The organism is Variovorax sp. DAIF25 (genome assembly GCF_050711835.1).
Taxonomy (GTDB): Bacteria; Pseudomonadota; Gammaproteobacteria; order Burkholderiales; family Burkholderiaceae_C; genus Variovorax.
On record NZ_CP136636.1, the window covers coordinates 504,786 to 560,215 of the forward strand.

The window sequence follows — 55,430 nt, forward strand, 5'->3', positions numbered from 1 at the left end:
TCACGACGATCTTGCCGAAGGCGCCGCGCGCGAGGTGGTCGAGCGCCTGCGGCAGCGCGTCGAAGCCGTAGCGGGCGGCGATCGCGGGGCGCAGGCCGTTGGCGTCGACGGCGCGCACGAGCTCCTCGAGCGCGCGCCGGTGGCCCACGCCGATGCCCTGCACCGTGACGCGGCCGAGCACCAGGCCGTAGAAGGAGGCGTCGAGCGTCGTGCCCTCGAGCATGCCGATGACCGACACCCGCGCGCCCTGCGCGCTGGCCTGCAGCGAGCGGTCGAGGTTGGGCCCGCTCGCGAGCTCGAGCACGTGCTCGGCGCCGCGCCCGCCGGTCAGGCGCCGCACCTCGGCGGGCCAGTCGCTGTCGCGCGCCAGCACATGGCTGGCGCCGAGGGCGCGCGCGGCCTCGTGCTTGTCGGCGCTGCCCGAGACCACGATGGCCCGCGCCCCATGCAGCCGCGCGATCTGCAGCCCGAACAGCGCCACGCCGCCGGTGCCGTGGATCAGCACCGTCTGGCCCGCGCGCAGCGCGCCGAGCTCGGCCAGCGCGAACCAGGCCGTGAGGCCGGCGCAGGGCAGGGTGCTGGCCTCGGCCAGCGAGAGCGTGGCGGGCGCGGCCACGGCCGCCTCGGCGTCGATGAGCACGTGCGAGGCCAGCATGCCCGGCCCGGGGCCGCCCGCGGGCACGGCATGGGCGGGCCAGTGGTGGTCGATCCAGCCGTTCCAGAAGCAGTTGATCACGCGGTCGCCGGGCGCGAAGCGGCGCACGCCGTCGCCGACGGCCTCGACCGTGCCCGCCATGTCCGAGCCCGGCGTGAACGGCAGCGCGAGCGGCATGCCCATGCCGTCCTCGGTCATCAGCAGGTCGCGGTAGTTGAGCGCGACCGCGCCGACGCGCACCAGGATCTGGCCGGGGCCCGGCGCGGGCAGCGCTGCCTGCACCTGTTCGAGATGGGCGCGGCCGTAGGCGGGCAGTTGCCAGCGGCGCAGGGTGGTTTCGGGCATGAAAGCCTCCGCGAAAAGAAGAAGGCCTGATGCTATTGACGCTCTAAAGGCGCCGGTGGTGGATAATTTTCCGATGTTTGTTGCCTGAAATTCGCCAATGAGCCAGCGCCTGCAAGGCATCGAGGAATTCGTCGCCGCCGTCGAGGCCGGCAGCTTCGCGCTCGCCGCGCAGCGCCTGCACGTCACGCGCTCGGCGGTCGCCAAGAGCATCGCGCGGCTCGAGGCGCGGCTGCACACGCGGCTGTTCCTGCGCACCACGCGCAGCCAGAGCCTCACCCAGGAGGGCCATGGCTACTACGAGCGCTGCCGCAACGCGCTGGCCGAGCTCGAGGCCGCCGAGGCGCTGGCCGATGCGGCGCGCAGCACGGCCTCGGGCGTGGTGCGGGTCAGCATGCCGGCCATGCTCGGGCGGCTCAAGATCGGGCCGCTGCTGCTGGCGCTGGCGCGCCGGCATCCGCAGCTCTCGCTCGAACTCGGCTTCAGCGACCGCCTCGTCGACCTCGCGGAGGAGGGGCTCGATCTCGCGATCCGCAGCGGCGATCTCGGCGACAGCACGGCGCTGATCGCGCGGCCCGTGGGCATGCAGTGGATGGTGCTGTGCGCCGCGCCGTCCTACCTGGCCGAGCGCGGCCGTCCCGAAGGCATCGAGGACCTGAAGCCGCCGCACGAGGCGGTGCTCTATGCGCGCGATGGCGCGGCCTCGGCCTGGCGCTTCCATGCCGGCGATCGCGTCGCCGAGGTGCTGCTGCCCGCGCGGCTGCGCTGCGACAGCGCCGAGGTGCTGCTCGAGGCCGCCATCGGCGGCATGGGGCTCGCGCGGCTGCCGGCCTGGCTCGCGGCCGAGGCGCTGGCGGCCGGCACGCTGGTGCGCGTGTTCGAGGAGCCGCGGCCCTTCGGCTTCGCGCTGCACGTGATCCGCGCGCGCAGCCGCTACCTGCCGCTGAAGACGCGCGTGGTGATCGACTGGCTGGCCGAGCATCTTCCGCCGCTGCTGGCAACCGACTGAACCCTGTCGGCGCCCGCGCGCGCCGGCGCTATCCTGACCCCGAGGAGACCCACATGCACTTGCTCGCCTTCACCCGCACATTCGCCGCGCTCGGCGCGGCCGCCGCCCTGTTCGCCTCGGCGCCGCACGCGGCCGCACAGGGCACGGTCAACGCGCTGTGCAGCACCGATGCCGGCTGGTGCGAGGCCGCGGCCGCCGCCTTCACGCGCGAGACCGGCATCAAGGTGCTGCAGGCCCACAAGGGCACCGGCGAGATCGGTGCGCAGCTGCGTGCCGAAGCGGCCAACCCGAAGACCGACCTCTGGTGGGGCGGCACCGGCGACCCTTTCCTGCAGGCGGCCGAGCAGGGCCTGCTCGAGCCCTACCGCCCGGCCTACATCAACGACCTGCACGACTGGGCCGTGCGCCAGTACGCGTTGTCGCAGAACATGGTCGGCGGCTTCTACACCAGCGCCATGGGCTTCGGCTTCAACACCGAGCTGCTGAAGAAAAAGAAGCTGCCCGAGCCGCACTGCTGGGCCGACCTCGTGAAGCCCGGCTACAAGGGCGAGATCGAGATCTCGCACCCCGCCACCAGCGGCACGGCCTACACCATCATCGCGGGCCTGGTGCAGCAGATGGGCGAGGACGCGGCCTTCGACTACCTCAGGAAGCTGCACCGCAACGTCACCAGCTACACCCGCAGCGGCCAGGCCCAGGCGCCCAACGTCGCCAAGGGCGAGGTCGCGGTCGGCGTGAGCTTCATCTTCGGCTTCGAGCGCTGGCGCCACGACGGCTTTCCGGTCAGGACCGCCGCGCCCTGCGAGGGCACGGGCTACGAGATCGGCGGCATCGCGCTGGTGAAGGGTGCGCGCAACAAGGAGAACGCGAAGCGCTACTACGACTGGCTCATGAGCCCCGCGGGCCAGTCCATCGGCGCCAAGGCCGGCAGCCTGCAGTCGCCGGCCAACAAGACCTTCAAGCCCGATCCGCGCATTCCCTCGATGGACGGCGTGAAGCTCATCAAGTACGACTTCCAGAAGTACGGCCAGGCGGCCGAGCGCAAGCGGCTGATCGACCGCTGGACGCGCGAGGTCGAGGCGCTGCCGCGCTGAAGCGCGGGCCCGCGGGCTTCTTCTCCCTGCCGCCGGCAGGGTGTTGTTTTTGCACGAGGCTGTCCCCATTTGCAAAAGTTGGCGAGCCGGCCGTCCTCTGCGGACGGGCCGACTTAGAATTTTTGGGCTTCGATCCTTATCTCACCCATGGCTGACTCCTCCAACACCAAACTCCCGTTCCAGGCCGAAGTCGCGCAACTGCTGCACCTCGTCACGCATGCGCTGTACTCGAACAAGGAAATCTTCCTGCGCGAGCTGATCTCGAATGCATCGGACGCCTGCGACAAGCTGCGCTTCGAGGCCATCGACCGTCCCGAGCTCTACGAAGGCCAGTCCGATCTCGACGTTCGCATCAGCTTCGACAAGGCCGCGCGCACCCTCACCATCACCGACAAGGGCATCGGCCTGTCGCGCCAGGAGGCGATCGACAACCTCGGCACCATCGCCAAGAGCGGCACCAAGGACTTCGTGAGCAAGCTCAGCGGCGACCAGAAGGCCGACGCGCAGCTCATCGGCCAGTTCGGCGTGGGTTTCTACTCGGGCTTCATCGTGTCCGACCGCATCACCGTCGAGTCGCGCCGCGCGGGCCTGCCCGCCGAGCAGGGCGTGCGCTGGGCCAGCGGCGGCGCCGGCGACTTCGAGGTGGCCGACATCACGCGTGCCGAGCGCGGCACCAGCATCACGCTGCACCTGCGCGAGGATGCCGACGAATACCTCAACGCCTGGAAGATCAAGCAGATCGTCGGCAAGTACTCCGACCACATCTCGCTGCCGATCCTCATGGAGAAGGAGGAGTGGAAGGAAGGCGAGAACGACCAGCCCGGCGACATGGTGAAGACCGGCGAATGGGAAACGGTCAACAAGGCCAACGCGCTGTGGAGCCGTCCCAAGAAGGACATCAGCGCCGAGCAGTACGAAGAGTTCTACAAGAGCATCAGCCACGACTTCGAGGCGCCGCTGGCCTGGAGCCACAACCGCGTCGAAGGCAGCACCGAGTACACGCAGCTGCTCTACATCCCCGCCAAGGCGCCGTTCGACCTCTGGAACCGCGAGAAGAGCGCGGGCGTCAAGCTCTACGTGAAGCGCGTCTTCATCATGGACGACGCCGAGGCGCTGATGCCCAGCTACCTGCGCTTCGTCAAGGGCGTGATCGACTCGGCCGACCTGCCGCTCAACGTGAGCCGCGAGCTGCTGCAGGAAAGCCGCGACGTGAAGGCGATCCGCGAAGGCAGCACCAAGCGCGTGCTCGGCATGCTCGAGGACCTCGCCAAGAAGCAGAAGACCGGCCCCGAGAGCGGCGAGGGCCGCATCGACGTGGGCTCGGGCGAATCGGTGCCCACGCCCGAGCCGACCGAGGCCGTGACGGACGTGGTCGACAAGAACGCGCCCACCGCGGCCGAGACCGCCGCCGCGGCGGCCGACGACGCGGGCAAGTACGCCAAGTTCTATGCCGAGTTCGGCGCCGTGCTCAAGGAAGGCCTGGGCGAGGACTTCGGCAACCGCGACCGCATCGCCAAGCTGCTGCGCTACGCCTCGACCACCACCGATGCCGTGAGCGTGAGCTTCGCCGACTACAAGGCGCGCATGAAGGACGGCCAGGACGCGATCTACTACATCACGGCCGACACGCTGGCCGCCGCCAAGAACAGCCCGCAGCTCGAGGTCTTCAAGAAGAAGGGCATCGAGGTGCTGCTGATGACCGACCGCGTCGACGAGTGGGCGCTCAACTACCTCAACGAGTTCGACGGCACGCCGCTGCAGAGCGTGGCCAAGGGCGCGGTCGACCTCGGCAAGCTGCAGGACGAGGACGAGAAGAAGGCCGCCGAGGAGGCCGCCGAGTCGTTCAAGCCGCTGCTCGAGAAGCTCAAGGAAGCGCTCAAGGACAAGGCCGAGGACGTGCGCGTCACCACGCGCCTGGTCGACTCGCCGGCCTGCCTCGTGGTGCAGGACGGCGGCATGAGCACGCAGCTCGCGCGCATGCTCAAGCAGGCCGGCCAGCCCGCGCCCGAGCTCAAGCCGGTGCTCGAGGTCAATGCCGAGCACGCGCTGGTCAAGAAGCTCGAGGGCTCGGCCCACTTCGACGACCTCGCGAACATCCTGTTCGACCAGGCGCTGCTCGCCGAGGGCGGCCTGCCGGCCGATCCCGCGGCCTACGTGCGGCGCGTGAACGCGCTCCTGGTGTGAACACGCGGCCGCGCACCCGCATCGCGGCCGCCGGCCTTCCGGCCGGCGTGCTGCTCGCGTTGCTGGTGAGCGGCTGCTCCCACTACCAGATCGGCATCCCGATCGTGCCGGGCCTCTCGCTGGGGCTCGGCGCCACCAAGGACGGCAACTTCTCGGTCGGCCTCAATACCGGCTTCGGCCCGCTCGGCGCGGGCGTCGCGGTCAGCAACAGCGGCGCGGTCGCGGGCTCGGTCGGCATGGGCCTGGGCGTCGGCCCGGTCGGCGCCGGCGTGGGCCAGAGCGTGGTGCTGCACGATCCCAACGCGGGCAAGCCCAATGCGATGCAGCCGGGTCCGGTGACCAGCGTCGGCGCCGGTGTCGGCGGCAGCGCGGGGGGCTTCGGCGTCGCGGCCGACCTGCCGCCCACGGGCGGTGCGCAACCCGTGCAACCCGCGTCGGCACCCGCCGCATTGCCCGTCGCGGCGCCCGCCGCCACGCCGGTGTCGGCCGCGCCGCGCGTCAACAAGGCCCGCGCGCCGGGCGTGGTGGTGCGCAGGAGCGATCCCGCGCGCGAGGCGGCGTCCGTCTCGCCGGCACCACCCGCCGCCGCCCCCGTGCAGGTCACCTACCGCACGCCCGAGGCCACGGCGCCCGCGCGCGTCGGCATCAATGCGCTCGGCTCGCCGGGCAATCCGATCGCGCCCTGAGACGATGGCGACGGCACGCGTGGCAACGGTGGCATCGGCGCAGGCGGATCCATCGGCCGCGCCGGCCACCGCCTCGCGCGATCGCCGCGCCTGGCTCGCGGGTGCCGCCGGCCTGGCCGGCGCGCTGCTGCTCGGCGCCGCGCCTGCGCGAGCCCAGCGCGAATTCCCCAACCGGCCGATCCGCTGGATCGTGCCCTACCCGGCGGGCGGCGGCTCCGACTTCCTCACGCGCATCGTCGGCAACCAGCTCGCGATCGACACCGGCCAGCCGGTGGTGGTCGAGAACCGTACCGGCGGCAACACCTCGCTCGGCGCCGCCGAGGTGCTGCGCGCGCCGGCCGACGGCTACAGCGTGCTGTCGGCCGACAACGGCACGCTGGTGTTCAACCCCGTGCTCTACCGCAACCTCGGCTACAACCCGCAGCGCGACTTCGCGCCGGTCACGCTGATGGGCCGCTTCCCGCTGGTGCTGCTGGTCGGACCGGCCAGCGGCGTGCGCGACGCGCGCGCCTTTCTCGAGGACGCGCGCGCCTATCCCGGCAAGATCAGCTACGCCTCGGCCGGTACCGGCAGCCCGCACCACCTCGCGATGGAGCTGCTGCAGCGCCAGGCCCGGCTGCGCATGCTGCACGTGCCCTACCGCGGCGCTGCCAACGCGGTGGCCGACGTGGCCGGCGGCCAGCTGCAGGCCATGATGTGCGACCTCGCCGCGTGCCTGGGCTTCATCCGCAGCGGCCGCGTGCGCGCGCTCGCGATCGCCGACCGCGTGCGGCTGCCGCAATTGCCCGAGGTGCCGACCTTCGCCGAGCTCGGCATCGACGGCGTCGAGGCGGCCGCGCTGGTGGGCGTGGTGGCGCCGGCGCGCACGCCGCCCGAGATCGTGGCGCGGCTGCAGCAGGCGATCGCGAGCGCCATCCACAACCCCGCGGTGCACCGCAAGCTCGCGGCCTATGGCGTCGAACCGGTGGGCGGCACGCCCGCGCAGTTCGCCACGCTGTTGCATCAGGAGTCCGAGCGCTGGGACGGCCTGATCCGCGGGCTCAACCTGACGCTGGACTGAGCGCCGCCTTCCGGCGCTGGCACTTTGCCTGCCGTTCACACACGGCACGCGCTTCACGTTTGCTTTGCATGAACTTTGCGCGCGCTTGGCGCGGGGCTCACCGAACGCTAAGAGTGCACTTCTAGATTGGCGGCTCCCCCTCAGCCACCGGCCGGCGAGGCGGCCCGCAGGGCCTCCGGCACCGACCGCCCATCGCCATGCCAGCACGCCGGTTCCACCAGGTCCTCTTCGTCGACGACTTCTTCCGTTCGCCCGACAACGGGCTGCACTACTTCCCCGCCAACCGGCGCTTCCTGCAGGGCTTCTTCGGCTCGGCGCTGGGCCGGCTCGGCCTGCCGGTGCGCGAGATCGCGCCGCGCTCGCACGGCGGCACGATCGACGTGGCGCGCGCGATGGCGCTGCTGGGCCTGCCGGCCACGCCGGCCGGCTGGGCCCGTGCCTGCGTCGCCGACCTCGCGCCGCTGCGCGGGCTCGAGGGCCTGCCGGCCTTCGGCCCGGGCTGCCTGGTGATCGGCTGGGGCCTGACGCCGGCGCTGCAGCACTGCATCGACCGCGGCGGCGCGAGCTACCTCGACATCGAGATCGATCCGCGCCGCTTCACCGAACACCTGCACTTCTGCGCGCGCACCAACGACGCGCGCATCCGCGCCGCGCTCGAGGCGCGCGCCATCGACGAGGAGCTGTTCTGGAACCACGCGGCCGCCATCCGCGGCTGCTTCGCGCGCCGCGGCGCGGGCGCGCTGTTCGATCCGCGGCTGCGCGTGGGCCTGTTCTTCGGCCAGAGCCTGGTCGACCTCTCGCTGGTGAGCGGCGGGCGCAGCCAGCATCCGTCCGCCGTGATCGGCGCGCTGCGCACGCTGGCGCAGGAGGTCGACCTGCTGGTCGTGAAGCCCCATCCCTACGAGCCCGCGCTGCACGACCTCGCGCCGATCGCGCGCGCCATTCCCAACGTCGCCTGGACGCGCGAGAACACCTATGCGCTGTTGTCGGCCGAGAACCTGCGCTTCGTCGCTGGGCTGTCGTCGAGCGTGCTGACCGAGGCCCGCTATTTCCTGCAGCCCGTGCGCGCGCTGATCCGCGCCGACCGCAACGCGCCCGAGTGCCTGCCCGCGGCCTGCTCGCCTTGGATGCCTGTGGGGCCCGAGCTCGGCGCGCTGGACTTCATGCTCGACGCCTGCCGCGCGCCCGGCGAGGAGGCCGCGGCCCCACCGGCCGGCGCGAGTGCGTGGCCCGCGGATGCGATCGAGCGCGCCTTCTCCACGCGCTGGGGCTTCGACGACCGCGACCCGGGCCTGCAGGCGCTGCCCGAGCTCGTGCTCGGCCGCGACTACGCCTTTCGCACCGGCAATCCGGCCACGGCCTGGCTGGCCCATGGCTGGTCGGCGCCCGACGACGTCGACACCTGGAGCGAGGGCTCGCTGGCCTGCCTGGTGATCCCGCTGCCGCCCGCGGCCGTGTTCGCGCATCCGCTGCAGGCCCCGGGCCAGGCGCCGGCGCAGCGGCTGCGCGTGCGCATCGACTACCGCTGCGAGGCTCAGAGCACGCGCGTGGTCGCGCTGCTCGACGGCGCCATGCTGCCGGGCCAGCGCACCTCGGGTGCGTGGCGGCGCAGCCTGGTGTTCGAGCTCGTGCCGTCGCCGCAGCGCAAGTGCCTGGTGTTGCAGTTCTTCGTGGGCGAGGCGGCCGATGCGGAGGCCGCCGAGGGCGCGGACGAGCCGGTCGTGCGCTCGGGCTTCACGCTGCGCAAGCTGCGCGTGTCGATGAGCCCGGCGGGCATGGGCGATGTCGCGGCGCTGCCGCAGCCCGACGCCACGGCGGCGGCGCCCGAGCGCGCGCTCGACCGGATGCTGCGCGTGGTGCTTCAGTCCAGGCGCGCGGCCGGATAGGCCGCGTCGGCACCGGCCGCGGCCGGTTGCGCCGCGAGGCGCAGCAGCAGCTGGCTCCAGGGCTGCAGCCGTTCGAGCGCCGCCTCGCGGCCCTGCGCGGCCGTGGCCTCGGTGCTCGCGCCCAGCGCGCGCGCCGCGGCCGCCACGTCGCTCGCGAACGCGGCCGCGTCGCCGCGCCACACCACCACGCGATGCCGCAGCCCGAGCTGCGCGGCGCGCTCGGCATTGCTGGCCTGCTCGGGCTGGTCGGTCTGCAGCAGCAGGATCGGCTTGCGGTAGACCTGGGCCACCGACAGCGCCGCCATGCCCGGGGCCGAGACGATGAAGGCGCTGCGCGCGGCCGTGTCGATCCAGTGCGCGTCCTGCGGCTGCCAGCCGGCGCGCCCGGCATAGCCTTCGCCCACGCAATGCGCGCCCAGGCCCGCGGCGGCCAGGCCGTGCTCGAGGCCGTCGGCCAGCGCCGTGTCCTTGAAGTGCGGGTTGAGGTAGACCGCGGCCCGCGGGGCAACGGCCGCAACGTCCTCGCTCGAGGCCACGGCCACCGGCGTCGCGAGCCGGTGCGTGCCCCGGCCGTCGTGCGCCGGTGCCTCCTGCGCGAAATCGTGCGCGATGCGCGCGCGGCTGCGTCCGATCTGCCAGGCCACGATGCGGCCGAAGGCGCGTGCCGTCCAGCCCGGCAGCCGGCCGCTGAAATTGCCTTCGAGCGCGCGCCGCAGGCTCGCGCCGTACACGTGCACCACCTTGTGCCGCCACGGCGGCAGCGCGCCCATGAACAGCAGCGCGGGATGGAAGGAGTCGTTGACCACCAGGTCGGCTTCGCGCAGCCGGCCGTGCAGCCGCACGATGTCGCGCAGCATGCGGCCGGGCCGGAACACGTAGTGCGCCACGTTGCGGTCGGTCTCGCGCCGCAGCATGTTCTGCCGCGCGTCGAACTGCACCGCGTAGTGGCGCGAGAGCACGGGCGCGTCGATGCCGAAGCCCGCGAGGAAGAGCGCGCCCTCGTCGGAGGTGGTCAGCACCTGCACCTGCGCGCCGGCCGCGCGCAGCGCGTGCGCGAGCAGCTGCGAGCGCATCAGGTGGCCGCGCGCGTCGGCGGTCGCGAGATAGAGGATGCGCGGCATGGCTCAGCCGACGCTCAAGCCACGTGCGGCACCAGCCGCAGCGCCGCGCCCGCGCACCACATGCCGAGCGCGCCCGTGATGCCGAAGCCGCGCTCGATGGCGCGCACCTCGTCCATCAGTTGCGCGAGCCGCGCGCGCTCGTGCGGCGCCACGCAGCGCTGCAGCGTGTGGCTGCACAGCCGCACATGGCGCTGCTCGTCGGCCCACACGCGCGCGAGCAGCGGATGCAGCGCATGCGCGGGCCCGATCAGCGCGCAGTGGCGCTCGAGGATGCGCGAGGCCATCTGCTCGGCCGCGAGGCCGATCGCATAGGCCGGCACCAGGCCGCCGTGCGCGAAGTGCGGCGCATGGCGGCGGATCAGCGCCTGCCAGCGCGCGAGCTTGCGCCGGCTGAACCAGTCGGGCCGCGGCTGCTCGCCATCGACGGCGCCGGCCCGTGCGCGCCCGCCGCGTTCGGCGATGGCCTCGGCGAACAGCCGCGCATGCAATTGCTCGTCGGCCAGGTGCTGGTCGAGCTGGCGCTCGAGCCAGTCGGGCGCGGCGGCGCGCAGTTCGCGCTGCAGCGCCTGCTCTGACGATTCCTCGCCCACGAGGTAGAGGCGCAGCAGCAGCGCCTCGCCCGCGCGGCTGGCATGCAGCTGGCGCAGCGCGGCGCGCTTCACGCGGTGCACCAGCGCGGCCTGCAGTGCGGGCCAGCCGCGCAGCAACGGCGGCGCCAGGCTCTCGAAGCCCGGAGCCTCGGCGTCGGCCTCGGCCCGCGCGTACAGCTCAGCGGCCATTCGGCCGGGCCTTCGCATCGAGCGCCACGGGCTGCAACTGCTGTTGCTGCCAGCCGAGCACCAGCCCCAGGAAGCTGCCCTGCAGGAAGCCGCGCGCCGTGGCGTCGGCGCCCGCGAACTCGCGCTGCTGCCCGTCGTAGCGCACGAAGCCCTTGCCGCTGGTGGCACCGATCGTGAGCTTCTCGTTCTTGCGGAAGCCGCGCTGCAGCAGCGGTTGCAGCAGGGCCTGCGATTCGAGTCCGTAGAGGAACAGGTCGCGCTGCACCACCTGGCGCGGAATCTGTCCGCTCAGGGCCTGCAGCTCGAGCGACCAGGTGCCCTCGCGCATCGCCTCGGCCAGCGGCCGGTTGCGCGTCGTGACGAAGCGCGTGCGCGCCACCCACTTGACGGCCTTCGACACGCCGAGCCCGACCGTGATGTCGGCGTCGCGCGCGGCGCTCTCGCGGTTGTCGCGCACCTGCACCAGCTCGTCGGCCAGGCGCGCCGTCAGCGACGGCTTGGCGAGCGCCTCCACGACCTGCGCGCTACTGAACAGCACGCGCTCGCCGCCGGCCTCGCCGACCACGAGCTGCCAGGGATCGATGCGGATCTCGGAGAACTCGCCGCGCACCGGCGCATGCGCATGGCTGCTGAACGACCAGTCGTTGCCCGAGCGGCTCAGCAGCGCATGGAAGCTCAGCGGCACGCGCTGGCCGTCGGCCGTGCGGCCCGAGCCCTGCAGCACCACGTCGCCCACGATGCGCTTGCCGTCGTAGCTGCGGCCGTTGGCGAAGCGCAGCGTGTGCGTGGCCTCGTCGAGCGTGGCGCGGGTGTCTTCGTCGTCGAGCGCGAGCCGGTTGCAGTTCTCGCCGGTGCCGGCGGCGATGGGGCAGCCGCTGCCCGAGGCGAAGGCGAACACGCCGCGGCCCGAGAACTCGGCCGAGGCCGCGAGTCCGGGGGCGAGCAGCGCGAGGGCGGTGAGAACGAGCATGCGTGCCATGGTCGCGGGCCTCAGGGGCGGTGGTAGGAGAGCGCCTGCGCATCGGCATGCGCGCGGCCCGTGGTGTGCAGGCCGATGCCGCGCGCGAAGGCGCCGAGCATGTCGACGGCCGAGAAGCCCAGGATCAGCAGCACGCCGAGCACCCAGCGCGCGCCGCGCAGCGGCGGCAGGTCCTGCCGGTTGAGCGCGCGCAGGCTGAAGCCCAGCCGCGTGACGAGCACGCACAGCGGGCCGATCGGTCCGCTCTTCGCGAGCCAGTGCCAGCGCGGCGACACATAGCTGCGCAGCAGGTGCGGCGTGAGCGAACAGGTGTCCTGTCCGCGCATCCAGCGCAGCTTGAGCGCCTCGCGCCGCGTGTCGGGCAGGCGGTGCTCGGTGTGGGCGCGCGCCGCGTAGTGCAGCGGGATGCCGGCCGCGCGCAGCCGCATGCCGAGCACCTGGCAGTGGGCGCGGTACACGCCGTCGAGCGCCTGGTAGCCGTGGGTGTCGAAGACCTCGCGCCGGAACGCCACGTTGTTCGCGTAGAAGTTGCTCGTCGCGCCCGCGTGCTCGTTCGGGAAGTACATGAAGTCGATGGTGGTGAGCGCGGTGCCCACCACGTTGGCCGCGTAGCTGGTGCGTCCCGCCACCACGGCCGGCGCGTCGGCGCGCGCGAAGGGCGCGAGCAGCTCGCGCAGCCAGTCCTCGTCGGGCAGGCAGTCGGCATCGGCGAACACCACCCAGTCGCAGCGCGCCGCGTCGGTGGCCGCGAAGCCGGTGTTCTTGGCGTCGTAGTAGCCGGTGCTGGCGTCGATGCGCACGAAGTCGACGGGCCGCCCGGCCAGGCGTTGCACTTCCTCGCAGGTGGCGGCGTCGAGGCCGTCGTGCGTGATGACCACCTGGGCCAGCGTGGACAGCGGCTGCTTCTGACGCGCGAGCAGCGCGATCAGCCGCCGCAGGCTGGCGGCGGCCTGGGCCTGCGCATCGGCACCGCCGCGCAGGTTGTTGGTCTCGAGGACCAGCGCGGTGCGCGCCGCCACTTGATCGGGCATCATCGATTTTTCCTGTCCGGACGTCGTTGGGAAGGCATGCATGCCGCTTTTATCGCACAACCCTCGCGGTTGCCAGTGCCATCGCTCATGGGCACGGCCCGTCGCGGGGCCGCTGTCTTGAAGCTCGCGGTCTTCGGCGCGGGCTACGTGGGCCTGAGCTTCGCGGCCTGCATGGCCGAGGCCGGGCACGCGGTGCTGTGCGCCGACACCGACGCGCCGCGCATCGCGGGCCTGCGCGCGGGCCGCATGCCGCTGCACGAACCGGGGCTCGGCGCGCTGGTGGCGCAGGAGACGGCGGCCGGCCGGCTGCGCTTCACGGACGATGCCGGCGAGGCCGCGCGGCATGGCGACATCCTGTTCATCGTGGTCAATGCGCCGGCCGATGCCGAGGGCGTGATCGACCTCGAGGCGGTGTTCGAGGTGGCGCGCGCCGTGGGGCACCACCGCGACCGCGACGGCCTGCTGGTCTGCAAGTCGACCTTGCCGGCGGGCACGGCCGACCGGGTCGAGGCGGTGGTGCGGGACGCGCTGGCGCGGCGCGGTGCCACGCACCGGATCGCGGTGGCGGTCAACCCCGAGTTCCTGCGCGAAGGCTCGGCGGTGCGCGACAGCCGCGCGCCCGACCGCATCGTGGTCGGGTCCTCCGATGCCGAGGCGATCGCGCTGCTGGCCGAGCTCTATCGGCCTTTCGTGCGCGACCCCGCGCGCCAGTGGCTGGTGATGGACCGCCGCTCGGCCGAGCTCGCGAAGTACGCCGCCAACGCGATGCTCGCCACCCGCATCAGCTTCATGAACGAGATGGCGCGCGTGGCCGAGCAGGCGGGCGCCGACATCGAGAGCGTGCGCCGCGCGATCGGCGCCGATGCGCGCATCGGTCCGGCCTTCCTGCAGGCCGGCGCGGGCTATGGCGGCTCCTGCCTCGCGAAGGACCTGCGCGCGCTGCAGCATGGGGGCGAGGGCGCCGCGCTGCGGCTGCTGCCCGCGGTGGCGGCGGTGAACGAGGCGCAGAAGTCGCGGCTCTTCGAACTCGTCGCCGGCCATTTCGGCGCCACGCTCGCGGGGCGCACGCTGGCCGTGTGGGGCCTGGCCTTCAAGCCCGACACCGACGACATGCGCGATGCGCCGAGCCTGGTGCTGATCGAGCGGCTGCTGGCCGCCGGCGCGCGGCTGCGGCTGCACGACCCGGCCGCGATGCCGAATGCGCGCGCGCTGCTCGGCGAGCGCGAAGGCATCGCCTGGTGCGATGCGCCCGAGGCCGCGCTTGAAGGCGCCGATGCGCTCGTGCTCGTCACCGAATGGGCGGCCTACCGCCGGCCCGATTTCGAGCGCATGGCCGCGCGGCTGTCGGCGCGTGCCGTGTTCGACGGGCGCAATCTCTATGACCCGGCCGAGGTCGAGGCCGCCGGCATCGCCTGCTATGGCATCGGCCGCGGGCGTTCAGTGCGTCGCGGGTGAGGTTGCCTCGTCGTCCGCGCGCGGCAGGAAGGCATCGCCCGGCGTCAGCGGCGCATGCCGGTAGCTCGCGGGCGTGCGGCCCAGCTTCACGGGCGCGCCGATGCCGCGGTAGCCACCCTCCAGTTCGACCACCATGCCGCGGTGCGCCGTGTGCGGATGTTCGAGCGCGGCGGCCACGGGCAGCACGGGCGCGGCCGGCACGCCCGCGGCCATGAGCTGCTCGACCAGCACGCGGCCGTCGAAGGCGGCCATGGCGGTCTCTAGCCGCTGCTTGAGCGTGTCGCGGTTCACCGAGCGCGCACCCGCGGTGGCGAAGCGCGGATCGGTGGCCAGCGCGGGCAGGCCGATGCAGCCGCACAGGCTCGCGAACTGGCGGTCGTTGCCGACGGCCACGAACACGGGGTCGGTGCCGGTGGCGAGGGCGTCGTAGGGATAGATGTTGGGATGGGCGTTGCCGGTGCGGCGCGGCGCGCTGCCGTCCATGAACCAGTTGGCGGCGTGCGGATGCAGCAGCGAGATGCCGCTGTCGTAGAGCGCGGCCTCGACGAACTGGCCGCGTCCGCTGCGCTGGCGTTCCTGCAGCGCGAGCAGCACGCCGATGACGGCATTGAGGCCGGTCACCATGTCGACCACGGGCAGGCCCACGCGCAGCGGCCCGCCCTCGGCCTCGCCGTTGACGCTCATGATGCCGGTCATGGCCTGCACGGCGGCGTCGTAGCCGGGCAGCGCGCCCAGGGGCCCGTCGGCGCCGAAGCCCGAGACGCGGCACCAGACCAGGCGCGGAAAGCGCTGCGACAGGGTCTCGTAGCCGATGCCCCAGCGTTCCATGGTGCCGGTCTTGAAGTTCTCGATCAGCACGTCGGCCTCGGCCACCAGCGCGAGCAGGGCGGCGCGGCCTTCCTCGGTCGAGAAGTCGAGGTGCTGCACGCGCTTGTTGCGGTTGAGGCCGTGGTAGTAGGAAGCGACGCCGTCCTTGAACGGCGGGCCCCAGGTGCGCGTGTCGTCGCCCTGCGGCGGCTCGATCTTGAGCACGTCGGCGCCATGGTCGCCGAGGATCTGGCCGCAGTAGGGGCCGCCGAGGATGCGGGAGATGTCGAGCACGCGGATGCCTGCGAGTGCGCCTGGGGTGGATGTCATTTGCGTGCCTTCATGCTTGGCGTTGATTTGTCGGGGAACACGTTCGGGGCGCGTGCGAAGGACATCGGGTACTCCCCTCCGCGAATGTCCCCCGGCCTTCGGCCTCCTCCTTGATTTCGCTGCGGGGAGTACCCGATGCCCTCCGCACGAGGGACGCTCTGGTCGTGCCGGCGGTTCAGGCGCGGCGCTCATCGAGCACGACGATGGGGTGCCTTGCGCAGCGAAATAAAGGAGGAGGCCGCAGGCCGGGGGACATTCGCGGAGCAAGGTACCCCGTCGGCGTGATCGCGCCCCGGATGCCAGCATCAATCGAGCTGCGCTCCCGACTTCTTGACCACGTCCTTCCACTTCGCCGACTCGCTCGCGATGAACTGGCCGAGCTTCGGCGGCGAGGTGTCGGCGCTGGCCTCGAGGCCCTGGGCCGCGAACATCTGCTTGACCTTGGGCGAGTTCAGCACCTCGGCGAAGGCATGGTTGAGCTTCGCCACGCGTTCGGCCGGCGTGCCCGCGGGCGCGACGATGCCGAAGAACACGCTCACGTCGTAGCCCTTGTAGCCCTGCTCCGAGATCGTCGGCACCTCGGGCAGCGCCTGCGAGCGCGCGAGGGTGGCCACGCCCAGCGCGCGCAGCTTGCCGGCCTTGACGTAGGGCAGCGCGGTGAGGATGTCGGTGAAGGTCATGCTGACCTGGCCGCCCAGCAGGTCGTTGAGCGCGGGGCCGGTGCCCTTGTAGGGGATGTGCTGGAAGTCGGTGCCGGCGATCGAGTTGAACAGCACGCCCGCGAGGTGCGAGGAGGCACCGTTGCCCGAGGAGGCATAGCTGAGCTTGCCGGGATTGGCCTTGGCATAGGCGACGAGCTCGGGCACCGTCTTCACCGGCAGCGCGGGATTCACCACCAGGATGTTCGGCAGGTAGCCGACCTGGATCACGGGCGCGAAGCTCTTCACCGGGTCGTAGTTGATCTTGCGGTAGAGGCTGGCGTTGATCGCGAGCGGGCCCGAGGTGCCGAACAGCAGCACATGGCCGTCGGCCTCGGCGCGCGCCACGTACTCGGCGCCGATGTTGCCGCCCGCGCCGGCGCGGTTCTCCACGATCATCGGCTGGCCCATGCGGTCCTTCATCTCGGCCGCGAGCGTGCGCGCCATCGCGTCGGTGGGGCCGCCGGGCGGGAAGGGCACGACCAGCGTCATCGGCTTGGAAGGGAAGGCGGTGTCGGCCTGCGCGGCGGGGGCCGCGGCCAGCAGGCCGGCGCAGGCGGTGGCCAGCGCGAGGAGGGAAGCGAGGTGTTTCAAGAGGAGGTCTCCGTTCTTTGTTCGGGTGTCCGGGGGGCAGGGCTCAGGCCGCGGTCCAGCCGGCGGGCAGCGCATCGGGCGCGAGCGGATCGCGCGGCAGCACGCGGTGCAGCAGCGCGAGCTGCGACCAGCGCAGCCGCGCGGCCGAGCCGGTGCGCGTGGCCTCCCAGGCCATCGCGCTCGCGCTGGTGCAGTGGTAGAGCGCCGAGGCGGCCTGGCGCGCGAGCACGTCGCCGCCTTCGCGCGCGGCCGTCTCGGCCAGCGTGGCGGCGCGCGCCAGCGCATCGCGCAGCGCCTGGGCGAAGGCCGGGGCCGGTTCGGCTTCGGTAATCAGCCGTTCGCAATGGGCGCGCAGCACCGGCAGCGAGCCCTCGCGCTTGACGGCGCGGATCACGTCGAGCGCGACGATGTTGCTGGTGCCCTCCCAGATCGAGCCCAGGTGGGCATCGCGCACCAGCCGCGGATCGCTCCATTCCTCGATGTAGCCGCAGCCGCCGCGCACCTCCATCGCATCGCCCGTGACCTTGCGCGCATCGCGGCAGGCGCGGAACTTGATGAGCGGCGTGAGGATGCGCAGCAGCGCGTAGGCATCGGCTTCGCCGGCGTCGGAACGCGCCAGCGCCAGCGCGGTCTGGCAGACCATGGTGCGTGCCTGCTCGGCGGGCACACGCAGCTTGTCGAGCTGGCGCTGCATCAGCGGCATCCGGTCGAGCGTGCGGCCGAAGGCCTGGCGCTCGGCGGCGATGTACTCGGCCTCGGCCACCGCGCGGCGCATCAGGCCGGCGGCGCGCACGCCGTTCGACAGCCGCGAGTTGTTGACCATGTCGGCCATCTGCACGAAACCGCGGCCCTCCTCGCCGACCAGGAAGGCGAGCGCGCCCTCGAGCCGGATCTCGCCGCTGGCCATCGAGCGCGTGCCGAGCTTGTCCTTGAGCCGGATGATCCGGTAGTGGTTGAGGCGGCCGTCGTCGAGCCGGCGCGGCAGCAGGAACAGCGACACGCCCTTCATGCCGGCCACGCCGTCCTCGGCGCGCGCGAGCACCATCGCGAAGTCGGCGTCGGGGTTCGAGCAGAACCACTTGTCGCCCGTGAGGCGCCAGCTGCCGTCGGCCTCGCGCCGCGCCAGCGTGGCGGTGGCGGCGATGTCGGAGCCCGCGGCCTGCTCGGTCATGAACATCGCGCCCTGCGCGAGTTCGTCGAAGTCGAGCGAGGTCAGGCGCGGCAGGTACTTCTGCACCAGCGCGGGCGCGCCGAACTTCTTGAGCGTGCGCGTGAGCGAATCGGTCATCGAGACCGGGCAGCACAGGCCGAACTCGGCCTGCACGAACAGGTAGGTCAGCGCGTATTTCACGAGCGGCGGCATGCGGCCTTTCCAGCCCAGCGTCTCGTCGCGGTGCGAGATCGCGGCCAGCCCGAATTCGCTGAGCGCGAGGCGCTCCATCTCGACGTAGGCCGGATGCTTGATCACCTGCTGCTCGTCGAGCCCGGTGCGCGTGCGCTGCTTCAGGGTGGGCGGGTTGCGGTCGGCGGTGCCGGCCAGCTCGTCGAGCCTGCCGCCCGCGAGGCCGCCGAGGCGCTCGAAGTGCGGCCGCAGGTGGCGCAGCAGGTCCTCGGGCAGGTAGAGCGCGAGCAGCGACTGCAGCTCGGTGTCGACGCTGTAGAGGTTCTGGCCGTGGCGGTCGGGAATGGGATGAACGGCGGGCGCGGCAGGCGTCTCGGGCATGGCTTGTCTCCTGGATTCGCGCCATTGTTCAAGCCGTGACGATCCGTGTCTAATATCGTTTGGGTCTTGCTCGATTCGATTTGCCTATTCATGGAACTGCGTCACCTGCGCTATTTCTCCGTGCTCGCCGAGGAGCTGCACTTCGGGCGCGCGGCACGCCGGCTCTCGATCTCGCAGCCGCCGCTGTCGGTGGCGATCCGCCAGCTCGAGGACACGGTAGGCGCGCGCCTGTTCGAGCGCAACAGCAAGGAGGTGCGGCTCACTCCCGCGGGCGACGCGCTGCGCGTGTCGGCGCGCCGGCTGCTGCAGCAGGCCGAGGAGGCCGCGCTCGAGGCGCGCGACATCGCGCAGGGCTCGGCCGGGCGGCTGCGCATCGGCTTCGTCGGCGCGATGCTCTACCGCGGCCTGCCGCAGGCGCTGCGCGCGTTCCAGGCCAAGCATCCGGCGGTGCGAATCACGCTGGCCGAACTCAACTCGGGCGTGCAGATCACCGAGCTGATGCACGACCGGCTCGACCTCGGCTTCGTCCACACCGCGCGCATGCCGCCCGAGCTGCAGCACCGGCTGCTGCTGACCGAGCCTTTCGTCTGCTGCCTGCCCGCGGGCCATGCGCTGGCGCGGCGGCGCGCGCTCGCGCCGGCCGAGCTGCGCGGCGAACCCTTCGTGCTGTTCTCGCGCGAGGCCTCGCCCGACTACCACGAGCGCATCCTCTCGATCTGCGCCGACGCGGGCTTCCATCCCGAGGTGCGGCACGAGGTGCGGCACTGGCTCGCGGTGGTCTCGCTGGTGTCGCAGGGCATGGGCGTGGCGCTGGTGCCGCAGGCGATGCGGCACTCGGCGCTCAGCGGCGCGGTGTTCCGCCCGCTCGACCGCGAGGTCACGCCGTCGGAGGCCTACGGCGTGTGGCGCGCGGGGCCGCCGAACATGCTGGTGCAGCGGCTGCTCGACGGGCTCGCGAAGAGCCTGCGCGAGAGCGCGAAGCGCTGAACGCGCACGCCGTTCTGCACCGTCTTCGTGGCAGGGCCGTGACCATGCGGGGCATCGACCCCGCGCCGCGCCGGGCTACCGGAACCGGTGATGCCCAAGGCCTTGCGAAGGCTTTAGTATTCCCGCCAACCTCGCCGTGGCCCGGGCCTTCAAGAGCATGCAAAAAGGGGTGTCGCCAGGGGGTTCAGATCAACGACACGGCCGTGTCGACGCCAGCATGCCCAAAGGTATCCCCAATTCCGCCGCCATGTACGGCATCTTCACCCGGCCCTGGGGCTACGAGGTCTCCGTCATGCGCAACGGAACCCGCCACTACCGGCAGTTCGGCCGGGCGAGCTACGGTGGCGCCGAACAGGCGTTGCTGCATGCGCAGGACTGGCGCGACGCCATCGTGCGGCAGCACCCGCCGATCGCGCGTCGCGCGCGCGCCGAGCAGCCGCGCGCCAACAACAGCACCGGTGCGCCCGGCGTCTACAGCCGCGTCGCGCCCGACGGCCGCGTGCGTGCCTGGCTCGCCAAGACCTACATCGCCGAGGACCAGATCCTGCAGACCTACTTCTCGGTCGACGGCGCCGATCGCGCGGCCCATGCGGCGGCGCTGGCCGAGCGCGCGCGCCAGCTCGCGCAGATGACCGGCCTGGCGCACGTGCACCCGGCCGAGGAGGCGATCCGCCGCGAGACCGATGCCGCGCCGCGCGCGCGCACGCCGCGGCTCTCGCGCGCGGAGATCGTGCGCCGCAACAACTCGAGCGGCACCAGCGGCGTGCAGTTCAAGTCGCCGCGGCCCGACCATCCGGGCTACTGGATGGCGATCACCTTCATCGCCGGGCGCGGCACCGTCAGCAAGGCCTTCTCGGTGAAGACCCATGGCGAGCAGGCGGCCAAGCGCCTCGCGATCGCCGAGCGCGAGACGCAGCTCGCGCTCAAGCGGCAGCTCGACGGCGCGGAGCTGGCGTCCTGATGGCGGCGCGTGCGTGCAAGGCCGGGCCCGCGGGCACGGCCGGGGCGGTGCTGCCATGAGCCTCAAATCGTTGAACCGGCTGCTGCGCGTGGCCTCGCACCTGCTCGACCAGGCCGCGGCCGACGTGCGGGCCTGCGGCCTCGAGCCCGCCACCGAGCAGGTGCACCGCATCGGCCGCGCGATGGTCGAGCTGATCGAGGTGCAGCGCCGGATCTATGCCGAGCAGCCCGAGCTGCAGCCGCGCACGCTCGTGGCCTCGCGCCGCGAGGCCGATGCCAACCGGCTGTTCACCCAACTGATGCTCGAGGCGCTGGACCTCGAGGACGCCGGCAACGTGGCGGCCGCACTCGAGAAGTACACGCAGTTCATCGGCCTCTCGCCCTCGCACCACCACCGCGAGATCGTGCGCGAGGAGATCCGCCGGCTGTCGGCGCCGGCCGTTCAGGCGTAGATCGGGTCCTCGGCCATCGCCTCGCACTGGTCCTGCAGCATCTGGACCTGGCCCTTCCAGTAGTCGCTGCTGCCGAACCAGGGGAAGTTGATCGGGAAGATCGGGTCTTCCCAGCGCCGCGCGAGCCAGGCGCTGTAGTGGATCAGGCGCAGCGTGCGCAGCGGTTCGATCAGCGCGAGCTCGCGGCGGTCGAATTCGCGGAACTGCTCGTAGCCGTCGAGCAGGCCCGAGAGCTGCGCGGTGCGCTGGGCGCGCTCGCCCGACAGCAGCATCCACAGGTCCTGCACCGCGAAGCCGGTGCGCGCGTCGTCGAGGTCGACGAAGTGCGGGCCGCCGTGGGGGCGGTCGGTCGGGGTCCAGAGGATGTTGCCGGGGTGCACGTCGCCATGCAGGCGCAGCTTGCGCGGGCCGTCGCCGGTGGCCGCCGCGCTCGAAAGCGGGGTCGCGGCGATCATCGCCAGCGCCTCGTTGCAGGCCTTCTCCCAGTCGCGCTGCACGTCGAGCGGCAGCTTGTCGTTCGCCAGCAACCAGTCGCGCGAGGCGGTGCCGAAGTTCTGCAGGTCGAGCGCGGGCCGCGCCTCGAACGGGCGCGCGGCGCCCACGGTGTGGATGCGCGCGAGAAAGCGCCCGACCCATTCGAGCACCTCGAAGTCGTCGAGCTCGGGCGCGCGGCCGCCGCGGTAGGGGCTCACGCTGAAGGCGAAGCCGGCATGGCGGTGCAAGGTGGCGCCGCCGAAGGCCAGCGGCGGCACGGCGGGGACCTCGGCCGCGGCCAGTTCGAGCGAGAAGGCATGCTCCTCGAGGATCTCGGCCTCGCTCCAGCGGCCGGGCCGGTAGAACTTGACCACCACGGCCGGGTGCGGCTGTGGGTCCTCGAGGTGCACCTGGTAGACCCGGTTCTCGTAGGAGTTGAGCCCGGTGAGCCGGCCGTCGCCGTGCAGGCCGAGGCCCGCGAGCGCGTCGAGCACCACGTCGGGCGTGAGGCTCTCGTAGGGATGGGCAGGGTGGCCGGCGGGCGCCGCGGGGGAATCGGGAATCATGCGGCGATTGTCGTCGCCCGCACCCCGCGCGCTTTTCAGAGGCCGCCGGGGTGCGCGTGCAGCGACAGGATGTGGCCGGTGCGCGGATCGCCCTTGCCGGCCAGCACCTGGGCATAGGCCGCCTGCGCGGCCGCGCCGCCGCGGTGGTGTTCGGCACGCAGCCAGGGGCTCGCGGCATCGGTGGCGCGCGCGGTGAAGGCCTGCCAGGCCGCCACCATGCGGCGGCTGAATTCCTCGGCGCCCCATTCGGCGGTGCGCTTCTTGATCTGCGCGGGCGCGAAGAACAGCGTGGCGCGCGGGCCCGCGAGCTCGCGGGTGGCGCCCTTCGAGGCCAGTTCGTCGACGTGCGTGCCGCCGATCGCGCAGCTGTAGCGCAGGCCGGTGAAGCGCGCATGGACCGCCTCGCGCAGCGCGCCGTTGCCCGCGAAGTCGATGTAGACGCAGGGCGTGTCGGCGGGCAATTCGTCGAGCGCGTCGTAGCGCAGCACGCGGTGGTAGCAGCCCAGGCTCTCGCAGTAGCCGACGTTGCCGGCCGAGGTCAGGCCGACCACCTCGATGCCTTCGCGCTGGTGCAGCTGGAACGCGGTGCCGTAGGCCGTCTTGCTCGAGGCGCTCGACAGCAGCATGGTGCGCGCGCCGAAGAAGTCGTTGTCGGCCATGAAGTCGTCGATCAGCCAGGAGGTGATGAACAGCGGGCGCAGCAGCGCCTGCGTGTCCTCGCTGTCGGCGGTGTAGAGCGGATCGGCATTGCAGCGGAAGTACTGGTTGTAGACCACCGGCAGCTCGGCACGGTGCGCGGCGCCGTCGGCGAAGCGCTCGGGCGACAGCCGCGTGGGGCTCAGCACCGCGCCGGTGGCCATGGGCCAGTAGCCGTAGAGGCGCTCGCCCACGGCCACGCCCGGATGCAGCGACTGCACCACGCTCGCGAAGCCCCACACGGGGATGTTGCCCCAGGCCTCGTCGCCGGTGGGGAAGAAGCGCCAGTAGCTCATGGCCTCGCCGAAGGCGGCGTAGGTGATGTTGTTCGAGGTCAGCGCGAAGCTGTCGATGCGCACGCGCACCTGGCCGTCGGCCAGTGGCGTGTCGGTGCGGTCGTCGAGGCGGGTGTCGCCCAGTTGGCTCTTGCGGATCTGCAGGCTGAGGGTGGTGCTCATGGCGTGTCGAAGCTCCGTGGCTGCGCGGCGTTCCGGCCGCTGGGGTGGCAAGGGGTGCGTCGCAACGCACCGGTGAGTGCACGCCACGTTAGCCAAGCTTCGTGAAAGGCGCCATCGCGCCGGCGCCGCGCGCGTCGCACGCGGGACAAGCGCGCGCGCGCAAAAAAGCCCCGCGGCGCGGGGCTTCGTCGTGGAGCGCGGGGGCTCAGGCGATCGTCAGTTCGACGTCGATGTTGCCGCGCGTGGCGTTCGAGTACGGGCAGACCTGGTGGGCCGTGTCGACCAGCTTCTGCTTCTGTTCGGCGTCGAGGCCGGGCAGCGTGATCGCCAGCTTGACCGCGATGCCGTAGGCGGCGCCGCCATTCGTCGGGCCGAGGGAGACACTGGAGTCGATCGCCACGTCGTCCGGCACCTTGACGCCGATCTTCGGGCCCACGGCCTTCATCGCGCCGATGAAGCAGGCGGCATAGCCGACCGCGAACAGCTGTTCGGGGTTGGTGCCGGGCTTGCCCGAACCGGGCGAGCTCAGCTGGACGTCGATCGCGCCGTCGCTGGATTTGCCGGCGCCGTCGCGGCCGCCCGTGGTGTGGGCCTGGGCGGTGTAGAGCACTTTGTCGAGCTTGGTGGTCATGGTGTTTCCTTGGTCGAAGTGGAGGGGGGTTGAAGAAAGCCGTCGTGGTCCGGAAAGGCACGCGGCGGGAGAAACCTGTTGTAGTGATTGAAATGGCTTGCTTGCTCAGGCGGCCTTGCGGATGCGGTCGCGCAGCGTTTGAATCTGGTGGGTGAGGTCCACGAGCTCGGGCACCGAGCATTCGGAGGCCGCGAGCAGGCATTCGGGCACGTGGCCCGCGCGCGCCTTGAGGCGGCGGCCCGCGGCCGTGAGCGTGATGTGCACGCGGCGCTCGTCGGCCACGTCGCGCACGCGGGCCACGAAGCCGTTGGCCTCGAGGCGCTTGAGCAGCGGGGTGAGCGTGCCCGAGTCGAGCGAGACGCGCTCGCCGAGTTCGGAGACCATGGGGCCGTCTTTTTCCCACAGGGCGAGCATCACCAGGTACTGCGGGTAGGTGAGACCGAGCTTGTCGAGCAGGGGCTTGTACAGGCGGGTCATGGCCAGCGAGGCGGAGTACATGGCGAAGCAGAGCTGGTTGTCCAGCTTCAGGAGTTCGTCTTGCGTGAGGGAGGGCATGGGCCGAATTATGGCACTCAATTAAATTGTGTGCAAAGTATTTCGTGCGACAGGGTTTTCGGGTCCCCTCTCCCGGCGGAGAGGGCAGGAAAACTCAGGGGCGTTTCATCAGCGCATCGGCCACCGCGGCAAAGCCCGGCAGCGTCAGCGGATCGTTGCCCGCGTTCGCCGCCACCGGATGCGCCGCGTAGCGCACGATCACCATCTGCGCCGCCGGGTCCACGTAGATGCTCTGGCCGTGGATGCCGCGCGCCATGTAGGCACCGTGCGCGTTGTTCGACACCCACCACATGTTGCGGTACGACCAGCCCGGCAGCAGGCCGTAGCCGGCCTTCGCGAACTTGGCGGTGTCGCCGCCGCGGCGGATATCGTCGACCACCGCCTTCGGGAACACCTGCTGCCCGTTGGGCGCGCGGCCGCCGTTGCGCAGGGTTTCGCCGAAGCGCGCGAGGTCGCGCAGCGTGGTGTTGAGGCCGCCGCCGCCCGACTCGGTGCCGATGCTGTCGACCATGAAGTAGGCGTCCTGCTCGGCGCCGATGCGGCGCCAGATCTTCTCGCTCAGCAGGTCGGCCAGCGACTGGTTGCTGGCGCGGCGCAGGATCCAGGCCAGCACCTCGGCATTGCTGGTCTTGTAGCCGAAGGCCTCGTCGTGCGCGCCTTCCTTCTTCTGCAGCGCGAGGAACTCGTAGAAGGTCTTCGGGCCGTTGTAGCCGGGCGCGCGCGGAATGAAGCCGCCGGCGCGCGAGTAGTCCCAGATCTCGGCCTGGGGATCGGCGTAGTTCTCGGAGTAGCGCACGCCGATGGTCATGTCCATCACCTGGCGCACGGTGGCGTCGCCGTAGGCGCTGTCCTTGAGCTCGGGCACGTACTTTGTGACGGGCGCCGCGGGGTCGAGCTTGCCCTCGTCGGCGAGGATCGCGGCCAGCGTGCCGACGAAGGACTTGGTGACCGACATCGCGAGGTGCGGCCGCTCGGGCGTGAGCGCGCCGAAGTACTTCTCGTACACCACCTGGCCGCGGTGCAGCACCAGGATGCCGTCGGTGTAGGTGTTGGCGATCATCTGGGCGACCGTGCTCTCTTCGCCCGACAGCGACTTGAAGCGGATGCCCTCGATCTGCTGGGGCGTCACGCCCGTGGCGGCCGGCAGCGGGCTCGCGGCGCCGCTGCCGCGCCACACGTTGGTGGTGGGCACGACCTCGCGCACGTGCGAGAAGGTCCAGCGGTTGCGCGGGAAGGCGTTGCCCGCGGGGTTCTCGAAGGTGATCTGCTTGTCGGGCGGCGGCGGAAAGCCGCGCATCCAGCCGAGCGCGTCGACGGAGGTGGCCGCGGGATCGGGCAGGGCCGCGGGCGCGGCCGGTGCCTGGGCGTGGAGGGAGGTGTTCACGGCGGAGAGGGTCAGGGCGGCCAGGGCCGCGCGCAGTCGCAGGGTCATGGTGAGGGATGGAGGAGGGGGCGGGAAGGGCGTTCGTCAGCGCCCGCTGAAGCGCGCGGGTCGGCGCTCGATGAAGGAGCGCACGCCCTCGGCCGCGTCCTCGCTGTTCGACAGCCGCTTCTGCGTCTCGATGAACTCGCCGACCGCGGCCAGCGGTCCGTGCTCGATCGCCTTGAGCACGTTGAGGCGCGTGGCCACCACCGCGAGCGGCGCCTGCGCGGCGATGCGCTGCGCGATCGCGAGCGCCTCGTCGAGCTCCTGGCCCGCGGGCACGACCTTCTGCACGAAGTTCAGGCGATAGGCCTCGGCGCTGCCGAACTCGTCGGCCGTCAGCAGGTGCAGCATCGCGTTGCCGAGGCCGGCGCGCTCGGCCATGCGCAAGGTGGCGCCGCCCGTGGCCATGATGCCGCGCTGCACCTCCATCTGCGAGAAGCGGCAGTTGTCGGCCGCCACCACGATGTCGGCGCCGAGCATCAGCTCGATGCCCACCGTGAAGCAGATGCCCTTGACCGCCACCACCATCGGCTTGGTGCGCCGGCGGTAGCCCTCGAGGCCGAAGTCGTGCGGCTCCACCAGCCCCTGCGGGATCGCCTTCTCGCCGCGCTTCATGTAGTCGGCCACCGCGGGCAGGTCGAGGCCGGCCGTGAAGTGGTCGCCGAAGGCATGCAGCACGCCCACGCGCAGGTTCGGGTCGTCGTCCAGGCGCGTGTAGGCCTCGGCGAGCTGGCGGAACATCGGCGGCGTCCAGCCGTTGCGCTTGGCGGGCCGGTTGATGCCGATCAGCAGCACGTGGTCGAGCACCTGGGTGTCGATGCAGCCTTCGGCCGGCGGGGTGGTGGGCGTGGCGGTCATGGCGTTGCCTGTCTCCTCGTTCTTCGGCGCGTCAGTAGGTGTAGACGCCGCGGCCGGTCTTGCGGCCCAGCTGGCCGGCGGCCACCATTTCCTTCAGCAGCGGGCAGGGGCGGTACTTGGAGTCGCCGAACTGGTCGAGGTAGACCTCCATCACCGCGAGGCAGACGTCCAGGCCGATCATGTCGGCCAGCGCCAGCGGGCCGATCGGCTGGTTGCAGCCCAGCTTCATGCCGGCGTCGATGTCCTCGGCGGTCGCGATGCCCTCGGACAGCACGAAGAAGGCCTCGTTGATCATCGGCACCAGGATGCGGTTGACCACGAAGCCCGGCGCGTTCTTCACCGTGATCGGCGACTTGCCCAGGCGCTCGGCCAGTTCCTTCACCGTGTCGTGGGTGGCGTCGCTCGTGAGGTAGCCGCGGATCAGCTCGACCAGCGCCATCATCGGCACCGGGTTGAAGAAGTGCATGCCGATGAAGCGGTCGGCGCGCGAGGTGGCGGCGGCCAGCTGCGTGATCGAGATCGAGGAGGTGTTCGAGGCGATGATGACCTCGGGGCCCACGAGCTCGTCGACCTGCTTGAGGATCTTGAGCTTGAGCGCGTGGTTCTCGGTCGCGGCCTCGATCACGAGCTGCGCGCCCTTGAGGTCGTCGTAGTTGGTCGAGCCCTGGATCAGCGCCAGCGCGGCGGCCTTCTGCTCGGCGGTGAGCTTTTCCTTCTTGATCAGCCGGTCGAGGCTGCCCGAGACGGTGGCCAGGCCCTTGTCGACCGCCGCCTGCGCGACGTCGATCATCACCACCTTGACGCCCGCCACCGCACAGGCCTGCGCAATGCCGTTGCCCATCGTGCCGGCGCCGATGATGCCGACGGTCTGAATCGCCATGAGAAATGCTCCTTGAGAAAACGAAAGGGGAAGAAAAGAGAAGGCGGGCCAGCCGCCGTGCCGTCCATTGTGGATCAGCCCCGCCGGCGCGTCGTTGCCGCGGGCGACACGGGTGGCTTACAGTGCGCGCTCGCGCTTTTCCCCTCTTTTTCTTTCCTCCCGAACCGACAGAAGCCGCCATGACCACCCTCGGCACCCCTCTCTCCCCCTCGGCAACCCGCGTGATGCTCCTCGGCTCCGGCGAACTCGGCAAGGAGGTGCTGATCGCCCTGCAGCGCCTGGGCGTCGAGACCATCGCTGTCGACCGCTACGAGAACGCACCCGGCCAGCAGGTGGCCCACCATGCGCGCACCATCGTCATGAGCGATCCCGCGCAGCTGCAGGCGCTGATCGAGGCCGAGAAGCCGCAGCTCGTGGTGCCCGAGATCGAGGCCATCGCCACGCCGATGCTGCAGCAGCTCGAGGACGCGGGCACGGTGCGCGTGATCCCCACGGCCCGCGCCGCCCGCCTCACGATGGACCGCGAAGGCATCCGCCGCCTGGCCGCCGAGACCCTGGGCGTGCCCACCAGCCCCTACAAGTTCTGCGACTCGCTCGCCGAGCTGCAGGCCGCGATCGACGGCGGCATCGGCTACCCCTGCATCGTGAAGCCCGTGATGAGCAGCTCGGGCAAGGGCCAGAGCAAGATCGACGGCCCGGCCGATGTGCAGAAGGCCTGGGACTACGCCATGGCCGGCGGCCGCGTGAGCCATGGCCGCGTGATCGTCGAGGGCTTCATCGACTTCGACTACGAGATCACGCTGCTGACGGTGCGCGCCAAGGAGGCCGGCGGCGCCGTGAACACCCGGTTCTGCGAGCCCATCGGCCACGTGCAGGTCAGCGGCGACTACGTCGAGAGCTGGCAGCCGCACCCGATGGCGCCGGCCGCGCTGCAGAAGGCGCAGCAGATCGCCGAGGCGGTCACGGCCGACCTCGGCGGCCAGGGCCTGTTTGGCGTCGAGCTGTTCGTCAAGGGCGACCAGGTCTGGTTCAGCGAGGTCAGCCCGCGGCCGCACGACACCGGCATGGTCACCATGGCCACGCAGTGGCAGAACGAGTTCGAGCTGCATGCGCGCGCGATCCTCGGCCTGCCGGTGGACACCACGCTCAAGAGCCCGGGCGCCAGCGCCGTGATCTACGGCGGCGTCGATGCCCAGGGCATCGCCTTCGACGGCGTGGCCGAGGCGCTGCAGGTGCCGGGCGTGGACCTGCGCCTGTTCGGCAAGCCCGAGAGCTTCGTCAAGCGCCGCATGGGCGTGGCGTTGGCGCATGCGGCCGACGTGGAGACCGCGCGCGTCAACGCCAAGGAAGCGGCCTCGCGCGTGAAGCCGCGCCAGGCCTGATCGCTGCGGCCGCCGGGTTGCGCGCGCGACAGCCGTAGCCAGTTTTCGCAAGCCGCGCCGCAGCGGCGCAGGCATGGTGCCAGGGCTGACGAAGGACGCCGGCCCGGGGAGGGATGCGGGTGCATGCGGATACCGTCCGCGCGCGCCGCGCTCCACACTGGGTCGATCGATCGATCCACCGGAGACACCATGCTGCATCCCCAGGCCCGGGCGCTGCTCGACTTCATCGAGGCGCGCGGCATCCCGCCGACCCACACGCTGTCGCCCACCGACGCGCGCGCCTTCTACCGCGAGCGCCGCGCCGCCACCCAGCCGCTGCCGGCCGAAGTGGCCGAGGTGCGCGACCTGGCGGCCGACGGGCCGCATGGCCCCATTCCGGTGCGCATCTACCGGCCGCTGGCCTCGGGCGCCGGCCCGTTGCCGGTGCTGGTGTATTACCACGGTGGCGGCTGGGTCATCGGCGACCTCGACACGCACGACGTGCTGTGCCGCGAACTGGCCAACGGCGCCGGCTGCGCGGTGGTGGCGGTCGACTACCGCATGGCGCCCGAGCACCGCTTCCCGGCCGCGGTCGACGACGTGCTGGCCGCCACCCGCTGGGTGCGGCGCGAGGCCGCGGCGCTGGGCGTGGACGCGAGCCGCATGGCGGTGGGCGGCGACAGCGCCGGCGGCAACCTCGCGGCGGTGGTGGCGATCGCCGCGCGCGAGAGCGCCGACCTGCCGCTCGTGTTCCAGCTGCTGATCTATCCGGCCACCGACATGCGGCGCGGCCATCCGTCGCACCAGGCCAACGGCCAGGGCTACCTGCTGACGCGCGACACGATGACGTACTTCCACGACCACTACATCACCGATGCGAAGCACGACCTCGACTGGCGTGCCTCGCCGCTGCTGCACGGCGATCTGTCGCGGCTGCCGCCGGCGCTGGTGCTCACCGCCGGCTACGACCCGCTGCGCGACGAAGGCCTGGCCTATGCCGAGGCGCTGACCGCGGCCGGCAACAGCGCGAACTACCTCTGCTTCGAGCGCCAGATCCATGGTTTCGTGACCATGGGCAAGGTGCTCGACGAGGCCAACACCGCGGTCGCGCTTTGCGCCACCGAGTTGCGTCGCGCGTTCGCGGCGCCACGGCCGCAGGCCTAGGGAAAGTCCCCGCGCAAATCGGTGCCGCGCCGCGCGCGTGCCCCGCTACGATCAGCCCCACAACGACGCCGACCCAGGGCCCGTGCCCTGGCCCAGGCCCCCGAATGCAGGAGACAGACACCATGCAGGGAACGAGGATGGCGCCGTCGACGCAAGGCGGTGCCCGCGAGGGTCGCGGCCAGGGCGAACGCCTGATGTGGCTCACCACGCAGCGCGTGTTCTACGCCGGCCTGCTGGGCCGTGCCGCCGTGCGCACCATGGGCGGCCATGGCGTCTATATCTCTCCCGCGGGCGCACCGCCCAACCGCCTGCGCGTGGGCGGCGGTGCCTGGCAGAGCGGCGAACTGCTGGTGGTGCCGCCGCAGGTGCCGATCGAGATCGAGAGCGCGCATCCGCTGATCCTCAACCTGCTGATCGAATCGGAGTCGGTCGATCCCGCGCGCATGCCCGACTGGCTGCAGCACTGCGGCCCGGTGCAGGCACCGGCCTTCGTGCAGCGCGTGCGCGAGAGCCATGCCCAGTTGCTCGCCGCCTCGGCGCGCGGCCAGCGCTTCGACGGCCTGGACTTCGACCGCCAGTTCTTCGGCGCGCCGCTCGCGCCGCGCGCGCTCGATGCGCGCATCCGCAAGGTCATCGACGCGATCAACGCCGACCCCGCGGCCGCCACCTCGGCCGAGGAATGCGCGGCCTCGGTGCATCTCTCGTTCTCGCGCTTCCTGCACCTGTTCAAGCAGGAGACCGGCATGGCCTTCCGCGCCTTCCGGGCCTGGAAGCGCGCGCGCAGCCTGCTGCGCTACGTGCGCCAGACCGCCACCCTGACCGACATCGCGCTCGAGGCCGGCTATCCCGACTCCACTCATTTCAGCCATTCGATCCGCCAGGTCTACGGCCTGAAGCCCAGCGACATCCTGGCCGGCTCGCGGCGCCTCGCGCTGCACGACGCGGCCGGCGCGGCCTACCGCCCCTTCACGTCCCCGTTCCGTCACCTGCGCCAGTAAGGCCAAGGAGGTTCCCGTCGTGCAGATCCTCCAGCTCCTGCTGTCGGGCATCGCGCAAGGCTGCATCTACGGCCTGATCGCGCTCGGCTTCGTGCTGATCTACAAGGCCACCGAGACGGTGAGCTTCGCGCAGGGCGACCTGATGATGCTCGGCGCCTTCGCCGCGTTCGCGGGCATGTCGCTGTTCGGCATGCCGTTCTGGCTCGCGGCCGTGCTCGCCATCGTCGCGATGGCGGCCTTCGGCGTGCTGCTCGAGCTGGTGGTGATCCGCCCGATCCTCGGCCAGCCGCAGTTCTCGATCGTGATGCTCACCATCGGCATCGCCTACGTGGCGCGCGGCCTGGTCACCATGGTGCCGGGCATCGGCACCGAGACCCATGCGCTGGCCGTGCCCTACAAGGACCGGATCTGGAAGCTCGGCGAGCTGGTGGTGAACCTCGAGCAGCTGGTGATCATCGTCGCCACCGCGATCCTCTGCGGCCTGCTGTTCGCGATGTTCCGCTACAGCAAGCTCGGCATCGCGATGCAGGCTTCGTCGCAGAACCAGCTCGCGGCCTACTACATGGGCATTCCGGTCAAGCGGCTCAACGGGCTGGTGTGGGGGCTGGCGGCCGCGGTCGCGGCGATCGCCGGCATGCTGCTCGCGCCGATCACCTTCGTGCACGCCAACATGGGCTTCATCGGGCTCAAGGCCTTTCCGGCGGCGGTGGTCGGCGGCTTCGGCAGCCTGCCGGGCGCGATCGTCGGCGGGCTGGTGATCGGCATCGTCGAGTCCTTCGCGGGCTTCTACCTGCCCGACGGCTTCAAGGACACGGCGCCGTACATCGTGGTGCTGCTGATGCTGATGATCAAGCCCAACGGCCTGTTCGGCGAGAAGCTGCGCAAGAAAGTCTGAACATGCGCTACATCTTCAAGACTTCCTACGACCAGGACATCCGGCTCGCCAAGCATGGCGGCCAGGTCTTCTGGTATGGCCTCTTGTGCGTCTTCCTGCTGGCCGCGCCGTGGGTCATCGACGAGTACTGGCTCGCGCAACTGACCTTCGTGCTGATCTACGGCATCGTCGGCCTGGGCCTGATGCTGCTCGCGGGCTTCACGGGCCAGTTCTCGATCGGCCACGCGGCCTTCCTCGGCACCGGTGCCTACACGCAGGGCGTGCTGACCAACCTCGGCGTGCCGTTCCCGCTCGCGCTGGTCGCGGCCGCGGCGCTGTCGGCCGGCGTGGGCGTGGTGGTGGCGCTGCCGGCGCTGCGCGTGAAGGGCATCTACCTGGGCATCGCGACGCTCTCGTTCGGCTTCATCGTCGAGGAGGTGTTCGCACGCTGGGAGAGCGTGACCGGCGGCAACGCGGGCCTGCACGTGAAGTCGCCGCAACTCTTCGGCTGGTCGCTGGGCTCGGGCGACGGCTTCTACTTCCTGTGCCTGGTGGTCGCCGTGCTCAGCACGCTGGGCATCCTGAACCTGCTGCGCTCGCCGACCGGCCGCGCCTTCGTGGCGATCCGCGACTCGGAGATCTCGGCGCAGAGCATGGGCATCCACCTCGCGCGCTACAAGACGATGTCGTTCGCGATCTCGGCCGCGCTCGCGGGGCTCGGCGGCGCGCTCTATGCGCACAAGCTGAGCTTCATCTCGCCCGACCAGTTCAATATCCTTCAGTCGATCGACCTGCTGCTGATGGTGGTGATCGGCGGGCTGGGCTCGGTGCACGGCGCCTTCCTCGGCGCGATCTTCCTGATCGCGATGCCGCAGCTGATCTCGATGGGCAAGGACTGGCTGCCCGCGGTGATCGGCCAGGCGCCGGGCCTGCAGGGCTTCGTCTACGGGGTGGTGCTGATCGTGTTCGTGCTGTTCGAGCCGCTGGGGCTGTACGGGCGCTGGCTCAAGGTGCGCACCTACCTGCAGCTGTTTCCGTTCTACCGCAAGGGCCTGTTCAAGCGGCAGAAGTCCTTCACCAAGTCGGATCGCCTGAGATGAGCGGCGGCGACATCCTTCTCTCGGCCCAGGACCTGAGCGTGCGCTTCGGCGGCGTGCTCGCGGTCAACAAGGTCAGCTTCGACGTGCGGCGCGGCGAGGTGTTCACGCTGATCGGGCCCAACGGCGCGGGCAAGACCACGGTGTTCAACCTGATCAGCCGCATCTACACGCCGACCTCGGGCCAGATCACCTGGCATGGCGAGGCCGGCGGCGCGGTGGCGCTGACCAGCCAGGCGCCGCACGCGATCGCGGCGCTCGGCATCGCGCGCACCTTCCAGAACATCGAGCTGTTCGAGCATGCGACGGTGCTGCACAACCTGCTGATCGGCCGCCACACGCACCGGCGCAGCGGCTTCTGGCGCGAGCTGTTCTTCACGCCGGCCACGCGGCGCACCGAGATCGAGGCGCGCGAGAAGGTCGAGCAGGTGATCGAGCTGCTCGACCTGCAGCACCACCGTGACGCGATGGTGGCGGGCCTGCCCTACGGCGTGCGCAAGGTGGTGGAGCTGGCGCGCGCGCTGTGCACCGAACCCAAGCTCCTGCTGCTCGACGAACCCTCGTCGGGCCTCAACGTCGAGGAGACGGCCGACATGGCGTTCTGGATCCAGGACATCCAGCACGAGCTCGGCGTGTCGGTGCTGATGGTGGAGCACGACATGTCGCTGGTGTCGAAGGTGTCGGACCGCGTGCTCGCGATGAACCAGGGCGAGGTGCTGGCCACGGGCTCGCCGCGCGAGGTGCAGGCCGATGCGCGCGTGGTGGAGGCCTACCTCGGCACGGTCGACGACGTGAGCAGCCTGCGGAGGGTTCGAGCATGAGCGACGTGGTGCTTCAGTTGCTCAACGTCGAGAGCGCCTACGGCCCGATCAAGGCCATCCGCGGCGTGAGCCTCCAGGTGCGCCAGGGCGAGATCGCGACCGTGCTGGGCTCCAACGGCGCCGGCAAGACCACCATCCTCAAGACCATCTCGGGGATCATCGATCCGCGCAAGGGCAGCATCGAGTTCCAGGGCCGCGACATCACGGCCAAGGACCCGGCCCACATCGTGCAGCAGGGCCTGAGCCACGTGCCCGAGGGCCGCGAGGTGTTCCCGCTGCTGTCGGTGCGCGACAACCTGCTGATGGGCGCCTACACGCGCCAGGACCGCGACGGCGTGGCGCGCGACATCGAGACCGTGTTCGGCTACTTCCCGATCCTGCGCGAGCGCGCCACGCAGGACGCCGGCCTGCTCTCGGGCGGCCAGCAGCAGATGCTCGCGATCTCGCGCGCCATCATGGCCGCGCCGCACCTGATCCTGCTCGACGAGCCCAGCCTCGGCCTGAGCCCCAAGCTCACCAAGGAGATCTTCGAGATCGTGGTGCGCATCAACCGCGAGCGCGGCACCACCATCCTGCTGGTGGAGCAGAACGCCAACATGGCGCTCAACGCGGCCGACCACGGCTACGTGCTCGAGAACGGCCGCATCGTGATGGAGGACACCTGCGAGCGGCTGCGCGAGAAGGAGGACATCAAGGAGTTCTACCTCGGCGTGAAGGACGACGGCGTGCGCGGCGAGCGGCGCTGGAAGAAAAAGAAGACCTGGAGGTAGCACCGATGAGCAGCACCTTCACACTGCGCGCGCCGGCCGGCCTCTGGGACCTCGCGCACCTGCAGCCCCGCACCGAGGTGGTGGTGCCGGGCGACACCATCCCGGCCGTGTTCTGGAAAGCGGTCGAGTTGCGCCGCGACAAGGTCTGGATGCGGCAGAAGGAATTCGGCATCTGGCGCAGCTGGACCTGGGGCCAGACTGCCGAGGCGGTGCGCGAGATCGCGGGCGGCCTGATGGCGCTGGGCTTCGCGGCCGGCGAGTGCGCCTCGGTGCTGTCGAACACCGTCATCGAATGGGTGCTGGCCGACGTGGCCGTGCTCAGCTGCGGCGGCGTCTCCAACGGCATCTACCCGACCGACGCGGCCTCGCAGGTGCAGTACCTGTGCGAGGACTCGCGCACCATGGTGCTGTTCGTCGAGGACGACGAGCAGCTCGACAAGGCGCTCGAGGTGCGCGCCGCGCTGCCGCTGCTGCGCAAGGTGGTGGTGTTCGACATGGAGGGCCTGCGCGAGCTCGACGACCCCGACGTGCTGAGCCTGGAGGCACTGCGTGCCCTGGGCCGCGCGCACCTGGCCGCGCATCCGCAGGCGCTCGAGCAGCGCGTGGCCGCCTGCCGCGCCGAGGACCTCGCGATCCTGGTCTACACCTCGGGCACCACCGGCAAGCCCAAGGGCGCGATGCACAGCCACGGCGGGCTGGTCTACACCATGCGCGGCTACAACACGCTGCTGGCGCAGGACGAGAGCGACGAGCGCATGTGCTTCCTGCCGCTGTGCCACATCGCCGAGCGCATGGGCGGCGAGTACTTCGCGATGTACACCGGCTCGATCCTCAACTTCGTCGAGAACCCCGAGACCGTGCCCGAGAACGTGCGCGAGATCGCGCCCACGGTGTTCACGGCCGTGCCGCGCGTGTGGGAGAAGTTCTACTCGGGCGTGATGATCGCGCTCAAGGAGGCCAGCCGGCTGCAGCAGGCGGCCTACGGCTGGAGCATCGGCGTGGGCCAGCAGATCGCGCAGCGGGTGCTCGAGGGCCGGCCGGTGGGCGCCGGGCTGCGCCTGAAGTTCCGCCTGGCGCGCTGGCTCGCGCTCGACAACGTGCGCAAGCTGATCGGCATCCACCGCGCGCGCTTCCTCGTGACCGGTGCCGCGCCGATCTCGCCCGAGCTGGTGCGCTGGTACCTCGCGCTCGGCGTGCCGATGCTCGAGGTCTGGGGCTTGACGGAGTCGTGCGGCGCCTCCACCGGCGTGCCGGTCACGCGCATCATGCCGGGCTCGATCGGCCCGGCGGCCGGCTACAACGAGGTGCGCCTCGATCCGCAGACCGGCGAGATCCTGGTGCGCGGCCCGAACGTCTTCATGGGCTACCTGAACCTGCCCGAGAAGACCGCCGAGACCATCGACGCCGAGGGCTGGCTGCACACCGGCGACGTCGGCACGGTCGACGCGGAAGGGTATTTCCGCATCACCGACCGCATGAAGGACATCATCATCACGGCAGGTGGCAAGAACATCACGCCGAGCGAACTCGAGAACGAACTCAAGTTCAGCCCCTACGTCACGGACGCGGTGGTGATCGGCGACAAGAGGCCCTACCTGACGGTGATCGTGATGATCGACCAGGAGAACGTCGAGAAATTCGCGCAGGACAACGACGTGCCGTTCAGCAACTACGAAAGCCTCACGCGCACGCAGGAGGTGCTCGACCTGATCCAGGGCGAGATCGACCGCGTCAATGCGAAGTTCGCGCGCGTGGAGCAGATCAAGAAGTTCTTCCTGCTCGAGACGCAACTGAGCGCCGAGGACGAGGAACTGACGCCGACCATGAAGCTCAAGCGCAAGCTGGTGCAGACCAAGTACGCGCCGCGCATCGAGGCCATGTACCGCTGAGCGCATCGAAAAGCGTCCCGATCGCCACCCGATTTTTTCGCCAACCCGAGGAGACAAGCGCATGAAGCTCAAGACACCGACGATGCTGGCCGTGCTGGGCCTGGCCGCGACGCTCGCGTCCGCGCAGCAGGGCGTGACCAAGGACGAGATCCGCATCGGCACGATCCAGGACCTCTCGGGGCCGCTCGCCGGCTTCGGCAAGCAGGCGCGCAACGGCATGCAGCTGCGCGTGGACGAGCTCAACGAGCAGGGCGACGTCAACGGCCGCAAGCTCAAGCTCTACGTCGAGGACTCGGGCTACGACCCGAAGAAGGCCGTGCTGGCGGCGCAGAAGCTGGTGAACCAGGAGAAGATCTTCATCATGGCCGGCCACATCGGCACGGCACAGAACATGGCGGCGATGCCGGTGCAGTTCGACAAGAACGTCGTCAACTACATGCCGATCACCGCGGCGCGCGAGATGTACGAGCCGCTCAATCGCCTCAAGTACTCGTTCGCCGCCACCTACTACGACCAGATCCGCCTGGCGCTGCCGAAGATGGTGAAGGACAAGGGCGCGAAGAAGGTCTGCACCATCTACCAGGACGACGAGTTCGGCCTCGAGGTGCAGCGCGGCGCCGAGGCCGGCCTCAAGGCCGTGAACATGGAGCTGGCCGAGAAGACCTCGTTCAAGCGCGGCGCCACCGACTTCAGCTCGCAGGTCGCGAAGATGAAGGCCGCCAACTGCGACTTGGTGGTGCTCGGCACCATCATCCGCGAGACCATCGGCACCGTGGGCGAGGCGCGCAAGACCGGCTTCAACCCGACCTTCCTGGGCTCGAGCGCGGCCTACACCGACCTGATCCACAAGCTCGGCGGCAAGGCCATGGACGGCATCTACGCGACCATGACGGTGCAGAACCCCTACACCGACGAGCAGTCGCAGCCGCTGCGCTTCTGGGCCAACAAGTACAAGACCAAGTTCAACGAGGACCCGACCGTGTTCTCGGTCTACGGCTACGTGATCGTCGACTCGTTCATCAAGGCGGCGCAGAAGGCCGGCCCGAACCTCACGACCGACAGCTTCATCAAGGCCATGGACAGCATCACCTTCGAGCCCGACATGTTCGGCAGCCCGAAGAGCACCTACACCGCCACCAAGCGCCTGGGCAACGACCAGTCGCGGCTGTCGCAGATCAAGGACGGCAAGTGGGTGGTGGTGTCGGACTACGTGGCACCCTGAGGCCGGGCCCCGGCGGCGGGGCGGGCGGCTATATTGCGCGGCATCCCATCCTCGCGAGAACGCCATGCCCCAGTACTGGCTGATGAAATCCGAGCCCGACGAGGTCTCGATCGACGATGCGCTGGCCGCGCCCGACGCCACCGTGGCGTGGACCGGCGTGCGCAACTACCAGGCCCGCAACTTCATGCGCGACGGCATGAAGGTCGGCGACGGCGTGCTGTTCTATCACTCGAGTTGCCCCGAGCCCGGCATCGCCGGCCTCGCGCGCGTGGCCTCGGCGATCAAGCCCGATCCCACGCAGTTCGATCCGAAGTCGCCCTACTACGACGCGGCCTCGAAAAAGGACGATCCGCGCTGGCTGCTGGTGGACGTGCAGGCGCTGCGCAAGACGCGCCTGCTGGCGCTGCCCGAGCTGCGCGCGAAGCCCGAGCTGGCCGAGCTCACGATCCTGCGCAAGGGCAACCGGCTGTCGATCACGCCGGTGGAGCCGGCGCACTGGAAGATCATCGAGAAGATGCTGGGCTGAGCCGGCCCGCACCCGGTCGCGCTACTTGGCGAGGATCGGGAACAGCTTGCCGAGGCCGTCGGTCATCACCTCGACCGCCAGCGCCGCGAGGATCAGGCCCATGAGCCGGGTCATGATGTTGATGCCGGTCTTGCCGAGCACGCGCGCGATCGGCTGCGCGAGCGAGAAGGCGATGGCCGTGGCCAGCGCCACCACCACGCCGTAGCCCACCAGCACCGCGAGCTCCCACAGGTGCTTGGCCTTGTCGGCGTAGATCACCACGGTGGAGATGGTGGCCGGGCCGGTGAGCAGCGGGATGGTCAGCGGCACCACCGCGATCGAGGCGCCCATCGAGGCCTTGACCTCGGTGGCGCGCAGCTCCTCGACGTTGGTCTTGCTCTCGGCCGGCTGCGCGTTGAGCATCGACAGCGAGCTCATCAGCAGCAGCAGGCCACCGCCGACCTGGAAGCTCGCGATCGAGATGCCGAAGAAGGACAAGAGCTGCAGCCCGATCAGCGCGCTGACCGCGATCACCACGAAGGCGCTGAAGGCCGACATGCGCACCGTGCGGCGCCGCTGCGCGTCGGAATAACCCTGCGTGTAGTGGATGAAGAAGGGCACGATGGCCAGCGGGTTGACGATCGCCACCAGCGTGACCAGCGGCTTGATCAGGTCCATCGAGGTGCTCATCAGCGTCCTCCCGAGACGTCGAGCAGGGCCATGGTGGTGTAGCTGGCCTCGTCGGACAGCAGCCACACGATCGCGTTCGCCACCTCCTCGGCGCTGCCGGTGCGCTTCATCGGCACCGAGGGCGCGAGCTGCGCGGCGCGCTCGGGCATGCCGCCCGAGGCGTGGATCTCGGTGTCGATCAGGCCCGGGCGCACCGCGTTGACGCGGATGCCCTCGTCGGCCACTTCCTTGGCCAGGCCGAGCGTGAAGGTGTCGATCGCGCCCTTGCTCGCGGCGTAGTCCACGTATTGCTCGGGCGAACCCAGCCGCGAGGCGGCGCTCGAGAGATTGACGATCACGCCGCCCGTGCCGCCGTGGCGCGTGCTCATGCGGCGCACCGCCTCGCGCGCGCAGACGAAGCTGCCGACCACGTTGATGCGGAACATGCGTTCCAGCCGCGCCGCGCTCATCTCGTCGACGCGCGCGCGCACGTCGACCACGCCGGCGCTGTTGACCAGCGCCGTGAGCCGGCCGAGCTTGGCATCGACCTGCTCGAACATGGCCATCACCTGTTTTTCATCGCCGACATCGGCCTGCACCGCGATCGCCTTGCCGCCCGCGGCGCGGATCGCGCGCACGACTTCGTCGGCCGCGAGCGAGTTGCTCGCGTAGTTGACCGCCACGGCATAGCCGCGCCGCGCCGCCAGCAAGGCGGTGGCGGCGCCGATGCCGCGTCCGCCCCCCGTGACCAAGAGCACCTGCTGGTTCAATTCCGATCTCCTGCACAAAAGCTGCGCGTCAGTTAAAACCGTTGGTCCGGATTACATCACCGAGGGTGGCTCGCAAGTTGCGGGCCTTACCCGCAGTACCGGGATGTTCCGGCGGCGCTTCGTGCGCGGAGGTGAATTCATGAGCAAGACCATCGACTACTACTTCCCCCCCCAAAGCCCCTGGACCTACCTGGGCCATGCCCGCTTCGCCGCGATCGCGGCGGCGGCCGGCGCCACGGTGCGCGTGCGTCCGGTGGACATGGGCAGCATCTTTCCGGTCTCGGGCGGGCTGCCGCTGGGCAAGCGCGCGCCGCAGCGGCAGGCCTACCGGCTGGTCGAGCTGGCGCGTTTCTCCAAGCACCTGGGCATTCCGCTGCATCCGAAGCCGAAGTTCTTCCCGGTCTCGGGCGACGACGCGGCGCGGCTGATCATCGCGGTCGACCTCAACGACGGCACCGAGGCCGCGATGCGCATGTGCGCGGCGGTGTTCGCCGCGCTGTGGGCGCAGGAGCGCAACATCGGCGACCCCAAGGTGCTCGAAGCGCTGGTGGCCGAATGCGGCCTGCCGGCCAAGCGCGCCGACCAGGCGCAGAGCCAGGCGGTGCAGGAGCAGTACGAGGCCTACACGCAGGAAGCCATCGACATCCAGGTCTTCGGCGCGCCGAGCTACGTGATCGACGGCGAAATTTTTTGGGGCCAGGACCGGCTCGATTTCGTCGAACGCGCGCTGCGGCCCGGGGCGGCGGGCTGAACCCGGTTCCGCGCACCCGACACGCACCGGACACGCATTCCCTCCATCCTTCCCATTGCCATCAAAGGAGCAACACATCATGGGTCAGTTCATCGATCTCACCGCCAAGGACGGCTTCAGCTTTCCCGCCTACGTGGCCGAACCCGCCGGCACGCCGCGCGGCGCCGTCGTCGTGGTGCAGGAGATCTTCGGCGTCAACTCGCACATCCGCTCGGTGGCCGACGGCTACGCGGCCGCGGGCTACCTGGCCGTCGCGCCCGCGACCTTCCACCGCGTGAAGCCCGGCGTCGAGCTGGGCTACAGCGAGGACGACATGAAGACGGGCTTCGGCCTGAAGACGGCCGTCGAGGCGCTGCCCGCGCCCGGCGTGCTGCAGGACATCGAGGCCGCCGTGGCCTACGCGGCCAAGGCCGGCAAGGTCGGCATCGTCGGCTACTGCTGGGGCGGCCTGCTGACCTGGCGCGCCGCCGCGCTGGTGCCCGGCCTCGCGGCCGCCGCACCCTACTACGGTGGCGGCATGACCTCGCCCGAGGAAACCGCGCGCCAGCCCAAGGTGCCGGTGCAGGCCCACTTCGGCAACCAGGACCACTGGATTCCGCTCGACACCATCGAGAGCTTCAAGAAGGCCCATCCCGAGGTCGAGGTGCACGTGTACCCGGTGGGCCACGGCTTCAACTGCGACCAGCGCGGCTCGTACGACGCCGAAGCATCGAAGTTGGCGCGCGAGCGCGTGCTGGCCTTCTTCGCGCAGCACATCGGCTGAGCGGGTCCGCTTCGCATGGGAGCCCGGCGCCGCCGGGCTTTTTCATTTCTTGAGGCCGGGCTTGTCGCCCACGCGGGTCTCGAGGAAGTCGAGCAGCGCACGCAGCGCGGCGCTGTTGTGGCGCCGCTGCAGGTAGACGGCCGACAACCACATGTCCTTGCGCGCATAGTCCTGCAGCACCGGCACCAGTTCGCCCTGGTCGATGTGCGACTGCACCAGGATCGAGGGCAGGTAGATCACGCCGAAGCCGCGCATCGCGATCCGGATCAGCGGCGCGCCCTCGGTGCAGTCCATGCGGCTCTTGACGTGCACGTCGAGCGGCTCGCCGCCGTCGTCGAAGCGCCAGACCGGCTGGGCGCCGAGCAGCGAATGGGTGAGCGCCTCGTGGTCCGCCAGGTCGCGCGGATGCTCGGGCTTGCCGTGCTTCTTCCAGTAGACCGGCGAGGCGCAGACCACCATGTTCATGAGCCGCAGCTTGCGCATGATCAGGTTGGCGTCCTCCACCGGGCCGCTGCGGATGTCGACGTCGATGCCTTCCTCCGCGAGATCGACCGTGCGGTTGGTCAGCTGCAGGCTGATGCGCACGTCGGGGTAGTAGCGCATGAAGTCGGCCAGCAGGTTCGGAAACTCGCCGTTGCCCATGCCGTGCGGCGCCGAGATGCGCAGCCGGCCGCCGGGCTGGCTCGCGCGCTCCTGCAGCTCGGCCTGCGTGAGCTCGACCATCTCGAGCACCGGCGTGCTGCGCTCCAGCAGCAGCTGGCCGGCATCGGTGAGGCTCACCGAGCGCGTGGAGCGGTTGAGCAGGCGCACGCCGAAGCGGGTTTCGAGTTCGGCGACATACTTGCTGACCGTGGCCTTGGACATGTCGAGCCGCTTGGCGGCCTGCGAGAAGCTGCCATGCGACGCGACTTCGCGAAAGGTTCTGATCAGGTCGAGGCTGTCCATGGAGGTCGTGCCGGTAGCGCTGGGCGATGGCGCGATTCTCAGGGGTTTTTCTTAGCCAGGCCGCGCGGCACTTTCGTGACGCAGCGCGACTCGCAAGCAGGCAGAGGATGCATTCGATGACACGCACTTTTCGACTTCATGCGGCCCTCGCGCCGTGGACGCTGGCGCTGGCGGCCCTGTGGCTGCCGGCCGGCGCGGCGCTGGCCCAGGCCTTCGATCCCGTGCGGCCGATGGGGCCCGGCGCCGACCGCGCCGCGCTGGCCGCCGAGGCCGCCGCGGCCGCGCGCGCCGGCAATGTATATGGCGACGTGGAGGCCGAGCCGCCGCTCGCCGCGCCGCGCACCGGCGGGCGCGACCGCGCGGCGGTGCGCGCCGAGGCGGTGGCGACCTCGCACGACCCGAGCCTGAACCTCGACCGCCGCGCCTTCGTCAACAGCGAGATCCCGCCGCAGATCAAGGCCGTGCCGGGCACGCCGCGCACCGCGCGCTGAGCATGCGGCAGGGGCTGAATGGCCTGCCACGCACCCAGGTTAATGACTGAACGGTCGACCTGACATTGTTTCAATAGCGGAAACACCGTGTCTCTGAACCGGGTGTTTTCCCGAGGGGTTTCGCCTTGAAACTCGCCGCACAGGCGAGCCGATCCGTGCGCGCCTGGTGGCTAAACCCTCCGACGTACCGTATCAAGGACAACCGAAATGAAGACCTCGCACATCATCGCCGCCGCCGCTCTGACCCTGGTTGCCGCCATGGGCGCCCAAGCCGAAACCTATGAAGGCGTGACCCAGGCCGTCTCGAGCAAGAGCCGCGACGAAGTCAACACCGAAGCCGTGCGCGCCGCCGCCGCTCCGAACCAGAACGTGACCCGCGGCTCGCGCGGCCCGGAAACGGTCGCCGTGTCGAAGGACCGCGCCCTGGTCGAAGCCGAAGCGATCCGCACCGCTTCCGCTCCCGACCAGAACGTGACCTCGGGTTCGCGCGTGAACAGCAAGGTCATCTCGACCATGCAACACCCGCTCGACGCACGCGTCCAGGCCCAGCAAGGCTCCGGCGCCACCGCCAAGTAAGCTGTCGCACGGCACCGGGCGGCCTTCGGGCCGTTCGCACCCGGACGAAAAAAAGCCGCGTGGAGCATCGCTCCACGCGGCTTTTTTCATGCGCGCTCGTTCAGCGCGTGCGCGCGAGGTAGCGCTTGCGCCAGAAGATCAGCACCAGCAGCACCGCGATCGCGAGCATCGAGCCCATGGCGATCCAGAAGCCGTCGGCCTTGTGCACCAGCGGGATGAACTCGAAGTTCATGCCGAAGATGCCGGCGATCAGGTTCAGCGGCAGGAACACGGCGGTGAGCACGGTCAGCACCCGCATGATGTCGTTGGCCCGGTGGCCCTGCACGCTGAAATGCATCTGCACCGCGGTCTCGGCGTTCTGCTCGAGCCGGCGCACGTGGTGCACCACGCGCTCGATGTGCTCGAGCACGTCGCGGCTGCGGATCATCACCAGCTCGCGCTCGCGCCCCTCGGCCGCGTCCTTGGGCGGCGGCAGGGTCTCGAGGTTGTCGAGCCAGTCCTGCATGGCGGCGCGCTGGTCCTCGCAGATCTCGTCGAGGTGATGCAGCGACTGGCGCGATTCCATCAGCGCGCCCCAGTTGGTGAAGCGGCTGCGCGGGTCGATGAGCTCGGCCTGCCAGTGGTCGAGCTGCTTGGTGAGCTCGCGCCGCAGGTCGAGGTAGCCGTCGACGATCTGGTTGATGACGCGCAGCATCAGGTCGGCCGGGCTGGTGGGCACGCGGTTCGTGACCGCGCGCACGTCGAGCGCCGGCGTGCCGCGGTCGCCGGGCGCGGCGGCGGCCAGCAGGCGCGCGGCGAAGACGTCGCGCACCGCGCCGTCCTCGGGATGCACCGACAGCAGCACGCGGTCGAACACGGCGAAGCCGACCGGGCGGGTGTCGATGCGGCGCAGCACGGGCGGACCACCGCGCGGGCGCGGGGCGGGGGCCGCGGGCGTAGCCGCCGGTGAGGTGGCGGGCGCCGGCTGGCCATTGCCGCCGCTCGCGAGCCGGCGGAACACCAGCACGTCGTACTGCGAGGTGTAGTCGCTGTGCGAGGGCAACTGGTCGTTCAGCAGGTCGGCCACGTGCAGGTCGACCAGCTGGGTCTGGCACAGCGTCTGCAAGATCTGCTGCACCTCGGGCAGCGAGGCGCGGAATTCGTCGCGCGTGAGCGAGATCCAGAGGTAGCTGGCGGCGCTGCAGGAGCCGGGCAGGGCCAGCGGCGCCAGCGCGGCATGCTCGCTGACCTGCGAGGTGTTGATTTCGAAGATTCGCATCGCGCGCCCCCGTGCTTGCTCAAGATGGCCCGGACCGAAGGCCGGGCGGACCCATTGTGCTACTTAGTTTGTAGCAGGCGGGCAGCGTCGAGCGCGAAGTAGGTGAGGATGCCGTCGGCGCCCGCGCGCTTGAAGGCCAGCAGGCTCTCGAGCACCACGGCGTCGTGGTCGAGCCAGCCGTTCTGGGCCGCGGCCTTGAGCATCGCGTACTCGCCGCTGACCTGGTAGGCGAAGGTCGGCACGCGGAACTCGTCCTTCACGCGGCGCACGATGTCCAGGTAGGGCATGCCGGGCTTCACCATCACCATGTCGGCGCCCTCGGCGATGTCGATCGCCACCTCGCGCAGCGCCTCGTCGCTGTTGCCCGGGTCCATCTGGTAGACCTTCTTGTTGCTCTTGCCGAGGTTGGCGGCCGAGCCGACCGCGTCGCGGAACGGGCCATAGAAGGCGCTCGCGTACTTGGCGCTGTAGGCCATGATCCGCGTGTGCACGTCACCGCGCGCCTCGAGCGCCTGGCGGATCGCGCCGATGCGCCCGTCCATCATGTCGCTGGGCGCCACGATGTCGACGCCGGCTTGCGACTGTGTGAGCGCCTGCTTCACCAGCACTTCGACGGTCGGGTCGTTGAGGATGTAGCCGCTGTCGTCGAGCAGGCCGTCCTGGCCGTGGCTGGTGTAGGGGTCGAGCGCGACGTCGGTCATCACGCCCAGTTCGGGAAAGCGCGCCTTGAGTGCCGCCACCACGCGCGGGATCAGGCCGTCGGGGTTGAAGGCCTCGTCGCCGGCCGGGGTCTTGAGGCTCGCATCGATCACGGGGAACAGCGCCATCACCGGGATGCCGGCCGCCACGCACTGCTCGGCCACGGGCAGCAGCAGGTCGAGGCTCAGGCGCTCCACGCCCGGCATCGAGGCCACCGCATCGCGCCGGCCGCTGCCTTCCTGCACGAACACCGGGTAGATCAGGTCGTGGGTGGTCAGGGCGTTTTCCCGCACCAGGTTGCGCGTGAAGGCGTCGCGGCGAAGGCGGCGCGGGCGCCCGGCGGGGAAGGCGGCGAAGGAGGAAAGGGTGGAGCTCATGCGGAAAATTGTGCCCGAACTAAAGTTCCCGAACTTTTGCCATGGATGGGGGTGGTTGTCCGACAACTACGGAAATTAATAGTACCAAAGTAATAAATTTTTACCCTAGATTGTTAATTAAAGCGCACCGGTCGCTTGAAACCTTGTTTCGTCTTTGTTAAATTCTGCCCCGGACGGCTTGCCGTCCCCCGCTTTTCCTCCCTGAGCGGGTGCCTTGATGTGTGACAGCAAAAGGGCTTCCCAGCCCGACGTGAAGACGTCGGGCTTTTTTTTGTCCGTCGCTTTCGTGGGGGCCGATGAAACCGGGTGCAGTCATCGGGGGCCGGCCACTAAACTGACCGCCATGCTCTGGGTCAAGTCCTTCCACATCGTCTTCATCGCCAGCTGGTTCGCCGGCCTGTTCTACCTCCCCCGGATCTTCGTCAACCTCGCGATGGTGCCGCCCGAGTCGCTCGCCGAGCGCGAGCGCCTGCTGCTGATGGCGCGCAAGCTGCTGCGCTTCACCACCTTCCTGGCCGTGCCGGCGCTGGGCTTCGGCCTCTGGCTGTGGCTGGGCTACGGCATCGGGCGCGGCCCGGGCAACGGCTGGATGCACGCCAAGCTGGCGCTGGTGCTGGTGGCGATCGGCTACCACCACGGCTGCGCGGTGCTGCTGCGCCGCTTCGCCGCCGGCGAGAACCGGCGCAACCACGGCTGGTACCGCTGGTTCAACGAGCTGCCGGTGCTGCTGCTGCTGGCGATCGTGATCCTTGTCGTGGTCAAGCCCTTCTGACGGCGGTGGCGACGCAGCACAAGTCCGCCGCGCTGCCCCTTGCGCTGGCCTATGCGGCGCTGATCGTCTATGCCAGTCTCTATCCCTTTTCCGACTGGCGCGACCAGGGCATCGCGCCCTGGGCCTACCTGTCGGCGCCCTGGCCCAAGTACTGGACCGGCTTCGACTTCGCGATCAACGTCGCGGGCTACGTGCCCTTCGGGTTCCTCTGCGCGCTGTCGGTGCTGCGCACCCGCAGCACCTCGAGCATCGGCCGCGCCGTGCTGCGCGCCACGCTGGCGGGCGTGGCCGTGTCCTTCGCGATGGAGACGCTGCAGAGCTACCTGCCGGCGCGCATTCCCTCGAACGTCGACCTGGGCCTGAACAGCGCCGGCGCGCTGCTGGGCGCGGTGCTGGCGGTGGCGCTCGAGCGCTTCGGCGCGGTCGCCCACTGGGGGCGGGTCCGGGCGCAATGGTTCGTCGACGAGGCCCGCGGCGCGCTGGTGCTGCTGGCGCTGTGGCCGTTCGCGCTGCTGTTCCCCGCGGCCGTGACCTTCGGGCTGGGCCAGGTGTTCGAGCGGCTCGAGGCGGCGATCTCCGAATGGCTGCTCGATACCCCGTTCATCGACTGGCTGCCGGTGCGCCAGTTCGAGCTCGAGCCGCTGGTGCCGGCAGTCGAACTGCTGTGCGTGATGCTGGGCGCGCTGGTGCCCTGCCTGCTGGGCTATCTCGTGGCGCGCACCGTGGTGCAGCGCGTGGTGCTGCTGCCGCTGATCCTGCTGACGGGCGTGGCGGCCTCGGCGTTGTCGGCGGCGCTGAGCTACGGCCCCGACCATGCCTGGGCCTGGCTCGAGCTGCCGGCGCAGGTCGGCATGGCGGCGGCGCTGTTCGCCGGCGTGCTGCTGCTGTTCGCGCCGCGCCGTCTGTGCGGCGCGCTGCTGCTGGTGGCGTTGGTGCTGCAGCTGAGCCTGTTGAACCAGGCGCCCGAGAGCGCCTATTTCGCGCAGACGCTGGCGACCTGGGAGCAGGGGCGCTTCATCCGCTTCCATGGGCTGGCCCAGTGGCTGGGCTGGCTCTGGCCGTTCGGGGTGCTGGCCTACGTGATCTTCCTGCTGTCGCGGCGCAGCCGGCCGCCGGCGGCCTGAAGCGCCGGCCACGCGGACGGCGGTCCTAGAATCCGCCGATGCCCACCCCCGCCAGCCACGCCGTGCCTTCGGGCTATTACGGCCGCCACATCTTCTTCTGCCTCAACGAACGCAAGAACGGCGAGGATTCCTGTTCCATGCACAACGCCCAGCAAGGCTTCGACCGCTGCAAGGCCAGGGTCAAGGAAGAGGGGCTCTCGGGGCCCGGCAAGGTGCGCGTCAACAAGGCCGGCTGCCTCGACCGCTGCGCCGGCGGACCGGTCGCCGTGGTCTATCCCGAGGCGGTCTGGTACACCTTCGTCGATGCCGACGACATCGACGAGATCGTCGACTCGCACCTGAAGAAGGGCGAGATCGTCGAGCGCCTGCTGCTGCCGCCCGACGTCGGGCGCTGAACTTTCAGCCGGGGCCTGCGCTCGTACCGTGCTCGCCGCAGGCAACCCCTCCACCGTCGGCCTGCCGGCCCGTTCCAATCCGAGCCTCATGAATTCCCAGACCGAAAAGATCAGCCTCCAGGGCGCCGCCGGCGTCATCGAGGTGCAGCGCGACCAGCCGGCCGAGGCCGCGCGCGGCATCGCCGTCATCGCGCATCCCCATCCGCTGTTCGGCGGCACCATGGACAACAAGGTGGTGCAGACCCTGGCGCGTGCCTTCATCGCCTGCGGCTGGACCGCGGTGCGCTTCAACTTCCGCGGCGTCGGCGCGAGCCAGGGCGTGCACGACGAGGGCCGTGGCGAGCTCGAGGACATGCTCCATGTGGTCGGCCAGCTCGCGCCCGAGGGTCCGGTGGCGATCGCCGGCTTCTCCTTCGGCGCCTTCGTCGCGAGCGGCGCGGTCGAGAAGCTCTGGGCCGCGCGCGACGTTCGGCAGATCGTGCTGGTCGGCACGGCAGCCGCGCGCAACACGGTGGCCGTGCTGCCCCCCGAGGCCCACGAGCGCACGCTGGTGGTCCACGGCGAGGCCGACGACACGGTGGCGCTGTCGGCCGTCATGGACTGGGCGCGGCCGCAGTCACTTCCTGTCACAGTCGTCCCCGGGGGCGGCCATTTCTTTCACGGACAATTGCCGCTGCTCAAGAGCCTGGTCGTGCGCCATCTGCGCGCAGACAACCCGGCCGCCTGAAAGCCTGGCTTGCAGGCACGTCTTCGTTTCTTTCCCATTGCTCCCATGAATCGCTTCTTCCACGGTGCCCGCGCGCTGTTGCTCGCCGCCGCCGCTTCCGTCTGCCTGATCGCCGCCGCCCAGGTGCCGGCGCCGCCCGAGATCGCCGCGCGCAGCTACCTGCTGCTCGACGTGACGGCCAACCAGATCCTGGCGCAGAAGGACATCGACAGCCCGGTCGAGCCCGCGTCGCTGACCAAGCTGATGTCGGCCTACATCGTGTTCGACGCGCTGCGCGCCAAGAAGATCACCCTGACGCAGACGCTGCCGGTCAGCCCGCGCGCCTGGAAGATGCCGGGCTCGCGCATGTTCATCGACCCGAAGATGCAGGTGCCGGTCGAAGACCTGATCAAGGGCCTGATCGTCCAGTCGGGCAACGACGCCACCGTGGCGCTGGCTGAGGGCGTGGGCGGCACGGTCGAACACTTCGTCGAGCTGATGAACGCCCAGGCCAAGGTGCTGGGCATGAAGAACACCACCTACAAGAACCCCGAGGGCCTGACCGCGCCAGGCCACACCACCACCGCGCGCGACCTCAGCATCCTGGCGACCCGGCTGGTGCGCGACTTCCCCGAGGAAGCCAAGTACTACGCGATCAAGAAGTACCGCTATCCGGGCACGCCCTCGACCAACGACACCAACCGCAACCTGCTGCTGTTCCGCGACCCGACCGTCGACGGCCTGAAGACCGGCCATACCGAGGCCGCCGGCTACTGCATGATCGCCACCGCCAAGCGCGACTTCCCGAACCTGACCGGCGGCCGCCGCCTGCTGTCGATCGTGCTCGGTGCCTCGGGCGAAACGGTGCGTGCCAACGAATCGCAGAAGCTGCTGAACTGGGGCTACACCGCCTACGACGCCGTGCGCCTGTTCGACGGCGGCCAGCCCGCGGCCACGCCGGCGGTCTGGAAGGGCAAGCAGAACGTGCTCAAGCTCGGCCGCCCCGAACCGATCGTGGTCGCCGTGCCCGCTGGCATGGCCAGCAAGCTCAAGACCCAGATCGCGCGCCCCGACCCGCTGGTGGCGCCGTTCACCAAGTACCAGCCCGTGGGCACGCTCAAGGTCACGCTCGACGACCAGCCGGTGGCCGAGGTGCCGCTGGTGGCGCTGGAGCCGGTCGAACAGGCCGGCATGCTGGGCCGCGCCTGGGACGCGGTGCGGCTCTGGATCAAGTAATCGGCAGGGTAGGGGGCGGCTTCAGGCCGGCGGCAGGGGGCTGAAGGCCTCCGAACCCGCCTGACTTTGCCGTTTCACAAGCCCGCTGCTATACTCGTGGGCTTTTCGGAAAATTCCGAAGGGATTCACGTTTGCGTCATCTCCCGGTTCCTGGGTCACGACCAGGGCGCCGCAAGGCACCACCGGGGTATTTCTCGTTTTGGGACTAATTCATTCATGCCAACCATCAATCAACTGGTGCGTCAGGGCCGGACGGTCGAAAAGATCAAGTCCAAGAGCCCTGCCATGCAGAACTCGCCGCAACGTCGCGGTGTCTGCACCCGGGTCTACACCACGACCCCCAAGAAGCCGAACTCGGCACTTCGTAAAGTTGCCAAGGTCCGCCTGACCAACGGCTTCGAAGTCATTTCCTACATCGGCGGCGAAGGCCACAACCTGCAGGAACACAGCGTCGTGCTGGTTCGCGGCGGTCGTGTCAAGGACTTGCCCGGTGTGCGTTACCACATCGTGCGCGGTTCGCTCGACCTGCAAGGCGTGAAAGACCGCAAGCAGTCGCGTTCCAAGTACGGCGCGAAGCGTCCCAAGAAGGCCTGATCGGGTTCTTCTTTCAGTAGTTGTTTCATCGGTGTTCGAGTGCCTTGGCGGGCATGTCGAGCGTAGTGACCCGAAGTTGGGTCGAGTAAGTGAGGGTCCGAGTCGACTCTCGCGGTGCCGGAAACGGTGCCAACTGAAGCAAAGAGGTTAAGAAAATGCCACGTCGTCGCGAAGTCCCCAAACGTGAAATCCTGCCGGATCCCAAGTACGGCAATGTCGAGCTGTCGAAGTTCATGAACGTGATCATGGAAGGCGGCAAGAAGGCTGTTGCCGAGCGCATCATTTATGGCGCGCTCGACTTCATCGAGAAGAAGAACCCGGACAAGGACCCCCTCGAGGCGTTCACCGTTGCCATCAACAACGTGAAGCCGATGGTCGAAGTGAAGTCGCGCCGCGTTGGCGGTGCGAACTATCAAGTGCCGGTCGAAGTCCGCCCCGTCCGCCGCCTCGCCCTGTCGATGCGCTGGATCAAGGAAGCCGCCCGCAAGCGCGGCGAGAAGTCGATGGCCCTGCGTCTGGCCAACGAACTGATGGAAGCCACGGAAGGCCGTGGCGGCGCGATGAAGAAGCGCGACGAAGTGCACCGCATGGCAGAAGCCAACCGGGCGTTCAGCCACTTCCGCTTCTAAGAATCAAACTTCGCTTGGGCGTTGGGTGTCGAGTGTCGGGCGTTGTGCCCGTGCTCGGGGCCCAGCGCTCAACGCATTTCAACCCGAAAGTAAATCATGTCCCGCAAGACCCCCATCGAGCGCTACCGCAACATCGGCATCTCCGCGCACATCGACGCTGGCAAGACCACGACGACGGAACGTATCCTGTTCTACACCGGTGTGAACCACAAGATCGGTGAAGTGCACGACGGTGCCGCCACGATGGACTGGATGGAGCAAGAGCAAGAGCGCGGCATCACGATCACCTCGGCTGCCACCACCTGCTTCTGGAAGGGCATGGCTGGCAAGTTCGAAGAACACCGCATCAACATCATCGACACCCCCGGCCACGTGGACTTCACCATTGAAGTCGAGCGCTCGATGCGCGTGCTGGACGGCGCCGTGATGGTGTACGACGCCGTCGGCGGCGTGCAGCCCCAGTCGGAAACCGTCTGGCGCCAGGCCAACAAGTACAAGGTTCCGCGTCTCGCGTTCGTCAACAAGATGGACCGCACCGGCGCCGACTTCCTGCGCGTGCGCCAGATGATGGTCGACCGCCTGAAGGCCAACCCCGTCGTGATCCAGATCCCGATCGGTGCCGAAGAGCACTTCCAGGGCATCGTCGACCTCGTGAAGATGAAGGCGATCATCTGGGACGAGGACAAGGGCGTCACCTTCCAGTACGGCGACATCCCGGCCAACCTGGTCGATGTCTGCAACGAATACCGCGAAAAGCTCGTCGAAGCGGCTGCCGAAGCCAGCGAAGAGCTGATGAACAAGTACCTCGAAGGCGGCGAGCTGTCGGAAGAGGAAATCAAGAAGGCCATCCGTCAGCGCACCATCGCCGGCGAAATCCAGCCGATGCTGTGCGGCTCGGCCTTCAAGAACAAGGGCGTGCAGGCCATGCTCGACGCCGTCGTCGAATACATGCCGGCTCCGACCGACATTCCGCCGGTCAACGGCCTCGACGAAGACGAAGCGCCCGTGGTTCGCAAGGCGGACGACAACGAGAAGTTCTCGGCCCTGGCATTCAAGCTGATGACCGACCCGTTCGTGGGCCAGCTGACCTTCGTGCGCGTCTATTCGGGCGTGCTCAGCAAGGGCGACAGCGTCTACAACCCGGTGCGCGGCAAGAAGGAACGCATCGGCCGTATCGTGCAGATGCACGCGAACAACCGCGAGGAAGTCAGCGAAATTCGCGCCGGCGACATCGCCGCCTGCGTGGGCCTGAAGGAAGTGACCACCGGCGAAACGCTGTGCGATCCCGAAGCAGTCGTGACGCTCGAGCGCATGGTGTTCCCGGAATCGGTGATCTCGCAGGCCGTCGAGCCCAAGACCAAGGCCGACCAGGAAAAGATGGGCATCGCGCTGCAGCGCCTGGCTCAGGAAGACCCCTCGTTCCGCGTTCGCACGGACGAAGAGTCGGGCCAGACCATCATCGCCGGCATGGGCGAGCTCCACCTCGAAATCATCGTGGACCGCATGAAGCGCGAATTCGGCGTGGAAGCCAACGTGGGCAAGCCGCAGGTGGCTTACCGCGAAACGATCCGCAAGACCGTCGAAGAAGCCGAAGGCAAGTTCGTTCGCCAGTCGGGCGGCAAGGGCCAGTACGGCCACGTCGTGCTGAAGATCGAACCCCAGGAAGCTGGCAAGGGCTTCGAGTTCGTCGATGCCATCAAGGGCGGTGTGGTTCCTCGCGAATACATCCCCGCGGTGGAAAAGGGCGTCGTGGAAGCGCTGACGCAAGGCGTGCTGGCGGGCTACCCCGTCGTCGACGTCAAGGTCACGCTGCACTTCGGCTCGTACCACGACGTGGACTCGAACGAAATGGCGTTCAAGATGGCCGCGATCTTCGGTTTCAAGGAAGGTGCCCGCAAGGCCAACCCCGTGATCCTCGAGCCGATGATGGCCGTGGAAGTCGAAACGCCCGAAGACTACGCCGGCAACGTGATGGGCGACCTGTCGTCCCGCCGCGGCATGGTGCAGGGCATGGACGACATGGTTGGTGGCGGCAAGGCCATCAAGGCCGAAGTGCCGCTGTCGGAAATGTTCGGCTACTCGACCACGCTGCGCTCGATGTCGCAAGGCCGTGCCACGTACACGATGGAGTTCAAGCACTACGCCGAAGCTCCCCGTAACGTCGCCGAAGCTATCGTGGCTGCCCGCGCGAAATAAGCGTTTCAGGAATGCAGGGCCGCGCAGTGCGCGGCCCTTCTTGTCTGCGATCCGGTGCCGTCTTGTTCCCGTGCGAGGCGATCCAGCAATCGGATGCAGACATAAAACCAATACACGGGACTGCTCTTTCAAGGATTGAAAAATGGCAAAAGGTAAATTCACCCGCACGAAGCCGCACGTGAACGTGGGCACGATCGGTCACGTTGACCATGGCAAGACGACGCTGACGGCTGCGATCGCGACGGTGCTGTCGTCGAAGTTCGGCGGCGAAGCGAAGGCCTACGACCAGATCGACGCTGCGCCCGAAGAAAAGGCCCGCGGCATCACGATCAACACCGCGCACGTCGAGTACGAAACGGCCAACCGCCACTACGCACACGTCGACTGCCCCGGCCACGCCGACTACGTGAAGAACATGATCACCGGCGCCGCCCAGATGGACGGCGCGATCCTGGTGTGCTCGGCCGCCGACGGCCCGATGCCCCAGACGCGTGAGCACATCCTGCTGGCTCGCCAGGTGGGCGTGGGCTACATCATCGTGTTCCTGAACAAGTGCGACATGGTCGACGACAAGGAACTGCTCGAGCTGGTCGAAATGGAAGTTCGCGAACTCCTCGACAAGTACGAATTCCCCGGCGACGACACCCCGATCATCCACGGCTCGGCGAAGCTGGCCCTGGAAGGCGACAAGGGCGAGCTCGGCGAAGGCGCGATCATGAAGCTGGCCGAAGCCCTGGACACGTACATCCCGACGCCCGAGCGCGCCGTGGACGGCACGTTCCTGATGCCCGTGGAAGACGTGTTCTCGATCTCGGGTCGCGGTACCGTGGTGACCGGCGCTGTCGAGCGCGGCGTGATCAAGGTTGGTGAAGAAATCGAAATCGTGGGCATCCGCCCGACGGTCAAGACCACCTGCACCGGCGTGGAAATGTTCCGCAAGCTGCTGGACCAAGGTCAAGCCGGCGACAACGTGGGCGTGCTGCTGCGCGGCACGAAGCGCGAAGAAGTCGAGCGCGGCCAAGTGCTGTGCAAGCCCGGTTCGATCAAGCCGCACACGCACTTCACCGCCGAGGTGTACGTTCTGTCGAAGGACGAAGGCGGCCGTCACACGCCGTTCTTCAACAACTACCGTCCGCAGTTCTACTTCCGCACGACGGACGTGACCGGCGCGATCGAGCTGCCGAAGGACAAGGAAATGGTCATGCCTGGCGACAACGTCAGCATCACCGTGAAGCTGATCAACCCGATCGCGATGGAAGAAGGCCTGCGCTTCGCCATCCGCGAAGGCGGCCGTACCGTGGGTTCGGGCGTCGTGGCCAAGATCCTCGACATCTAAGCCGAACGCAAAGGAATCACCATGGCAACCAAGCAAAAAATCCGCATCCGCCTGAAGGCGTTCGACTACAAGCTGATCGACCAATCGGCCGCCGAGATCGTTGACACCGCGAAGCGCACCGGCGCGATCGTCAAGGGCCCGGTGCCCCTGCCGACCCGCCTGAAGCGTTTCGACATCCTGCGTTCGCCGCACGTCAACAAGACCAGCCGCGACCAGCTCGAAATCCGCACGCACCAACGCCTGATGGACATCGTCGACCCCACCGACAAGACCGTGGACGCGCTGATGAAGCTCGACCTGCCGGCCGGCGTCGACGTCGAGATCAAGCTGCAGTAAGCCGCACGCAACAAGCCCGCTCGCGCGTCAAGCGCGGTGTCGCTTCGAGGCCCGTTCACAGAAATGTGAGCGGGCCTTTGTCATTTGCGTGTCGTCTGTGGCATCCTCGCCCACCACCGGCCGTCCAGACCTTGGCCGGGAGCTGAATGAGGGCAGCACAAGCTATGAACCACAGGATTCTTTCTGGCATCGGTTCGGCGCTGATTGCCGCGGCGTTCCTCGCAGGTTGCGGTGGAGGCGGCGGCGGCGGCGGCGGTGGAATCCCGATCGGTTTTCCGCCCCCGGTAATCGGTGGGGTCACGCTCAGCGGCAAGGCCACCTACGACTCGGTGCCCAACAACAGCGGGCCGCTGGTCTATGCGGCCACCGTCGCGAAGCCGGTGCGCGGGGCCTTCGTCGAAGTGCTCGATGCCCTGTCGAACCAGATCGCGGTGACGGCCACCGATGCCAACGGCAACTACTCGGTGTCGGTGCCGGCGAACGCCACGATCGCCGTTCGCGTCCGCGCCCAGATCCAGACCGCGGCATGGGATGTCAGCGTGCGGGACAACACCAGCGCCAACACGCCGCTGTACTCGATGCAGTCGGCGGCCTTCACGACCGGCTCCGGTGCGACGACGCGCGACCTGCGCGCCGATTCGGGATGGGGCGGCTCGAGCTACACCGGGCGCCGCGTGTCGGCGCCGTTCGCGGTGCTCGACACGGTCTACACCTCGATGCAGAAGGTGTT

General features: G+C 69.6%; 55 protein-coding genes (2 of these 55 cut by a window edge). 35 read left to right on the forward strand and 20 right to left on the reverse strand.

Annotated elements, in window-relative coordinates; all coding sequences use genetic code 11:
• A protein-coding gene (locus R0232_RS02335) for a zinc-dependent alcohol dehydrogenase family protein (RefSeq protein ID WP_431511125.1) crosses the window boundary here: on the reverse strand, positions 1–1,000 show its 5' portion. The gene continues 8 nt to the left of window position 1, outside the view; the window shows 1,000 of its 1,008 coding nt (coding positions 1–1,000); its start codon is at positions 998–1,000; its stop codon lies off the left edge, out of view.
• Positions 1,001–1,097: 97 nt separating this feature from the next.
• On the opposite strand from R0232_RS02335, the gene R0232_RS02340 reads away from it, so the two are divergent.
• The 6 genes from R0232_RS02340 (at position 1,098) to R0232_RS02365 (ending at position 8,916) form a co-directional block, all read left to right on the forward strand.
• Positions 1,098–2,006, forward strand: a complete 909-nt coding sequence (locus R0232_RS02340; RefSeq protein ID WP_431511126.1) for a LysR family transcriptional regulator — start codon at positions 1,098–1,100, stop codon at positions 2,004–2,006.
• Positions 2,007–2,059: 53 nt separating this feature from the next.
• Positions 2,060–3,100, forward strand: coding sequence for an ABC transporter substrate-binding protein (locus R0232_RS02345; protein ID WP_431511127.1), 1,041 nt, complete (start codon positions 2,060–2,062; stop codon positions 3,098–3,100).
• Positions 3,101–3,247: 147 nt separating this feature from the next.
• Positions 3,248–5,284, forward strand: coding sequence for a molecular chaperone HtpG (gene htpG / locus R0232_RS02350; protein ID WP_431511128.1), 2,037 nt, complete (start codon positions 3,248–3,250; stop codon positions 5,282–5,284).
• Positions 5,281–5,970, forward strand: a complete 690-nt coding sequence (locus R0232_RS02355) for a hypothetical protein (RefSeq protein WP_431511129.1) — start codon at positions 5,281–5,283, stop codon at positions 5,968–5,970. The genes htpG and R0232_RS02355 overlap by 4 nt, the downstream gene beginning before the upstream one ends.
• 4 nt (positions 5,971–5,974) lie before the next feature.
• Complete coding sequence (locus tag R0232_RS02360) at positions 5,975–7,030, forward strand: Bug family tripartite tricarboxylate transporter substrate binding protein (RefSeq protein WP_431511130.1); 1,056 nt, start codon at positions 5,975–5,977, stop codon at positions 7,028–7,030.
• Between the two features lie 197 nt (positions 7,031–7,227).
• Positions 7,228–8,916, forward strand: coding sequence for a hypothetical protein (locus R0232_RS02365; protein ID WP_431511131.1), 1,689 nt, complete (start codon positions 7,228–7,230; stop codon positions 8,914–8,916).
• On the opposite strand, the gene R0232_RS02370 is transcribed toward R0232_RS02365, so the two are convergent.
• The 4 genes from R0232_RS02370 to R0232_RS02385 are packed head-to-tail and all read right to left on the reverse strand — an operon-like array spanning position 8,892 to position 12,829.
• Positions 8,892–10,037, reverse strand: a complete 1,146-nt coding sequence (locus R0232_RS02370) for a hypothetical protein (protein WP_431511132.1) — start codon at positions 10,035–10,037, stop codon at positions 8,892–8,894. The genes R0232_RS02365 and R0232_RS02370 overlap by 25 nt on opposite strands.
• Positions 10,038–10,051: 14 nt before the next feature.
• Positions 10,052–10,816 carry a hypothetical protein gene (locus tag R0232_RS02375; protein WP_431511133.1) on the reverse strand — a complete coding sequence of 255 codons (765 nt, stop codon included), beginning with the start codon at positions 10,814–10,816 and terminating at the stop codon, positions 10,052–10,054.
• On the reverse strand, positions 10,806–11,795 hold the full coding sequence (locus R0232_RS02380; RefSeq protein WP_431511134.1) for a hypothetical protein: 990 nt from the start codon (positions 11,793–11,795) through the stop codon (positions 10,806–10,808). Before R0232_RS02380 ends, R0232_RS02375 begins: the two co-directional genes overlap by 11 nt.
• A gap of 11 nt (positions 11,796–11,806) precedes the next feature.
• Entirely contained in the window at positions 11,807–12,829 is a 1,023-nt protein-coding gene (locus tag R0232_RS02385; protein ID WP_431511135.1) for a glycosyltransferase, read from the reverse strand.
• A gap of 114 nt (positions 12,830–12,943) precedes the next feature.
• On the opposite strand from R0232_RS02385, the gene R0232_RS02390 reads away from it, so the two are divergent.
• Positions 12,944–14,281 (forward strand): UDP-glucose dehydrogenase family protein, encoded by a 1,338-nt coding sequence (locus R0232_RS02390; RefSeq protein ID WP_431511136.1) that lies wholly within the window; start codon positions 12,944–12,946, stop codon positions 14,279–14,281.
• Here the strand turns inward: R0232_RS02390 and R0232_RS02395 are convergent.
• The 3 genes from R0232_RS02395 to R0232_RS02405 all read right to left on the reverse strand — a co-directional run bounded on the left by R0232_RS02395 (position 14,264) and on the right by R0232_RS02405 (position 18,433).
• Positions 14,264–15,418, reverse strand: coding sequence for a CaiB/BaiF CoA transferase family protein (locus R0232_RS02395; protein ID WP_431511137.1), 1,155 nt, complete (start codon positions 15,416–15,418; stop codon positions 14,264–14,266). The two genes, R0232_RS02390 and R0232_RS02395, sit on opposite strands and share 18 nt — an antisense overlap.
• Positions 15,419–15,723: 305 nt before the next feature.
• A complete protein-coding gene (locus R0232_RS02400; RefSeq protein WP_093355257.1) occupies positions 15,724–16,710 on the reverse strand; it encodes a Bug family tripartite tricarboxylate transporter substrate binding protein in 987 nt (328 codons plus the stop codon).
• Between the two features lie 43 nt (positions 16,711–16,753).
• A complete protein-coding gene (locus R0232_RS02405; protein WP_431511138.1) occupies positions 16,754–18,433 on the reverse strand; it encodes an acyl-CoA dehydrogenase family protein in 1,680 nt (559 codons plus the stop codon).
• A 90-nt stretch (positions 18,434–18,523) separates the two neighbouring features.
• Between R0232_RS02405 and R0232_RS02410 the strand changes: the two genes are divergently transcribed.
• The 3 genes from R0232_RS02410 (at position 18,524) to R0232_RS02420 (ending at position 20,832) form a co-directional block, all read left to right on the forward strand.
• Positions 18,524–19,420: a LysR substrate-binding domain-containing protein gene (locus tag R0232_RS02410; protein WP_093355264.1), complete on the forward strand. Its 897-nt coding sequence runs from the start codon at positions 18,524–18,526 to the stop codon at positions 19,418–19,420.
• Between the two features lie 217 nt (positions 19,421–19,637).
• Positions 19,638–20,381: an AP2 domain-containing protein gene (locus R0232_RS02415; protein ID WP_256223065.1), complete on the forward strand. Its 744-nt coding sequence runs from the start codon at positions 19,638–19,640 to the stop codon at positions 20,379–20,381.
• Positions 20,382–20,436: 55 nt separating this feature from the next.
• Complete coding sequence (locus tag R0232_RS02420) at positions 20,437–20,832, forward strand: hypothetical protein (RefSeq protein ID WP_093355269.1); 396 nt, start codon at positions 20,437–20,439, stop codon at positions 20,830–20,832.
• On the opposite strand, the gene R0232_RS02425 is transcribed toward R0232_RS02420, so the two are convergent.
• The 7 genes from R0232_RS02425 to R0232_RS02455 all read right to left on the reverse strand — a co-directional run bounded on the left by R0232_RS02425 (position 20,823) and on the right by R0232_RS02455 (position 27,376).
• Positions 20,823–21,872, reverse strand: coding sequence for a serine/threonine protein kinase (locus R0232_RS02425; RefSeq protein WP_431511139.1), 1,050 nt, complete (start codon positions 21,870–21,872; stop codon positions 20,823–20,825). The two genes, R0232_RS02420 and R0232_RS02425, sit on opposite strands and share 10 nt — an antisense overlap.
• A gap of 35 nt (positions 21,873–21,907) precedes the next feature.
• A complete protein-coding gene (locus R0232_RS02430) occupies positions 21,908–23,026 on the reverse strand; it encodes a DUF2855 family protein (RefSeq protein ID WP_431511140.1) in 1,119 nt (372 codons plus the stop codon).
• A 205-nt stretch (positions 23,027–23,231) separates the two neighbouring features.
• On the reverse strand, positions 23,232–23,657 hold the full coding sequence (locus R0232_RS02435; protein ID WP_057595126.1) for an organic hydroperoxide resistance protein: 426 nt from the start codon (positions 23,655–23,657) through the stop codon (positions 23,232–23,234).
• A 105-nt stretch (positions 23,658–23,762) separates the two neighbouring features.
• Positions 23,763–24,212, reverse strand: coding sequence for a MarR family winged helix-turn-helix transcriptional regulator (locus R0232_RS02440; protein ID WP_431511141.1), 450 nt, complete (start codon positions 24,210–24,212; stop codon positions 23,763–23,765).
• 94 nt (positions 24,213–24,306) lie between these two features.
• Positions 24,307–25,644: a serine hydrolase domain-containing protein gene (locus tag R0232_RS02445; RefSeq protein WP_431511142.1), complete on the reverse strand. Its 1,338-nt coding sequence runs from the start codon at positions 25,642–25,644 to the stop codon at positions 24,307–24,309.
• Between the two features lie 36 nt (positions 25,645–25,680).
• Positions 25,681–26,496, reverse strand: a complete 816-nt coding sequence (locus R0232_RS02450) for a crotonase/enoyl-CoA hydratase family protein (protein WP_431511143.1) — start codon at positions 26,494–26,496, stop codon at positions 25,681–25,683.
• A 31-nt stretch (positions 26,497–26,527) separates the two neighbouring features.
• Positions 26,528–27,376, reverse strand: a complete 849-nt coding sequence (locus R0232_RS02455; RefSeq protein ID WP_093355279.1) for a 3-hydroxybutyryl-CoA dehydrogenase — start codon at positions 27,374–27,376, stop codon at positions 26,528–26,530.
• A 179-nt stretch (positions 27,377–27,555) separates the two neighbouring features.
• On the opposite strand from R0232_RS02455, the gene purT reads away from it, so the two are divergent.
• The 10 genes from purT to R0232_RS02505 all read left to right on the forward strand — a co-directional run bounded on the left by purT (position 27,556) and on the right by R0232_RS02505 (position 38,098).
• On the forward strand, positions 27,556–28,758 hold the full coding sequence (purT, locus tag R0232_RS02460; protein ID WP_431511144.1) for a formate-dependent phosphoribosylglycinamide formyltransferase: 1,203 nt from the start codon (positions 27,556–27,558) through the stop codon (positions 28,756–28,758).
• A 189-nt stretch (positions 28,759–28,947) separates the two neighbouring features.
• Positions 28,948–29,901, forward strand: coding sequence for an alpha/beta hydrolase (locus R0232_RS02465; RefSeq protein ID WP_431511145.1), 954 nt, complete (start codon positions 28,948–28,950; stop codon positions 29,899–29,901).
• Between the two features lie 122 nt (positions 29,902–30,023).
• Positions 30,024–30,899, forward strand: a complete 876-nt coding sequence (locus tag R0232_RS02470; RefSeq protein ID WP_208510568.1) for a helix-turn-helix domain-containing protein — start codon at positions 30,024–30,026, stop codon at positions 30,897–30,899.
• 19 nt (positions 30,900–30,918) lie between these two features.
• Entirely contained in the window at positions 30,919–31,794 is an 876-nt protein-coding gene (locus R0232_RS02475; RefSeq protein ID WP_203203897.1) for a branched-chain amino acid ABC transporter permease, read from the forward strand.
• A 2-nt stretch (positions 31,795–31,796) separates the two neighbouring features.
• Positions 31,797–32,873: a branched-chain amino acid ABC transporter permease gene (locus tag R0232_RS02480; RefSeq protein WP_093355289.1), complete on the forward strand. Its 1,077-nt coding sequence runs from the start codon at positions 31,797–31,799 to the stop codon at positions 32,871–32,873.
• Positions 32,870–33,691: an ABC transporter ATP-binding protein gene (locus R0232_RS02485; RefSeq protein ID WP_431511146.1), complete on the forward strand. Its 822-nt coding sequence runs from the start codon at positions 32,870–32,872 to the stop codon at positions 33,689–33,691. The genes R0232_RS02480 and R0232_RS02485 overlap by 4 nt, the downstream gene beginning before the upstream one ends.
• Positions 33,688–34,461: an ABC transporter ATP-binding protein gene (locus tag R0232_RS02490; protein ID WP_208510569.1), complete on the forward strand. Its 774-nt coding sequence runs from the start codon at positions 33,688–33,690 to the stop codon at positions 34,459–34,461. Before R0232_RS02485 ends, R0232_RS02490 begins: the two co-directional genes overlap by 4 nt.
• A 5-nt stretch (positions 34,462–34,466) precedes the next feature.
• Positions 34,467–36,350, forward strand: a complete 1,884-nt coding sequence (locus R0232_RS02495) for an AMP-dependent synthetase/ligase (protein ID WP_431511147.1) — start codon at positions 34,467–34,469, stop codon at positions 36,348–36,350.
• Between the two features lie 61 nt (positions 36,351–36,411).
• Positions 36,412–37,572, forward strand: a complete 1,161-nt coding sequence (locus tag R0232_RS02500; protein ID WP_093355299.1) for an ABC transporter substrate-binding protein — start codon at positions 36,412–36,414, stop codon at positions 37,570–37,572.
• A gap of 64 nt (positions 37,573–37,636) precedes the next feature.
• On the forward strand, positions 37,637–38,098 hold the full coding sequence (locus R0232_RS02505; protein WP_093355302.1) for an EVE domain-containing protein: 462 nt from the start codon (positions 37,637–37,639) through the stop codon (positions 38,096–38,098).
• A 21-nt stretch (positions 38,099–38,119) separates the two neighbouring features.
• Here R0232_RS02505 and R0232_RS02510 read toward each other — a convergent pair whose 3' ends face one another.
• Together R0232_RS02510 and R0232_RS02515 are read right to left on the reverse strand one after the other, a co-directional pair.
• Positions 38,120–38,767, reverse strand: a complete 648-nt coding sequence (locus tag R0232_RS02510; protein WP_093355304.1) for a MarC family protein — start codon at positions 38,765–38,767, stop codon at positions 38,120–38,122.
• Complete coding sequence (locus R0232_RS02515; protein WP_057595111.1) at positions 38,767–39,516, reverse strand: SDR family oxidoreductase; 750 nt, start codon at positions 39,514–39,516, stop codon at positions 38,767–38,769. The genes R0232_RS02510 and R0232_RS02515 overlap by 1 nt, the downstream gene beginning before the upstream one ends.
• Before the next feature lie 139 nt (positions 39,517–39,655).
• Here R0232_RS02515 and R0232_RS02520 point away from each other — a divergent pair, with 139 nt between their 5' ends.
• On the forward strand, positions 39,656–40,267 hold the full coding sequence (locus R0232_RS02520) for a 2-hydroxychromene-2-carboxylate isomerase (RefSeq protein ID WP_296781550.1): 612 nt from the start codon (positions 39,656–39,658) through the stop codon (positions 40,265–40,267).
• 79 nt (positions 40,268–40,346) lie between these two features.
• A complete protein-coding gene (locus R0232_RS02525) occupies positions 40,347–41,030 on the forward strand; it encodes a dienelactone hydrolase family protein (RefSeq protein ID WP_431511148.1) in 684 nt (227 codons plus the stop codon).
• Positions 41,031–41,072: 42 nt separating this feature from the next.
• Here the strand turns inward: R0232_RS02525 and R0232_RS02530 are convergent, their stop codons facing one another.
• Entirely contained in the window at positions 41,073–41,975 is a 903-nt protein-coding gene (locus R0232_RS02530) for a LysR family transcriptional regulator (RefSeq protein WP_093355315.1), read from the reverse strand.
• Between the two features lie 116 nt (positions 41,976–42,091).
• Here R0232_RS02530 and R0232_RS02535 point away from each other — a divergent pair, with 116 nt between their 5' ends.
• Both R0232_RS02535 and R0232_RS02540 read left to right on the forward strand, forming a co-directional pair.
• Positions 42,092–42,466 (forward strand): alpha/beta hydrolase, encoded by a 375-nt coding sequence (locus R0232_RS02535; RefSeq protein ID WP_296781552.1) that lies wholly within the window; start codon positions 42,092–42,094, stop codon positions 42,464–42,466.
• Between the two features lie 207 nt (positions 42,467–42,673).
• On the forward strand, positions 42,674–43,042 hold the full coding sequence (locus R0232_RS02540; RefSeq protein WP_208510562.1) for a DUF4148 domain-containing protein: 369 nt from the start codon (positions 42,674–42,676) through the stop codon (positions 43,040–43,042).
• A 100-nt stretch (positions 43,043–43,142) separates the two neighbouring features.
• On the opposite strand, the gene R0232_RS02545 is transcribed toward R0232_RS02540, so the two are convergent.
• Positions 43,143–44,300, reverse strand: coding sequence for a magnesium transporter CorA family protein (locus tag R0232_RS02545; RefSeq protein WP_431511149.1), 1,158 nt, complete (start codon positions 44,298–44,300; stop codon positions 43,143–43,145).
• Positions 44,301–44,359: 59 nt separating this feature from the next.
• Positions 44,360–45,376 carry a porphobilinogen synthase gene (gene hemB, locus R0232_RS02550; protein WP_208510573.1) on the reverse strand — a complete coding sequence of 339 codons (1,017 nt, stop codon included), beginning with the start codon at positions 45,374–45,376 and terminating at the stop codon, positions 44,360–44,362.
• A gap of 343 nt (positions 45,377–45,719) precedes the next feature.
• Between hemB and R0232_RS02555 the strand changes: the two genes are divergently transcribed.
• The 11 genes from R0232_RS02555 to R0232_RS02605 all read left to right on the forward strand — a co-directional run.
• Positions 45,720–46,148, forward strand: a complete 429-nt coding sequence (locus tag R0232_RS02555) for a CopD family protein (RefSeq protein WP_093355324.1) — start codon at positions 45,720–45,722, stop codon at positions 46,146–46,148.
• 5 nt (positions 46,149–46,153) lie between these two features.
• The gene (locus R0232_RS02560; RefSeq protein ID WP_431511150.1) at positions 46,154–47,272 is read left to right on the forward strand and encodes a VanZ family protein; all 1,119 of its coding nucleotides are present in this window, start codon (positions 46,154–46,156) and stop codon (positions 47,270–47,272) included.
• Positions 47,273–47,310: 38 nt separating this feature from the next.
• Positions 47,311–47,667: a (2Fe-2S) ferredoxin domain-containing protein gene (locus tag R0232_RS02565; protein ID WP_208510574.1), complete on the forward strand. Its 357-nt coding sequence runs from the start codon at positions 47,311–47,313 to the stop codon at positions 47,665–47,667.
• 88 nt (positions 47,668–47,755) lie between these two features.
• Positions 47,756–48,394: an alpha/beta hydrolase gene (locus R0232_RS02570; protein ID WP_431511151.1), complete on the forward strand. Its 639-nt coding sequence runs from the start codon at positions 47,756–47,758 to the stop codon at positions 48,392–48,394.
• 45 nt (positions 48,395–48,439) lie between these two features.
• A complete protein-coding gene (locus R0232_RS02575) occupies positions 48,440–49,609 on the forward strand; it encodes a D-alanyl-D-alanine carboxypeptidase family protein (protein ID WP_431511152.1) in 1,170 nt (389 codons plus the stop codon).
• Between the two features lie 216 nt (positions 49,610–49,825).
• Positions 49,826–50,203, forward strand: coding sequence for a 30S ribosomal protein S12 (gene rpsL / locus R0232_RS02580; protein WP_057597516.1), 378 nt, complete (start codon positions 49,826–49,828; stop codon positions 50,201–50,203).
• 155 nt (positions 50,204–50,358) lie between these two features.
• Complete coding sequence (rpsG, locus tag R0232_RS02585) at positions 50,359–50,832, forward strand: 30S ribosomal protein S7 (protein ID WP_007829591.1); 474 nt, start codon at positions 50,359–50,361, stop codon at positions 50,830–50,832.
• Between the two features lie 96 nt (positions 50,833–50,928).
• Complete coding sequence (gene fusA, locus R0232_RS02590) at positions 50,929–53,028, forward strand: elongation factor G (RefSeq protein ID WP_093355336.1); 2,100 nt, start codon at positions 50,929–50,931, stop codon at positions 53,026–53,028.
• 142 nt (positions 53,029–53,170) lie between these two features.
• Positions 53,171–54,364: an elongation factor Tu gene (gene tuf, locus R0232_RS02595; protein WP_093356177.1), complete on the forward strand. Its 1,194-nt coding sequence runs from the start codon at positions 53,171–53,173 to the stop codon at positions 54,362–54,364.
• Between the two features lie 21 nt (positions 54,365–54,385).
• Positions 54,386–54,700, forward strand: a complete 315-nt coding sequence (rpsJ, locus tag R0232_RS02600) for a 30S ribosomal protein S10 (protein WP_057596142.1) — start codon at positions 54,386–54,388, stop codon at positions 54,698–54,700.
• A gap of 164 nt (positions 54,701–54,864) precedes the next feature.
• Positions 54,865–55,430, forward strand: partial view of a hypothetical protein gene (locus tag R0232_RS02605; RefSeq protein WP_431511153.1) — the 5' portion only. 1,000 nt of this gene lie beyond the right edge of the window; the window shows 566 of its 1,566 coding nt (coding positions 1–566); the start codon lies at positions 54,865–54,867; the stop codon falls past the right edge of the window.

Coding starts and splice junctions, on each gene's coding strand:
- R0232_RS02340 (WP_431511126.1), top strand. CDS start 1,098: ATGAGCCAGCGCCTGCAAGGCATCGAGGAATTCGTCGCCGCCGTCGAG.
- R0232_RS02345 (WP_431511127.1), top strand. CDS start 2,060: ATGCACTTGCTCGCCTTCACCCGCACATTCGCCGCGCTCGGCGCGGCC.
- htpG (WP_431511128.1), top strand. CDS start 3,248: ATGGCTGACTCCTCCAACACCAAACTCCCGTTCCAGGCCGAAGTCGCG.
- R0232_RS02360 (WP_431511130.1), top strand. CDS start 5,975: ATGGCGACGGCACGCGTGGCAACGGTGGCATCGGCGCAGGCGGATCCA.
- R0232_RS02365 (WP_431511131.1), top strand. CDS start 7,228: ATGCCAGCACGCCGGTTCCACCAGGTCCTCTTCGTCGACGACTTCTTC.
- R0232_RS02370 (WP_431511132.1), bottom strand. CDS start 10,037: ATGCCGCGCATCCTCTATCTCGCGACCGCCGACGCGCGCGGCCACCTG.
- R0232_RS02375 (WP_431511133.1), bottom strand. CDS start 10,816: ATGGCCGCTGAGCTGTACGCGCGGGCCGAGGCCGACGCCGAGGCTCCG.
- R0232_RS02380 (WP_431511134.1), bottom strand. CDS start 11,795: ATGGCACGCATGCTCGTTCTCACCGCCCTCGCGCTGCTCGCCCCCGGA.
- R0232_RS02385 (WP_431511135.1), bottom strand. CDS start 12,829: ATGATGCCCGATCAAGTGGCGGCGCGCACCGCGCTGGTCCTCGAGACC.
- R0232_RS02395 (WP_431511137.1), bottom strand. CDS start 15,418: ATGACATCCACCCCAGGCGCACTCGCAGGCATCCGCGTGCTCGACATC.
- R0232_RS02405 (WP_431511138.1), bottom strand. CDS start 18,433: ATGCCCGAGACGCCTGCCGCGCCCGCCGTTCATCCCATTCCCGACCGC.
- R0232_RS02410 (WP_093355264.1), top strand. CDS start 18,524: ATGGAACTGCGTCACCTGCGCTATTTCTCCGTGCTCGCCGAGGAGCTG.
- R0232_RS02415 (WP_256223065.1), top strand. CDS start 19,638: ATGCCCAAAGGTATCCCCAATTCCGCCGCCATGTACGGCATCTTCACC.
- R0232_RS02420 (WP_093355269.1), top strand. CDS start 20,437: ATGAGCCTCAAATCGTTGAACCGGCTGCTGCGCGTGGCCTCGCACCTG.
- R0232_RS02425 (WP_431511139.1), bottom strand. CDS start 21,872: ATGATTCCCGATTCCCCCGCGGCGCCCGCCGGCCACCCTGCCCATCCC.
- R0232_RS02430 (WP_431511140.1), bottom strand. CDS start 23,026: ATGAGCACCACCCTCAGCCTGCAGATCCGCAAGAGCCAACTGGGCGAC.
- R0232_RS02435 (WP_057595126.1), bottom strand. CDS start 23,657: ATGACCACCAAGCTCGACAAAGTGCTCTACACCGCCCAGGCCCACACC.
- R0232_RS02440 (WP_431511141.1), bottom strand. CDS start 24,212: ATGCCCTCCCTCACGCAAGACGAACTCCTGAAGCTGGACAACCAGCTC.
- R0232_RS02445 (WP_431511142.1), bottom strand. CDS start 25,644: ATGACCCTGCGACTGCGCGCGGCCCTGGCCGCCCTGACCCTCTCCGCC.
- R0232_RS02450 (WP_431511143.1), bottom strand. CDS start 26,496: ATGACCGCCACGCCCACCACCCCGCCGGCCGAAGGCTGCATCGACACC.
- R0232_RS02455 (WP_093355279.1), bottom strand. CDS start 27,376: ATGGCGATTCAGACCGTCGGCATCATCGGCGCCGGCACGATGGGCAAC.
- purT (WP_431511144.1), top strand. CDS start 27,556: ATGACCACCCTCGGCACCCCTCTCTCCCCCTCGGCAACCCGCGTGATG.
- R0232_RS02465 (WP_431511145.1), top strand. CDS start 28,948: ATGCTGCATCCCCAGGCCCGGGCGCTGCTCGACTTCATCGAGGCGCGC.
- R0232_RS02470 (WP_208510568.1), top strand. CDS start 30,024: ATGCAGGGAACGAGGATGGCGCCGTCGACGCAAGGCGGTGCCCGCGAG.
- R0232_RS02480 (WP_093355289.1), top strand. CDS start 31,797: ATGCGCTACATCTTCAAGACTTCCTACGACCAGGACATCCGGCTCGCC.
- R0232_RS02485 (WP_431511146.1), top strand. CDS start 32,870: ATGAGCGGCGGCGACATCCTTCTCTCGGCCCAGGACCTGAGCGTGCGC.
- R0232_RS02490 (WP_208510569.1), top strand. CDS start 33,688: ATGAGCGACGTGGTGCTTCAGTTGCTCAACGTCGAGAGCGCCTACGGC.
- R0232_RS02495 (WP_431511147.1), top strand. CDS start 34,467: ATGAGCAGCACCTTCACACTGCGCGCGCCGGCCGGCCTCTGGGACCTC.
- R0232_RS02500 (WP_093355299.1), top strand. CDS start 36,412: ATGAAGCTCAAGACACCGACGATGCTGGCCGTGCTGGGCCTGGCCGCG.
- R0232_RS02505 (WP_093355302.1), top strand. CDS start 37,637: ATGCCCCAGTACTGGCTGATGAAATCCGAGCCCGACGAGGTCTCGATC.
- R0232_RS02510 (WP_093355304.1), bottom strand. CDS start 38,767: ATGAGCACCTCGATGGACCTGATCAAGCCGCTGGTCACGCTGGTGGCG.
- R0232_RS02520 (WP_296781550.1), top strand. CDS start 39,656: ATGAGCAAGACCATCGACTACTACTTCCCCCCCCAAAGCCCCTGGACC.
- R0232_RS02525 (WP_431511148.1), top strand. CDS start 40,347: ATGGGTCAGTTCATCGATCTCACCGCCAAGGACGGCTTCAGCTTTCCC.
- R0232_RS02530 (WP_093355315.1), bottom strand. CDS start 41,975: ATGGACAGCCTCGACCTGATCAGAACCTTTCGCGAAGTCGCGTCGCAT.
- R0232_RS02535 (WP_296781552.1), top strand. CDS start 42,092: ATGACACGCACTTTTCGACTTCATGCGGCCCTCGCGCCGTGGACGCTG.
- R0232_RS02540 (WP_208510562.1), top strand. CDS start 42,674: ATGAAGACCTCGCACATCATCGCCGCCGCCGCTCTGACCCTGGTTGCC.
- R0232_RS02545 (WP_431511149.1), bottom strand. CDS start 44,300: ATGCGAATCTTCGAAATCAACACCTCGCAGGTCAGCGAGCATGCCGCG.
- hemB (WP_208510573.1), bottom strand. CDS start 45,376: ATGAGCTCCACCCTTTCCTCCTTCGCCGCCTTCCCCGCCGGGCGCCCG.
- R0232_RS02555 (WP_093355324.1), top strand. CDS start 45,720: ATGCTCTGGGTCAAGTCCTTCCACATCGTCTTCATCGCCAGCTGGTTC.
- R0232_RS02565 (WP_208510574.1), top strand. CDS start 47,311: ATGCCCACCCCCGCCAGCCACGCCGTGCCTTCGGGCTATTACGGCCGC.
- R0232_RS02570 (WP_431511151.1), top strand. CDS start 47,756: ATGAATTCCCAGACCGAAAAGATCAGCCTCCAGGGCGCCGCCGGCGTC.
- R0232_RS02575 (WP_431511152.1), top strand. CDS start 48,440: ATGAATCGCTTCTTCCACGGTGCCCGCGCGCTGTTGCTCGCCGCCGCC.
- rpsL (WP_057597516.1), top strand. CDS start 49,826: ATGCCAACCATCAATCAACTGGTGCGTCAGGGCCGGACGGTCGAAAAG.
- rpsG (WP_007829591.1), top strand. CDS start 50,359: ATGCCACGTCGTCGCGAAGTCCCCAAACGTGAAATCCTGCCGGATCCC.
- fusA (WP_093355336.1), top strand. CDS start 50,929: ATGTCCCGCAAGACCCCCATCGAGCGCTACCGCAACATCGGCATCTCC.
- tuf (WP_093356177.1), top strand. CDS start 53,171: ATGGCAAAAGGTAAATTCACCCGCACGAAGCCGCACGTGAACGTGGGC.
- rpsJ (WP_057596142.1), top strand. CDS start 54,386: ATGGCAACCAAGCAAAAAATCCGCATCCGCCTGAAGGCGTTCGACTAC.